Origin of the sequence: Streptomyces cyaneochromogenes (assembly GCF_003963535.1) — a bacterium.
GTDB classification, from domain to species: Bacteria; Actinomycetota; Actinomycetes; order Streptomycetales; family Streptomycetaceae; genus Streptomyces; species Streptomyces shaanxiensis.
Map to the genome: position 1 here is coordinate 1,369,768 of NZ_CP034539.1, position 57,671 is coordinate 1,427,438.

45 protein-coding genes, 1 tRNA gene and 3 pseudogenes (2 of these 49 only partly in view) are annotated in these 57,671 nt (G+C 70.5%); 21 read left to right on the forward strand and 28 right to left on the reverse strand.

Annotated elements, in window-relative coordinates; genetic code table 11:
- The 7 genes in view from EJ357_RS05885 to EJ357_RS05915 are tightly spaced (each overlapping or abutting the next) and all read left to right on the forward strand, a layout consistent with a single transcriptional unit that may run on beyond the window.
- On the forward strand, positions 1–2,152 hold the 3' portion of the coding sequence (locus EJ357_RS05885) for a type I polyketide synthase (protein WP_126389294.1). The gene continues 905 nt to the left of window position 1, outside the view; only the last 2,152 of its 3,057 coding nucleotides appear in the window; its start codon lies off the left edge, out of view; the stop codon is at positions 2,150–2,152.
- Complete coding sequence (locus EJ357_RS05890) at positions 2,152–3,174, forward strand: 3-oxoacyl-ACP synthase III family protein (protein ID WP_126389296.1); 1,023 nt, start codon at positions 2,152–2,154, stop codon at positions 3,172–3,174. Before EJ357_RS05885 ends, EJ357_RS05890 begins: the two co-directional genes overlap by 1 nt.
- Positions 3,171–5,105 (forward strand): HAD-IIIC family phosphatase, encoded by a 1,935-nt coding sequence (locus EJ357_RS05895; protein ID WP_126389298.1) that lies wholly within the window; start codon positions 3,171–3,173, stop codon positions 5,103–5,105. Before EJ357_RS05890 ends, EJ357_RS05895 begins: the two co-directional genes overlap by 4 nt.
- On the forward strand, positions 5,102–5,341 hold the full coding sequence (locus tag EJ357_RS05900) for a phosphopantetheine-binding protein (protein ID WP_126389300.1): 240 nt from the start codon (positions 5,102–5,104) through the stop codon (positions 5,339–5,341). The genes EJ357_RS05895 and EJ357_RS05900 overlap by 4 nt, the downstream gene beginning before the upstream one ends.
- Positions 5,338–5,589 carry a hypothetical protein gene (locus EJ357_RS05905; protein ID WP_126389302.1) on the forward strand — a complete coding sequence of 84 codons (252 nt, stop codon included), beginning with the start codon at positions 5,338–5,340 and terminating at the stop codon, positions 5,587–5,589. Before EJ357_RS05900 ends, EJ357_RS05905 begins: the two co-directional genes overlap by 4 nt.
- Entirely contained in the window at positions 5,586–6,695 is a 1,110-nt protein-coding gene (locus tag EJ357_RS05910) for an alpha/beta fold hydrolase (protein WP_126389304.1), read from the forward strand. Before EJ357_RS05905 ends, EJ357_RS05910 begins: the two co-directional genes overlap by 4 nt.
- Positions 6,692–7,498, forward strand: coding sequence for a thioesterase II family protein (locus EJ357_RS05915; protein WP_126389306.1), 807 nt, complete (start codon positions 6,692–6,694; stop codon positions 7,496–7,498). Before EJ357_RS05910 ends, EJ357_RS05915 begins: the two co-directional genes overlap by 4 nt.
- On the opposite strand, the gene EJ357_RS05920 is transcribed toward EJ357_RS05915, so the two are convergent.
- From EJ357_RS05920 to EJ357_RS05940, 5 genes are all read right to left on the reverse strand, one after another.
- On the reverse strand, positions 7,437–8,315 hold the full coding sequence (locus tag EJ357_RS05920) for an MBL fold metallo-hydrolase (protein ID WP_126389308.1): 879 nt from the start codon (positions 8,313–8,315) through the stop codon (positions 7,437–7,439). The genes EJ357_RS05915 and EJ357_RS05920 overlap by 62 nt on opposite strands.
- A 66-nt stretch (positions 8,316–8,381) precedes the next feature.
- Positions 8,382–10,331, reverse strand: coding sequence for an AMP-binding protein (locus EJ357_RS05925; RefSeq protein WP_126389310.1), 1,950 nt, complete (start codon positions 10,329–10,331; stop codon positions 8,382–8,384).
- Complete coding sequence (locus EJ357_RS05930; protein WP_126389312.1) at positions 10,328–11,503, reverse strand: thiolase family protein; 1,176 nt, start codon at positions 11,501–11,503, stop codon at positions 10,328–10,330. The genes EJ357_RS05925 and EJ357_RS05930 overlap by 4 nt, the downstream gene beginning before the upstream one ends.
- A gap of 6 nt (positions 11,504–11,509) precedes the next feature.
- The gene (locus tag EJ357_RS05935; RefSeq protein WP_126389314.1) at positions 11,510–12,922 is read right to left on the reverse strand and encodes an MFS transporter; all 1,413 of its coding nucleotides are present in this window, start codon (positions 12,920–12,922) and stop codon (positions 11,510–11,512) included.
- Entirely contained in the window at positions 12,919–14,121 is a 1,203-nt protein-coding gene (locus EJ357_RS05940; RefSeq protein WP_126389316.1) for an alpha/beta fold hydrolase, read from the reverse strand. The genes EJ357_RS05935 and EJ357_RS05940 overlap by 4 nt, the downstream gene beginning before the upstream one ends.
- 108 nt (positions 14,122–14,229) lie before the next feature.
- On the opposite strand from EJ357_RS05940, the gene EJ357_RS05945 reads away from it, so the two are divergent.
- Positions 14,230–14,847 carry a TetR/AcrR family transcriptional regulator gene (locus EJ357_RS05945; protein WP_126389318.1) on the forward strand — a complete coding sequence of 206 codons (618 nt, stop codon included), beginning with the start codon at positions 14,230–14,232 and terminating at the stop codon, positions 14,845–14,847.
- Here EJ357_RS05945 and EJ357_RS50700 read toward each other — a convergent pair.
- Entirely contained in the window at positions 14,793–15,155 is a 363-nt protein-coding gene (locus EJ357_RS50700; RefSeq protein ID WP_126389320.1) for a DUF2690 domain-containing protein, read from the reverse strand. The two genes, EJ357_RS05945 and EJ357_RS50700, sit on opposite strands and share 55 nt — an antisense overlap.
- A gap of 144 nt (positions 15,156–15,299) precedes the next feature.
- On the opposite strand from EJ357_RS50700, the pseudogene EJ357_RS49140 reads away from it, so the two are divergent.
- Both EJ357_RS49140 and EJ357_RS05960 read left to right on the forward strand, forming a co-directional pair.
- Positions 15,300–15,754: pseudogene (locus tag EJ357_RS49140) on the forward strand (hypothetical protein); the annotation flags it as partial.
- The gene (locus EJ357_RS05960) at positions 15,751–18,327 is read left to right on the forward strand and encodes a SpoIIE family protein phosphatase (protein ID WP_126389322.1); all 2,577 of its coding nucleotides are present in this window, start codon (positions 15,751–15,753) and stop codon (positions 18,325–18,327) included. The pseudogene EJ357_RS49140 and the gene EJ357_RS05960, both read left to right, overlap by 4 nt.
- 268 nt (positions 18,328–18,595) lie before the next feature.
- On the opposite strand, the gene EJ357_RS48160 is transcribed toward EJ357_RS05960, so the two are convergent.
- The 4 genes and pseudogenes from EJ357_RS48160 to EJ357_RS05980 form a co-directional block, all read right to left on the reverse strand.
- The gene (locus tag EJ357_RS48160; RefSeq protein WP_175647214.1) at positions 18,596–18,814 is read right to left on the reverse strand and encodes a hypothetical protein; all 219 of its coding nucleotides are present in this window, start codon (positions 18,812–18,814) and stop codon (positions 18,596–18,598) included.
- Between the two features lie 173 nt (positions 18,815–18,987).
- The gene (locus EJ357_RS05970) at positions 18,988–19,284 is read right to left on the reverse strand and encodes an ABC transporter ATP-binding protein (RefSeq protein ID WP_228473287.1); all 297 of its coding nucleotides are present in this window, start codon (positions 19,282–19,284) and stop codon (positions 18,988–18,990) included.
- 106 nt (positions 19,285–19,390) lie between these two features.
- Positions 19,391–19,581 (reverse strand): annotated as a pseudogene (locus EJ357_RS50705) (metal-dependent transcriptional regulator); the annotation flags it as partial.
- A gap of 18 nt (positions 19,582–19,599) precedes the next feature.
- A complete protein-coding gene (locus tag EJ357_RS05980) occupies positions 19,600–20,139 on the reverse strand; it encodes a YbhB/YbcL family Raf kinase inhibitor-like protein (protein WP_126389324.1) in 540 nt (179 codons plus the stop codon).
- 156 nt (positions 20,140–20,295) lie between these two features.
- Between EJ357_RS05980 and EJ357_RS05985 the strand changes: the two genes are divergently transcribed.
- Positions 20,296–21,000 carry a GntR family transcriptional regulator gene (locus EJ357_RS05985; RefSeq protein ID WP_126389326.1) on the forward strand — a complete coding sequence of 235 codons (705 nt, stop codon included), beginning with the start codon at positions 20,296–20,298 and terminating at the stop codon, positions 20,998–21,000.
- Between the two features lie 246 nt (positions 21,001–21,246).
- Here EJ357_RS05985 and EJ357_RS48165 read toward each other — a convergent pair.
- The 11 genes from EJ357_RS48165 to EJ357_RS06035 all read right to left on the reverse strand — a co-directional run bounded on the left by EJ357_RS48165 (position 21,247) and on the right by EJ357_RS06035 (position 30,999).
- Positions 21,247–21,344 (reverse strand) — tRNA-Ser (locus tag EJ357_RS48165).
- A gap of 464 nt (positions 21,345–21,808) precedes the next feature.
- Positions 21,809–22,483 (reverse strand): CoA transferase subunit B, encoded by a 675-nt coding sequence (locus tag EJ357_RS05990; RefSeq protein WP_323377855.1) that lies wholly within the window; start codon positions 22,481–22,483, stop codon positions 21,809–21,811.
- The gene (locus EJ357_RS05995; protein WP_126389328.1) at positions 22,480–23,235 is read right to left on the reverse strand and encodes a CoA transferase subunit A; all 756 of its coding nucleotides are present in this window, start codon (positions 23,233–23,235) and stop codon (positions 22,480–22,482) included. Before EJ357_RS05995 ends, EJ357_RS05990 begins: the two co-directional genes overlap by 4 nt.
- A gap of 11 nt (positions 23,236–23,246) precedes the next feature.
- Entirely contained in the window at positions 23,247–24,017 is a 771-nt protein-coding gene (locus EJ357_RS06000) for an SDR family NAD(P)-dependent oxidoreductase (protein WP_126389330.1), read from the reverse strand.
- Positions 24,014–24,766 (reverse strand): SDR family NAD(P)-dependent oxidoreductase, encoded by a 753-nt coding sequence (locus EJ357_RS06005; protein ID WP_126389332.1) that lies wholly within the window; start codon positions 24,764–24,766, stop codon positions 24,014–24,016. Before EJ357_RS06005 ends, EJ357_RS06000 begins: the two co-directional genes overlap by 4 nt.
- Positions 24,763–25,734 (reverse strand): fumarylacetoacetate hydrolase family protein, encoded by a 972-nt coding sequence (locus tag EJ357_RS06010; protein WP_126389335.1) that lies wholly within the window; start codon positions 25,732–25,734, stop codon positions 24,763–24,765. Before EJ357_RS06010 ends, EJ357_RS06005 begins: the two co-directional genes overlap by 4 nt.
- Positions 25,735–25,839: 105 nt before the next feature.
- Positions 25,840–26,778 (reverse strand): VOC family protein, encoded by a 939-nt coding sequence (locus EJ357_RS06015; RefSeq protein WP_126389337.1) that lies wholly within the window; start codon positions 26,776–26,778, stop codon positions 25,840–25,842.
- 27 nt (positions 26,779–26,805) lie between these two features.
- Entirely contained in the window at positions 26,806–27,882 is a 1,077-nt protein-coding gene (locus EJ357_RS06020) for an amidohydrolase family protein (protein ID WP_126389339.1), read from the reverse strand.
- Complete coding sequence (locus tag EJ357_RS06025; protein ID WP_126389341.1) at positions 27,879–29,009, reverse strand: FAD-dependent oxidoreductase; 1,131 nt, start codon at positions 29,007–29,009, stop codon at positions 27,879–27,881. The genes EJ357_RS06020 and EJ357_RS06025 overlap by 4 nt, the downstream gene beginning before the upstream one ends.
- Before the next feature lie 23 nt (positions 29,010–29,032).
- On the reverse strand, positions 29,033–30,004 hold the full coding sequence (locus tag EJ357_RS06030; protein ID WP_126389343.1) for a cyclase family protein: 972 nt from the start codon (positions 30,002–30,004) through the stop codon (positions 29,033–29,035).
- A complete protein-coding gene (locus EJ357_RS06035) occupies positions 30,001–30,999 on the reverse strand; it encodes a fumarylacetoacetate hydrolase family protein (protein WP_175647319.1) in 999 nt (332 codons plus the stop codon). The genes EJ357_RS06030 and EJ357_RS06035 overlap by 4 nt, the downstream gene beginning before the upstream one ends.
- Before the next feature lie 127 nt (positions 31,000–31,126).
- Here EJ357_RS06035 and EJ357_RS06040 point away from each other — a divergent pair, with 127 nt between their 5' ends.
- Positions 31,127–32,068 carry a LysR family transcriptional regulator gene (locus EJ357_RS06040; RefSeq protein ID WP_126389347.1) on the forward strand — a complete coding sequence of 314 codons (942 nt, stop codon included), beginning with the start codon at positions 31,127–31,129 and terminating at the stop codon, positions 32,066–32,068.
- A 291-nt stretch (positions 32,069–32,359) separates the two neighbouring features.
- Entirely contained in the window at positions 32,360–33,655 is a 1,296-nt protein-coding gene (locus EJ357_RS06045; protein WP_126389349.1) for an MFS transporter, read from the forward strand.
- Between the two features lie 70 nt (positions 33,656–33,725).
- Here the strand turns inward: EJ357_RS06045 and EJ357_RS50970 are convergent.
- The 3 genes and pseudogenes from EJ357_RS50970 to EJ357_RS06065 all read right to left on the reverse strand — a co-directional run.
- A pseudogene (locus EJ357_RS50970) lies at positions 33,726–33,866 on the reverse strand (transposase); the annotation flags it as partial.
- 266 nt (positions 33,867–34,132) lie between these two features.
- Complete coding sequence (locus EJ357_RS06055; protein WP_126389351.1) at positions 34,133–35,578, reverse strand: family 43 glycosylhydrolase; 1,446 nt, start codon at positions 35,576–35,578, stop codon at positions 34,133–34,135.
- Positions 35,579–36,043: 465 nt separating this feature from the next.
- Positions 36,044–38,851: a DNRLRE domain-containing protein gene (locus EJ357_RS06065; RefSeq protein ID WP_126389353.1), complete on the reverse strand. Its 2,808-nt coding sequence runs from the start codon at positions 38,849–38,851 to the stop codon at positions 36,044–36,046.
- A 347-nt stretch (positions 38,852–39,198) separates the two neighbouring features.
- Between EJ357_RS06065 and EJ357_RS06070 the strand changes: the two genes are divergently transcribed.
- The 6 genes from EJ357_RS06070 (at position 39,199) to arfA (ending at position 48,183) form a co-directional block, all read left to right on the forward strand.
- On the forward strand, positions 39,199–40,194 hold the full coding sequence (locus EJ357_RS06070; protein ID WP_267132879.1) for a LacI family DNA-binding transcriptional regulator: 996 nt from the start codon (positions 39,199–39,201) through the stop codon (positions 40,192–40,194).
- 114 nt (positions 40,195–40,308) lie between these two features.
- Positions 40,309–43,296 carry a glycoside hydrolase family 2 TIM barrel-domain containing protein gene (locus EJ357_RS06075; protein WP_126389357.1) on the forward strand — a complete coding sequence of 996 codons (2,988 nt, stop codon included), beginning with the start codon at positions 40,309–40,311 and terminating at the stop codon, positions 43,294–43,296.
- Between the two features lie 67 nt (positions 43,297–43,363).
- Entirely contained in the window at positions 43,364–44,671 is a 1,308-nt protein-coding gene (locus EJ357_RS06080) for an ABC transporter substrate-binding protein (RefSeq protein WP_126389359.1), read from the forward strand.
- A gap of 100 nt (positions 44,672–44,771) precedes the next feature.
- Entirely contained in the window at positions 44,772–45,752 is a 981-nt protein-coding gene (locus EJ357_RS06085) for a carbohydrate ABC transporter permease (protein WP_126389361.1), read from the forward strand.
- Entirely contained in the window at positions 45,749–46,636 is an 888-nt protein-coding gene (locus tag EJ357_RS06090; RefSeq protein WP_126389363.1) for a carbohydrate ABC transporter permease, read from the forward strand. Before EJ357_RS06085 ends, EJ357_RS06090 begins: the two co-directional genes overlap by 4 nt.
- A gap of 47 nt (positions 46,637–46,683) precedes the next feature.
- Positions 46,684–48,183: an arabinosylfuranosidase ArfA gene (arfA, locus tag EJ357_RS06095; protein ID WP_126389365.1), complete on the forward strand. Its 1,500-nt coding sequence runs from the start codon at positions 46,684–46,686 to the stop codon at positions 48,181–48,183.
- A gap of 68 nt (positions 48,184–48,251) precedes the next feature.
- Here arfA and EJ357_RS06100 read toward each other — a convergent pair whose 3' ends face one another.
- Together EJ357_RS06100 and EJ357_RS49150 are read right to left on the reverse strand one after the other, a co-directional pair.
- Positions 48,252–49,745, reverse strand: a complete 1,494-nt coding sequence (locus EJ357_RS06100; RefSeq protein WP_323377857.1) for an alginate lyase family protein — start codon at positions 49,743–49,745, stop codon at positions 48,252–48,254.
- 452 nt (positions 49,746–50,197) lie between these two features.
- The gene (locus EJ357_RS49150) at positions 50,198–50,440 is read right to left on the reverse strand and encodes a hypothetical protein (RefSeq protein WP_228472993.1); all 243 of its coding nucleotides are present in this window, start codon (positions 50,438–50,440) and stop codon (positions 50,198–50,200) included.
- Between the two features lie 774 nt (positions 50,441–51,214).
- Between EJ357_RS49150 and EJ357_RS06110 the strand changes: the two genes are divergently transcribed.
- Together EJ357_RS06110 and EJ357_RS06115 are read left to right on the forward strand one after the other, a co-directional pair.
- Positions 51,215–52,642: a glycoside hydrolase family 43 protein gene (locus EJ357_RS06110; protein WP_126389367.1), complete on the forward strand. Its 1,428-nt coding sequence runs from the start codon at positions 51,215–51,217 to the stop codon at positions 52,640–52,642.
- 121 nt (positions 52,643–52,763) lie between these two features.
- Positions 52,764–54,140 (forward strand): glycoside hydrolase family 43 protein, encoded by a 1,377-nt coding sequence (locus EJ357_RS06115; protein WP_126389368.1) that lies wholly within the window; start codon positions 52,764–52,766, stop codon positions 54,138–54,140.
- A gap of 519 nt (positions 54,141–54,659) precedes the next feature.
- Here EJ357_RS06115 and EJ357_RS06120 read toward each other — a convergent pair.
- Together EJ357_RS06120 and EJ357_RS06125 are read right to left on the reverse strand one after the other, a co-directional pair.
- Positions 54,660–56,711: a family 43 glycosylhydrolase gene (locus EJ357_RS06120; protein WP_126389369.1), complete on the reverse strand. Its 2,052-nt coding sequence runs from the start codon at positions 56,709–56,711 to the stop codon at positions 54,660–54,662.
- A gap of 405 nt (positions 56,712–57,116) precedes the next feature.
- Positions 57,117–57,671, reverse strand: partial view of a FadR/GntR family transcriptional regulator gene (locus tag EJ357_RS06125; protein ID WP_126389370.1) — the 3' portion only. It continues 243 nt past the right edge of the window; the window shows 555 of its 798 coding nt (coding positions 244–798); its start codon lies beyond the right edge, outside the window — the gene reads right to left on this strand; the stop codon is at positions 57,117–57,119.

Sequence of the window (57,671 nt, forward strand, 5' to 3'; positions counted from 1 at the left end):
GTGGCGGCGGGCCGGCGTCACCGCCGATGACATCCGCTTCGTGGAGGCGCACGGCACCGGGACGCTGCTGGGCGACTTCATCGAGGCCCAGGCGCTCGGCGAGCTGACCAGTGGCCGCGGCAGTGGAAGCGTCGCGCTGGGCTCGGTCAAGAGCAATTTCGGGCACGCGGAGGGCGCGGCCGGGATCGCCGGGCTCATCAAGGCCGTCCTCGCACTGCACCACCGCACGGTGCCGCCGAGTCGGTTCGCCGACGACGAGAACCCGAAACTGGATCTGTCCGGGCGCCGGCTGTCCCTGCTGAGGTCGCCGCTCAAGCTACCGTCCGGCACCGTGCACGCCGCGGTGAGCAGTTTCGGCATGGGCGGCAGCAACGCGCACGCGGTGCTGGGCTCCGCGCCCCACGCGGTCCACCACAGCCGGCACGCGGCACCGGGCGTGTTCACCCTCTCCGCCCGCACCCCGGAGCGGCTGCGCGCGAATCTGCTGGCGCAGGCCGACGCCCTGTCCCGCCGTCCCGGGAGCCAGCTGGCGCAGCTGTGCTGGACCAGCAACCGCGTCAAGTCCCGGCTGCCGCACCGCGCGGCCGTGGCAGCGGGCGATCTGCCCACGCTGGTCGCCGGGTTACGGAAGGCCGCGGAGCGCGCCGAGGGGACCGCGCGGGTGGACGGCGGGCGGCGAGGGGTGCCGTCGGTGGCGTTCGCCTTCACGGGGCAGGGCGCCCAGCACCCTCGTATGACCGCGTCCTGGTACCGGTCGTGCCCCGCCTACGCGCGCCACCTCGACGAGATCGACACGCTGCTCGCCCCGCACACCGGAGTGTCCGTGCGCGACCAGGTGCTCGACGCGGACGCGGAGGTCCAGGGCGCGCGGCTGGCCCAGCCCGCGCTGTTCGCCGTGGAGTACGCGATGGCCGCCACCCTGACCGAGGCCGGGATCAGGCCGTCGTACGTGATCGGGCACAGCATCGGCGAGTTCGCCGCCGCGTGCGCGGCCGGGGCGCTGGACGTGGCGGACGCGGCGCGGCTGGTCGCCCGGCGCGGGGCGCTGATGGAGAAGCTGCCCAAGGACGGCGGGATGCTCTCGGTGAGCCTGGGCGCCACGGAGGTGGAACCGCTGCTGGTGGGGCGGGCGCGGCTGGGCGTGGCCGCGGTCAACGGCCGGCGCAGCACCGTGATCGCCGGGGACCTCGACGAACTGGCCGCGGTGGAGAAGGAGTTGGCCGAGCGCAAGGTGTCCGTCCGGCGGCTCACCGTCTCGCATGCCTTCCACTCGCCGCTGATGCGGCCCGTGGTCGAGGAGTTCCGCCGGGAGTGCGCGGACGTGTCCGACCGGCGGCCGGCGCTCCCGGTGTTCTCGACGGTGTACGGCCGTGAGTTGAGCGGCGAGGAGACCATGGACGCCGCGTACTGGGCGCGGCAGATCACCGAGCCGGTCCGGTTCGCCGAGGCCGCGGGCGCGCTCCTCGCCACCGGCGTCACCCATGTGGTGGAGATCGGCCCGCGCGCGGTGCTCACCCCGCTTCTGTCGACGTTGCGGGCGGAAGGGGACCATGCCGTGAGTCTGCACAGCGCGCACCCGGGAGAGCACGCTCCCGGACACCGCCCCCAGGAGCTGTTCGGGGAGCTGTGGTGCGCCGGTCTCACGCCGGACTGGGACCTGCTGTACGACGCGGCGGACCGGGTGCCGCGCCGACTGCCGCCGTACCTGTTCGACGAGTCGTTCCGGTCCTGGCGCTCCGGTGCCGCCCCCGGACATCCGGAACCGTCCACGCCATCAGTCCCCCTTGGCGCGGACACCGCCGCGGTACCGAGTGGCGCGGACCGCGGGGAATCGTGCCCGCCGGCCCCGGCGGGGGCCCCGCCCGACCCCCTCGCCGTGCTGACACGCCGTCTGGTGTGCCGGGTCGGCGGGCACGACCCGCAGCACGTGCACGACCACGACCGGCTCCACGAGGACCTGGGCTTCGACTCGATCCGGGTCATGGAGCTGAAGACCCGAATCGAGGACGCACTGCCGCAGCTCGGGTCGCTCCCGATCGAGGATCTGCTCGCCAGCCTGCGCACGGTGGCCGACCTGGTCGCGTACCTGCGCGGCCAACTCCCCCACGGCTCCGCCACCCCCCTTCCCATGACCATGGAAGGAACACGTTGATGGCACCTCCCACCGCGTACCTGGCCTCGGTCGGCACCTGCCTGCCCGGGGACCCGGTGGACAACGCGACCCTGGCCAAACTCGTCGGCGTCGACGAGACATGGGCCGAGATGTTCACCGGCAACATCAGCCGGTACTTGGCCGTCGACCTGGCGACCGGCCAGATACGGCACAGCCTGGCCGACATCGCGACGACCGCGGCCGACCGGGCGCTGGCGGAGGCCGGCCTGGAGCCGGGGGACGTCGACTGCGTCGTACTGGGCACGGCCACCCCGGACCATCTGATGCCCGCCACGGTGAACCTGGTCGCGGACCGGCTCGGCGTCGACAACGTCCCCACGTACCAGCTCCAGTCCGGTTGCGCCGGTGCCGTACAGGCCCTGGACGTGGCCCGCACCCTGCTGCTGGCCGGACGCTGCACCACCGCGCTGGTGATCGGCGGTGACGTGTGTGCCAAGCATCTTCAGACGGACTTCGACCCCGGCAGCCGTACCTCCGCCGAACTCGTCAACTACGTGCTCTTCGGCGACGGGGCCGGCGCGGCCGTGCTCAGCACCGAGGCAAGGGGCCAGGGCATCGAGATCCGGCAGGTGCTCAACCGGCTGGTGGGCCTGGGCCGGGAGCCCGGCCAGGTCATCGACTGGTTCGGGCTCGGCGACCGGCACAGCGACCGCACGGCTGTCTTCGAGGACTACAAGGCGATCGAGGCGTCGGTGCCGGTCATGGCCGGGCAGATGTTCTGGGAGCTCCTGGACGACCTCGGCTGGAGCGCCGACGCAGTGGACTTCCTGCTGCCCCCACAGCTCTCCGGCCGGATGAGCGACCGCATCTCCGCGGGCATGCCCGCCCCGGAAGCCCGGCGTGTCAACGTGGTGCGCACCGTCGGGAACAACGGCAACGCCCTGCCGTTCCTCCAGCTCGCCGAGCTGCTGCGGCAGTGGGACGGCCCCGGGCGCGCGGTCGCGGTCGCCATCGAGTCCAGCAAGTGGATCAAGTCGGGTATCGCCCTGGAGCGTTCATGACCGAGACCGGGAACCGCACCTTCGGCGCCTCCGGCACCTGGCACGACCCCCAGGCTCTCGGCACCCTGCGCGCCCTGCATCGGGCGGGCACGCTCGCCACGGAGTACGGACGGGTACCGGCCCTGCTGGCACGCATGCCCGCGACCGACCTGCCGGCCGCGGGCCAGCTGCTGGCCCGGCTCGATGCGAAGGAGGTATGCCGCCACGCCGACGTGCCGGTGGTCACGGTCACCGTCACGGGCCACTCCACGGTAGCCCCCCTTGTGGCCCCCCTCACCGCCGAACTGGCCCGACACGGGCTGCTGTTGGAGGCGAGAGTCGCACCGTACGGTTCTTATCTGCAGGACCTGATGCGGCCCGCGGCGGCCGGCGAGGAGCAGCCGCAACTCACGCTGTGTCTGCTCGACGCGCACACGGTCTTCGACGACGTCACCGTGCCCTGGCGGGTCGAGGACGTCGAGGCAGCGGCACGGGCCCGGCTCTCGCTCGTCGCCGGCGCCGTGCGCACCCACCAGGAGGCCGGGCGTGGCCTGCTCGTCCTCAACACCGTGCCTCTGCACCGCCGTTACACCCACCAGCTGGTCGACCTGCGCTCCCGCGCCCGGCTCGGCGCGGTGTGGCGGGACTTCAACCTCGGTCTGCTGTCCCTCGCCGAGCAGCACCCCGGGGTGGTCGTCGTGGACCTCGATCCGCTGGTGGCCGAGGGCGTTCCCGCGTGCGATCCACGCACCGCGCAGTACGCCCGCGCCCGGCTGTCCGACGCGCTGCTCGCCGCCTACGCCCGGGAGGCCGCCCACGTCGTCCGCGCGCGCCTGGGCCGCACCCGCAAGTGTCTGGTGCTGGACCTGGACGGCACGCTGTGGGGAGGGGTGCTCGGCGAGGACGGGCCCGGCGGCGTCGACCTCGGCTCCGGCCTGCGGGGCGAGGCCTTCCAGGAGTTCCAGCGGGTGCTCGGGCAACTCGGCGCGCAGGGCGTGCTGCTGGCGGTGAGCAGCAAGAACGACACCGACGCGGTGCGCGAGATGCTGCGCACCCATCCGGCCATGGTGCTGCGTGAGGACGACTTCGTCCGCGTCAACGCCAACTGGAAGGCGAAGCACGACAATCTCCGCGACATCGCCGACCGGCTCGGGCTCGGCCTGGACAGCTTCGTCTTCGTCGACGACAGCCTCTTCGAGTGCGGGCTGGTCGCCGAGCAGCTGCCCGAGGTCGCCGTCGTCCGGGTCGACGAGGAGCCCGCCCTGCACCCCTCGGCGCTGCTGGCCGACGGCTGGTTCGACCTGTTCGAGCTCACCGAGGCCGACCGGGAACGGGCCGGCCGCTACCGCACCGAGGCCCTGCGGCAGGAATTCCGCGAGGACTTCGGTTCCTACCAGGACTATCTCGAAGGACTCGGGCTGGAGGTCCTCCTGCGGCCGCCGGAGGAGTCGGAGATCGCCCGGGTCTCCCAGCTCACGCTGCGCACCAACCAGTTCCACCTGGCCACCGAACGCCTTCAGGTCCCGCAGGTGTCGGCGCGGATGGAGCGCCCGGGGCTGCACGTGATCGCGGTGCGGGCGCGCGACCGGTTCGGCGACCACGGCCTGGTCGGCGCCCTGTTCCTGCGGCGCGACGCGGAGGTGCTGCGCATCGACAACTTCGTCCTCAGCTGCCGGGTGTTCTCCCGGGGCATCGAGAGCGCCTGCGTGACGGCGGTGCTGGAGTTCGCCCGTGACACCGGCGCGGGCGCCGTGACGGGCCGCTATCGGCCCACGCCCCGCAACTCCGCGTTCGCCTCCTTCTATGCCGAGCACGGCTTCGCCGTCACCGGCACCGATCCGGACCACCCCGACGCCGTCACCCTGCGGCACGACCTCGGCGACATCACCCCTGCCCCCGCCCATCTGCGGCTGCAAGCCGCGTTCGGGCCGTTCGACGGAGACTCCGCATGACCACTGCCCTCGCCGACACCGAAGAGTTCCGCACGCTCCTGGAGGAGGAACTCGGCCTGCAGGTCCGGGCCGAGGATCTCGACCGCCCCCTGGACGACTTCCCCGACTGGGACTCGGTGCTGCTGCTGCGGCTGGTGACCGTCGTGGAGAACCTCGTCGGCCGGCCCATCCCAGTGGTCGACCTGCTGGAGGCGAGGACCTTCCGGCAGATGTACGAAGTGGTGGCGGGCCGGTGACCACCCCCCAGGTCGATCCCGCACTCGTATCCGCCGAACCCGGAACCTGCCTGCACTTCCGCGCCCTGTTCCTCGACACCCAGCTGGACCTCGTCCTGTCCCCCGGCTTCGGCAGGCGGATGCGGGCCGGACTCGCCCGCCTCGTCACCGGCGGTGGGAACGGGCCGGGGACCGGCGGCGCGTCCGAGGTCCCGGCGCGTGTCCCGGAAGAGGCACGTGTCCCCGAAGAGAAAGGAACGGCCCGGTGATCCCCGTAGCCGAGTTGCGCAGGTTCGCCCTTCCCCACGCGTACGCCCAGGGCATCCCCGCAGATGTCGTCCACCGGGTGATGCGGAACCTCGATGAGGACGCCAAGGGCGAAGGCCCCGGCGTCTGGACCCACGAGTGGTCGTCGCTCGCGAAGGCGGCCGAGGCACGCGGCCGCGATCTGGACGCGGTTCGCTACTACACGATGGCCCGCTTCCCGTACGTCGACGGGCCGAGCCGGCAGGCGGCACAGAGCGCCGGTGTGGAGGCCTTCGACCGCTGGCGCAAACGCGTCCGCGGCATCTCCCGGCTCGATCTGCCCTTCGACGGGGCGGGCTTCGCCTGCTGGGCCGCCGGGCTGTCCCAGCGCAGCAGGCTCCCGCTCATCCTCGTTCTGGGCGGCGTCACCAGTACGAAGGAGCAGTGGGCTCCGGTGCTGGCCGGAGCCGACCGGCTCGGCGCGGCCGTCGTGGTCACGGAACTGCCAGGCGTCGGCGAGAACACCCTCACCTACGGATCGGACAGCACGCGCATGCTCACGTATCTCCTCGACCTGCTCGGCCGTGCCGCCGACGCCTCCCGTACCTGTGTCGTGGGCCTGAGCTTCGGCGGGCATCTCGCCCTGCGACACGCGCTGGAGGACGATCGCATCCGGGGACTGGCGACCGCCGGGGCCCCGGTGCGCGACTTCTTCACCCGCGCCGCGCACCTCACACCGCTGCCCCGCCTGATGACGCTGACCCTGTCCCATGTGATGCGGACGCCGGTGGACCGGCTCCCGGCCGCCCTCGCCGACTGGGGCGTCGACGAGGAGGGGCTGACCCGACTGCGCACCCCGGTCGCGTACGCGGCGAGCCGCGACGACGAGGTCGCGCCGCCGTCCGACGTCCGGTTGCTGGAGCAGACCGTGCCGCACCTGCGCCTGGTCGAGAACGACGCCCTCGGCGGCCGGCCCGACCAGGCCGCCGAGACCCGGCTGTGGCTGCTGTCGCAGGCGCTGCGCATGGCCGGCACGGCGAGCGGCATCCGCCGGGCCGCCTCGGCCCGGGCCCGGGTCCTGCGCACACGCCGCCGCCTCGCCCGTACATCGCCCGGAGCCCCTGCATGACCACGACGGCTCCGACGTCCTGCCTCGGCCGGGCGCCCCGCGAGGGCGCCCGGCTCAGGCTGTTCTGCTTCCACCACGCGGGCGGCGGCGCCTCGTTCTTCAGCTCGTGGCCCGGTCGCCTTCCGTTCGACGTCGACGTCCTGCCGGTGCAGTTGCCGGGCCGCGAGGCGCGCTACCGCGAGCCCCGCTTCCAGGACGCCGGCGAGGTCGTCGAGGCCCTCGGGCGCGAACTCGCGCCTCGGCTCGACGAGGGGCCCTGGGCCGCCTACGGCCACAGCATGGGCGCGATGGTGGCCTTCGCGCTGACGGCGGCCCGGCTGCGCGCGGGCGGCCGCCCTCCCGAGGCCCTGTTCCTCGGGGCGTACGCGGCGCCGTACGTGTCGCCGTCGCTGCCGCCGCCCGACCGGTACGACGACCACGAACTGGCCCGTCTCCTGGTGGACTTCGGCGGGCTGAGTCCGCGGTTCCTCGGACGGGACGACTGGCTGCGGGTGCTGCTGCCCATCCTCCGCGACGACCTGCGGGTCTGCGCGACCCACCACCGGGCGGGACTGCCGGACCCGGACGACGAACGGGCCCGGCTGCCGCTCCACGTCGAGGCTTTCGCGGGCGTCGACGACCCGCTCGTCACCCCGGGCGCGGTGCGGGCCTGGGGGAGGTACGTGAACAGCTTCCGCATGACCACCGTCCCCGGCGGTCACTTCTTTCCGCGCCAGGCACCCGATCCGTTCTTCGACCGGCTCAGCCCTTCGCTGGCCCGGCTTCTCGCGGGACTGGGCGGACCACCTTCGGCACCCGGTTGATGCGTCGTTGGATGTCGTCGGCGTTCTTCTCGTACAGCCTGGGCTGCTCCTGGACGCCCGGCATGACCCACAGCGGGCGTGACGAGGCGTCGGCGAAGCGGAGTCCGAGGGTGTCGGGCCGCAGTCCGGTCAGGGTGAGCGCGAAGGGTTCCAGGTAGTCGATGCCGGCGTCCGAAGTGAGCCGGAACGGCCGGTCGTGGCCCGGGTAGACCACGTCGGACACGGTAAGGACCCGTTCGATGCTGCGGGCGGCCTGGTCGGCGTCCCAGAAGACCAGGGGGTTGCGTTTGGTGAGGGCGACGTACGCGAAGTGCAGGGCGTCGCCGGTGATGGTGGCGCGCCCCCGCTCGGTCTGCACGACCACGCCGATGCTGCCGGGCGAGTGGCCGGGCAGGCCGATGACGTCCACGCCCGGGATGATCTCCTCCCCGTCCGTGACCTCGCGGACGGGGAGTTGTTCGAGGAGCAGCCCCGTCCAGGCGGGCGTGGCCCAGTCGTTGGCGTGCGGGGTGTGCGCGTACCGGCGCTCGTCGGGGTGGAGGACGAGGGTGGCCTGCGGGAACAGGTCGATGTTCTGGACGTGGTCCCAGTGGGCGTGGGTGAGGACGACGGTGTCGATGTCCTCGGCGTCGAGGCCGTGTGCGGCGAGCGCGTTCCACAGGAAGGGGCGGCGGCCGACGTGGGCGGCGTCGACGAGGATGTTCCGGTGCCGTCCGGCGGCGTCCGGGCCGCGTACCAGGAACACCCCGCAGAAGGCGGGATAGCCCTGGTCGGTGTCGATGGCGAAGCCGGGCAGGAGGATGTCGATCGTCGGCATGGAACTCCCTTGGTCGGTGGGCGGGTTGCCCGCTTTCACTGGTCCTGCAGGGCGTACGGCCCGCTTTCACTGGTCCTGCAGGGCGGTACGGATCGCGTCGAGGCCGGCCGGGTTGACGAGGGTGGACAGGTCACCGAGCGCCTCGCCGGTGACGAGGCTGCGGATGAGCCGCCGCATCACCTTGCCGTTGCGGGTCCTGGGCAGCTCCGGTACGGCGACCACCCGGCTGGGCCGGAACGCGGGGCCGAGCGCGTGGGCCACCCGTGCGCGGATCCGCTCGGCTTCCGGTGCGCCGAGGGGCCGCCCGGCCGCCGGGACCGCGAAGCACCACACGGCCTCGCCCTTGACGGGGTGCGGTATCCCGACCGCGGCCGCCTCTGCGACGGCCGGGTCGCCGACGACGGCGTCCTCGACCTCGGCGGGCCCGAGGCGTTTGCCGGCCACCTTGATGACGTCGTCGAGGCGGCCGTGGACGAACCACTCGTCACCGGTCCGGGAGACGAGGTCGCCGTGGGACCAGCGGCCCGGCCTCCGGCCGAAGTAGGTGTCGGCGAAGCGCTCCCGCGCTCGCCACAGTCCCCGGGTCATGCCGGGCCAGGAGTGCCGCACGACCAGTTCACCGACGTGTCCTTCGGGCGGCTCGGTGTCCTGGTCGTCCTCGATCGCCGCGTCGATGCCCAGGCAGGGCCCCGAGAAACTGCACGGCGACTGGGGCAGGGTGGGCGCGGAGGCGAGCAGGGATCCGCCGACCTCGGTGCCGCCGCAGATGTTGATCACCGGGCAGCGTTTGCCGCCGAAGTCGGCGAAGTACCAGCGCCACGCCTCCTCGGTCCACGGCTCGCCGGTGGAGCCGAGGACGCGCAACCGGGACGGTGCCGGAGGCTTCGGGTCGCGGCCCATCAGCATGCGGGCCAGGCTGGGCGAGCTGCCGAAGACGGTGACCCCGTGGTCGTCGAGCAGCCGCCACAGGCGGGTGACGTCCGGATGGTCGATCGCGCCCTGGTACGCCAGGACGCAGGCGCCGGCGAGGGTGGCGCCCACGGCGACGAGCGGGAACATGATCCAGCCGGGGTCGGTGACCCAGAAGGCCACGTCGTCCGGCCGCAGGTCGAGGTTGTACCGGGTCTCGCTGCCGACCTGGACCGGGAAGCCGCCGTGGGTGTGCATCGCGCCCTTGGGGCGCCCGGTGGTGCCCGAGGTGTGCAGCAGGAGGAAGGGGGTGCCGGTGGGGAGCGAGACGGTCTCGGCGGGCTCGGCGCCGGAGAGGCTGTGCCAGGTCGTCGTCGCGGGCCCCGGCGAGGCGGTCGGCTCGTCCTGCGACACGTCGCCCGTCTCTTCCTGAACGACGACGAGATGACGTACGCACGTGGCCTTTTCCAGTGCTGTACGGGCCACCGTCTCCATGTCGTACCGGCGGCCGTGCCGGGTGGCGGCCGCCGCGGTGACCAGGACCTTCGCCCCGGCGTCGACAAGCCGTACGGCGATCGCCTCGGTGCCGAAGCCGGAGAACAGCGGCACCAGCACGGCGCCGATGCGCGCGCAGGCGAAGAGCAGGACGAAGGCCTCGGGACCGGTTGGCAGATACCCGGCCACCCGGTCGCCCTGCACGACCCCGAGGGCGCGCAGTCCGCCTGCCACCCGGGCGCTGCGGGCGGCGACCTCGTCGTACGTGAGAACCCCCTTCGTGCCGTCCTCCCGCTCCCAGCGCAGTGCGGGAGCCCGCCCGCGCCCCTGCCGTAGATGGCGGTGGAGACAGGAGTCCACGAGGTTGGTGTGTCCGCCCGGGAACCAGCGGGTGGAGGCGATGCCTCCGGTGTCGTCGCACACGCGCGTCGGCGGCGTGTGCCAGACGATGCCGATGTCCGCCGCGGCCCGTTCCCAGAACCACTGGGGGTGGGTGACGGACCTGGTCTGCAGTTCGCGGTAGCCGCCGTCGATGCCGTGCTTGCGGCAGAAGGCCGCGATGTTGCCGTGTTCGGTGAACTCCGGCGTGGGATGCCAGACGTACTCGCTCATCGGGTCCCGTCCGGGTTCTCGATCAGTGCGGCGATTCCCTGGCCGCCGCCGATGCACAGGGCGATCACGGCCAACCGGCCGCCCGTGCGGCGCAGTTCGTGAGCCGCCTTGAGCAACAGGACGGTTCCCGTGGCGCCGATGGGATGGCCGAGGGCGATCGCCCCGCCGTTCGGGTTGACGCGGTCCGGATCGAGCTTGAGTTCGTCCATGACGGCCAGGACCTGGGCGGCGAACGCCTCGTTGAGTTCGATCACGTCGATCGCGTCCAGGGTGAGGCCGTTGCGATGCAGCAGGCTGCGGATCGCCTCGGCCGGGGCGACGCCCATGATCTCCGGCTCCAGCGCGGTGACGACCGCGTCGCGCAGCCGGCACAGCGGTGCGGCGCCGGGGGTGAGATCGGCCGAGCGCATCAGCAGCACGGCGGCGGCGCCGTCGTTGATGCCGGCGGAGTTCCCGGCGGTGATCGTGCCGTTCTGCGAGAACACGGGAGCCAGGCCGGCGAGCTTGTCCACCGTCGTGCCGGGCCGGGGATGTTCGTCCCGCTCCACGACGCCGCCCGGGGTGGCCACGGGCACGATCTGCTCGTCGAAACGTCCCTCGCGGACGGCGACGGCGGCCCGGCGCTGACTCTCGGCGGCCCACCCGTCCTGGCGCTGCCGCGAGATGTCGTACCGGTCCGCCACCACCTCGCCCGTCATGCCCATCGGGTAACGCCCGAAGGGGTCGGTGACCAGGGAGACGGTGCCGTCCACGGTCGGCTCTCCCGGCACCTCGTCGGGGGCCCGTTCGCTGTAGTCGAGCAGCGGCTGACGGGTCATCGACTCGTTGCCGCCCGCCACGACGACGTCCGCCTCGCCGAGGGTGAGGCTCTGCGCGGCCGACCAGACGGCCTGCAGTCCGGACCCGCACAGCCTGTTGACGTTGTACGCGGGGGTCGTCACGGGTAGCCCGGCGGCCAGGGACGCACGCCGGGCGTTGAACGCGTCAGGGCCCACCTGGCCCACGCAGCCCAGGACGACCTCGCTCACGGCGCCGAGGTCCAGCCCACCGCCGACGACCGCCTCGCGGATCACGAGGGCGCCCAGCCGGTGCGCGGGAGTCGAGCTCAGTGCGCCCTTGTATCGACCGATCGGGGTACGCGCCCCGTGGACGACGGCGATGTCTACGGGCATCGGGGGTCACTCCTTCGCTGTGGGCTCCGTGTCCGCACCGGACTCGGCGGACACGCTGGAGGCGGCGGACGCGCTGGACGTCGCCGGGTGTGCGGCGAGCAAGGTGAGGGCGTCCCGGTCGGGTCGGATCAGGAGCGCCGAGACCACGGCACCGGCGATCAGCAGACAGGCGGCCAGGTCGAAGGCCCGGCCGTAGCCGGCGGCCTCGGTGGGCGCCGCGTCGATGATCCGCCCGGTGACATAGGGGGCGAGCAGGCTCGAGAGGGCGGCGAGGGCGTAGGAGAGGCCCAGGGCGGCGCTGCGCCGGCCGGCCGGGCAGATGTCCGCGATCGCCGCGTTGGTCAGGGGGGTCTGTCCGTTGCCCGCGGAGAACGCCAGGACCAGCAACGGCAGCAGGAGGGCGGCGGGACCGGCCCGAGTCGCGAGTAGCAGACACACGCCGGCGAGAAGCGGCAGCAGCGCGCCGACCAGTCCCTGCGCGACCCTGGCGGTCACCCCTCTCCGCAGCAGCCGGTGCGCGACGGCTCCCGCGGTGAGGACCAGGACGGCCATGGACAGGGCCGGCAGCCCGACGATCCCGCTGATCTCCGCGTCGCTGAAGCCCACTTCTTCCTCCAGGAAGAGCGGCAGCCAGGCGAAACCCAGGGAGAGCGTCCACATGACCGCGAAGGTGGAGAAGGTGGCCCCGAGCCAGGTGCCCGTTGTGACGATGCGCCGGAAGGGGACCGTGGGGCGCGCCCCGTCGGCGGAGACCGTCGGGACGTCCCCTGCCGACGGTTCGTCGTCTGCCGGTCCGGGGCCCAGGTGTGCGGCGTACGGCCCGCCGCCGCCGACCCTCAGCCAGACCAGGGTCCACACCACCCCGGCGGCCCCGAGCAGGCCGAACGCGGCCCGCCAGCCGAGGGTGTTGGTGACCAGGACGACCAGCGGGGCGGCCAGGACGGTGCCCCCCGCGCCGCCGGCGACCACGACGGCCGAGGGCAGCGCGCGCCGCTTCTGCGGAAACCAGGTGAACGCCGTGTAGTTGGCCAGCGGGAAGCCCGGCCCCTCACCCGCACCGAGCACGACCCGGGTGGCGACGAGGGCTCCGAATCCTGTGGCGGGGAGGAGGATCGGCAGTTGCGCCGCCGCCCAGACGAGGGCGAGCACGGCGAGCAGGGGCCGGGCGCGGATGCGGTCGCCCAGGAAGCCGACCGAGACGGCCGAGAGGCTGAACAGGAGGTAGAAGCTGCTGGCGATGGTGCCGAACTCGGTGGCGGAGAGCCCGAGGTCGTCCTTGATGGGGCCCGCGGTCAGGCCGAGGACGGCCTTGTCAGCGGCGTTGACGACGATGAAGAACGCCAGCAGGACCAGGACGGTGCGGGCCCGGCGGCGGGTGCCGTCCGCCGTGGCCGACCGGGTGTCCGCCCCAACGGTCATGCGCGGGCCAGACGTTCGTCGAGCCAGTCGAAGACCCGCTGGTGAAAGCGGAGTGCCGCGCCCTCCTGACAGTGTTCGCCGGCCCCTTCGGCGACGGTGAACAGCATCAGCTCCTTCGCGCAGCGCAGCGCCTCGTACACCCGCCGGGCCTCGCCGTGAAAGGGCAGGTCGTTCTCCGCGTCGAGGACGAGCGTGGGGCAGGTGATGAGGGCGGCCGCGGTGTCGAGGCTGTACGGCGCGCAGGCGCGCAGCGCCTCGGGGGGCGTCTTGGCCCCGAAGACCCACATGCCGTGCCGCAGGAACCAGCGCGCCTGGGTGCTCTGGGCCAGGGTGACGGCCAGCGCGGGCCCGGCCACGTCGTCCCGGCCGTCCGTCACCCACTCGCCGAGGTAGGGCGGAATGCCGCGAAGGGGCACCTCGTAGAAGTCGTAGACCCCGTTGTGCAGGACGCACGCGGCGAAGCGGTCCTCGAAGGCCGTGGCGCGGGCGGCCAGCAGTCCGCCGAAGCTGGTGCCCCACAGCACAAGCCTCTCAGGGTCCACCTCCGGGCGGGTCAGGGCGTGGTCCACCACGGGCGTGACCACGTGTTCCCAGTCCGGCCGGAAGACCAGTCCCTGCTCCCGCCGGACGGACTGCTGGCCGGGGCCTTCGAAGGCGAGGACGTGGTAGCCGCGGCGCAGTGCCCCGCCGGCCGCCATGAAGTACAGCTCCTCCAGGGTGGAGTCGTATCCGCCGTGGTGGATGACGGTGGGCCGACTGCGGCCCGTGTCGTCCACGAGGAACAGATATCCCGGGAGGGTGGAGTCCTCGTAGGGGATCCGCAGGGGCACGACCGGAGTGTCGAACAGCTGTGCCGCCTGCGCGAAGGTCTGCCGCGAGCACCGGGCGAGGCGGGCCGACTCGAGGTCGGAGTCCCGGTCCTCGACGCGGAAGAAGTCGGCCGTGCGGTAGTAGTTCGAGGCCCGCAGGAGGGACTCGCGGGCGCTGACCCGGTGGCCGGCGGCGAGTGCCTCGGCACCGACACGGTGGAGGCGTTCGGCGACGGCGGTCCACGCCCGGCACCAGGCCTCCTCGTCGCCGTCGGGGATGTTGCGGCAGGCGGCCAGGACCTCGCCGAGATCGGCGCCCGCGTAAGCGGCGTGCCCGGCCGTGCGCAGCGCCTGGAAGGAGAACGCCGCGTCGTCGAAGAGGAACTTCATCGGGACCCCTTTCGAGATGGAACGGAACAGAGCCGTTCCGTCTCGCGCCGGAACGTACACCCGGCCCGAACGGAACGCAACCGTTCCGTTCGGTGTTAATCTCCCGCAGTGGAATCGACCAGCCGTGACGACGTCGACCGCAGGCCCACGGGCTCCGCGGTCCTGCGGGAGTCCGTGACCGAGACGATCAGGCGGGCGGTGTTCGAGGAGCTCGCCCAGACCGGGTTCGCGCGGATGTCGATGGAGGCCGTGACCCGCCGGGCCCGCGTCGGCAAAGCGGCCCTCTACCGCCGCTGGCCCTCCAAGGAGGCGATGGTCGTGGAGCTGGTGTCCGAGGCCGCCGCCGAACACCTCCCCGCGACGGCCGGCTCCGGGTCACTGCGCGACGACGTCGAACGGTTCGTCCGGGACACCATGGCCGACCTCCGCCATCCACTCGTCGGCCGGATCGTCCCCGACCTGGTCGCCGAGTCGGCCCGCAACCCCTCGCTGAGCGCCGCGCTCCACGAGGCGGTCCTCGCCCCCCGGCGCGCCGCGGTGGCGACGGTGCTGCAGCAGGCGATCGACCGCGGAGAGCTGCCGGCCGACATCGACATGAGCCTGGCCGTCGACCTGTTCGGCGCCCCGTTGTACTTCAGGATGCTCGCGGTCGGCGGACCCACCGACGAGGCCTACGTCGCCCGCCTCACCCGCGCCGTCCTCGCGGCACTCGCCGCCAGCCGCTGAGCGAGGCCCCAAGTCGCGACGCACTCGCGCGCGTCACCGGACGCGGGTATGAGGCAGGCGTGCGGCGCCGAGAGCTGTCGTGCCGGGACCATCTGCGTGAAGAGGTACCTCCCGGCGTCGAACTTGTCGGCGACGGCGGCCCGTTGGGGCGGGCTTCCGGGAGCGGTGATCTCGACGCGATCGCCGACCCGGGTCTGCCGGATCCGTGTCCAGGCCGCATCACATCGCGCGCCGAACCTGATCTCGAGCCCGGCCCCCGCGCGGGTGCGCCGGCCGGCCGGCGTGCGCGCGTCCCGCCCGCAGGCCATGCCTCCAGGAGGGCCATCCTGGAGACCTCGTCGGCCCCGTTGGAGGTCGGTTCCGGACTGTCGGGCCGTGCGAAGGGCGGCCGCCTCGCGCACAGCATCCCGGCCGCGGACGAGGCGGCGGCCGCCGAGGACCTTGCGGCGGAGGTGGTCGGCAATGGCCGCGCCAACCACGCAGGGCTCGGCGACGGCGACGTCCTGCGCGCCGTCGTCAACGAAACGAAGCTGCCGCCCGACAACGAGGCCGACACCGACGGCAACCGCCACTTCTACGCTTCGAGTGCATCGACCTCGGCGACGGCAGGGACCCCTGGCCCCAGCCCCTGCCCCTGCCCCTGCCCCTGCCCCTGCCCCTGCCCCTGCCCCCGCCCGAGTACGAGGCGCTCCCGGGCGCCGGTTCCTTCCAGATCGGCCGCCGCGACCCGCTGATCACCGCCATGGGCAAGCACCTGGTCGCGGAGGGCTGCGGCCGTTTACCCGAGCACGCAATCTCCACCGGATGCTCGGTCCGTGGGCGCCGGACGGCCTTCCCGGCCCGGCACCTGTCCACGGGGAGCTATAGACCGGACCGTCCTAAAATGGAACAAATGATCCGGGGATGATCGAGGGCGACGTGTCGGCCAACGGTGTGGCATCGAACTTGTACCCGTTCGGCGCCGCAAGTGTCGGCGAAGCGCCCGAGCGTGATGACGCGCTGGTCAGTGCCATCGTCGGTGCCGCGGAGCTGACCGGAGCGCATGCCGGAAGCGTGTTTCTGCTCTCCGGCGACCAACGCTCGCTCGTAGTGGCCGCGTCGTGCGGGTCGCCGCCCTCCCTGCTCAGCGGGTGGCGTCGGATCCCGGTGCACAGCGGTCTGCCGGTGGCGGAGGCGTACCGCTCCGGGCGCATGGTCCATCTGGCCGGCGCGGAGGAGACGATGCGGCGCTTCCCGCAGCTCTCGGTCGCCCTGCCCTACCCGTTCGGCTCCGCATCGGTCCCCGTACGGGCGGGCGAGCGGACCTTCGGCACCATGGCCGTGGTGTGGACGGCCAGGCCGGACGGCACAGGGCTGTCGAGGGCGCAGCGCCGGAAGCTGCGCGCCGCCGCCGACCGGCTGGGCGCCACCCTCGCCGAACTGCGGGCCCGCGGCGCGCTCGGTGAGTACGACGAACGGACGGCCCCGGTAGTGGTCCCGCTGCCATCCACCCCGGTGATCCGGGTGGGCCTGTTCGACTGGAATCTCGACACCGGAGCCCTCACGGCCGACGACGAGCTGTGCGCGATCTTCGGAATGCCGCCCCGCGAGTTCGACGGACGGGCGGCCACCCTCGCGGCCATGATCGAGCCCGCGGATCTGCCCGGCTTCCGGTCCGCCGCCCGTGCCGCGGTCCAGGAACGCCACGTACTGGCACACTGCCTGCGCATCCGGGACGGCCGCAGAGGCCACCACACCGTCGAGCTGTGGGGCCGGGTGCCCGAGAGCCCTGACGACCTGGAGGCCTCGGCCCATCTGGTCGGCGCCGTACTCGACTCCGGGAGCCGCATGGCCGCCGTGGCGGCGATCGAGCAGCTCGCGGACGGCTTCTTCGCGCTCTCGCCCGACGGGCGCCTCGCCTACGCCAACCACAGCCTGGAGAATCTGCTGCGGGTCCGACAGGACGAACTGCTCGGCCGACGCCCCTGGGACGTCCTGCCCTGGCTGGCCGATCCCGTGTACGAGGACCGCTACCGGGCCGCCCTGGTCTCCCAGCAACCGGTCTCCTTCCTGGTCCGCCGACCACCGGCCACATGGCTGGTCTTCTCCCTCCACCCGGGCGCTCAGGGCATGACGGGGTGGGTGGCACCCGTGCGACAGCCCGTACCGGCCGACACCGGCCCCGGTGCAACCCTCGCGGAAGGGGGGCCGCCCGCCTCCTGGTCGCCTCCGCCCGCGGCCCCGCGCGTGGGTTCCCTCTACCGGGTGCTCACGCTGGGCAGCGCGCTCACCGAGGCGGTCACCGCCCACGAGGTGTTCGAGGCCGTCGCCGAGCAACTGCTGCCCGCTTTCGGCGGTCAGAAGCTGGCGATCGCCGTGGTGGAGGAGCGGCGCCTGCGCCTGCTCGATCAGCGCGGCTACTCGAGGCGCTTTCTCGCCCGGTTCGAAGGCACTCCGTTGCATGCCCGTCTCCCCGTGACGGACGCGCTGACCTCCGGGACCCCGCTGTTCGTCGAGTCCCGTGAGGAGCTTCTCGAGACCTACCCCGGGATCACGGTCAGTCCATCCAACTCCTGGGCGTTCCTGCCCTTGATCGCCTCGAACCGCCCGGTCGGCGTCTGCCTGCTCGGCTTCGACGACGTCCACCGATTTCCCGACGAGGAGCGCGGAGTCCTCACCGCACTGGGCGGCCTGATCGCCCAGGCCCTGGAACGCGCCAGGCTCTACGACGCCGAATTCGCCCTCGCCCGCGGCCTGCAGAACGCGCTGCTGCCGCACCGGCTGCCCACACTGCCGGGCCTTGATGTCACCGGGCGCTATCTTCCGGGCACCCGAGGGATGGACATCGGCGGCGACTGGTACGACGTCATCCCCACCGGTGACGAGGTCGCGCTGATCGTCGGGGACGTGGAGGGGCACAACGTCGCCGCCGCGGCCGCCATGGGCCAGCTGCGCAGCGCGGTGCGGGCCTTCGCCACCGCCGGCCACCGGCCGAGCGACGTCGTCGCCAACACCAACCGGCTCCACATGGACCTCGACCCGGAGCTACTCGCAAGCTGCTGCTATGCCCGCCTCCATCCTCGTTCGGGTGTCGTGCGCCTCGTCCGTGCCGGCCACCCCCCGCCCTTGCTGCGCCTGCCCGACGGACAGGCCGAAGTCCTGGATGTGCCCGGCGGCCCGCTGCTCGGCATCGACGCAGCGGCACACTTTCCGGAGTCCGAGCTGCGCCTCGTACCCGGGTCGGTCCTGGCCCTGTACACGGACGGACTGATCGAGAGGCGTGACTCGGACATCGATTCCGACGTCGACCGACTCCGGGCGTCACTGGCCCGCATGGGCGGGGGCCGCCTGGAGGATCTGGCCGACGCGCTGCTGCGGGACGCCCGCCGGTCCGCCGACAGGGCGGACGACATCGCCCTCCTGCTCACCGGGTACGCCCCGCCACCGCAGACGGCGACAAAGCCGGCGTCCGCACACGCCGACTCCGGCCCGTCGCCGTGAGGCAGCAGGCTCTCCGACGCCGCTGTCCCCTGCCCCAGATGACGTGCCCAAGGCAGGCAGGGGGGTGGTCCGCCGGCGAGCCTTGGCTGACGAGGCTGACGAGGTGGCGCCGCCAGGAGATCAGTCCGGCGCGGCGCGGATACCCGGTGCTCAGGGCGATGTTCTCCGCGACCGACACCAGCAACACCGACCCACATCTGCGCCGAGCCCGCTCGCGCCGCTCCGCCGCCGCCCGGGCCGTGGCCGTACCCCGCCACCGCGCTGGCGGCTAACACCTGGCGAGGGGCGCCGAAGAGGCCGAGGCTGCCGGGCTACACGGACGGCATCGACGATCCCGCTTGGCCTCCCGGACGGCTGCGGCGGCACCGGACACGAGACGCAGCGCCTGCCAGGAGCCGCCGTAGCCGACGACGGCGAGGGCGACGTCGGCGAGGGCCAGGCGTATCCGGACAGCCGTGGCGGCCAGATCGAGGTGGGCGACAGCCATGCCGGCGATGACCAACGGGACCCAGGCCAGGGCCGGACAACCGCCCGTGAAGAACAGCGAAGAACAGCGCGGCGAGGCCCTCTGCCTGGCCGACGATGAGGAACGAGCGGCCGCCACCACCGGCTGCAGCAGGTAAAGCAGCTGCGGGCCCACCAGGGCCCAGCCCGCCGCAATCAGCGCCGGCGGCTCGACGCCCAGCCGGGGTACGGGTGGTTCGGATCGGCGAAGGTGGCTCCGGTCGGGCCGAGTTCGACGAGATCCCCGTGCAGCAGGACCGCGACCGTGTCGCTCATGTGCCGCACGACCGCCAGGTCGGGCGAGATGAACAGCATCGTCAGCGAGAGCCGACGGCGCAGATCGGCGAGCAGGTTGAGGATCTCGGCCTGGGGCGTCAGGTCGAGGGCCGAGGTGATCTCGTCGGCGATGACGAACCGGGGACGCTTGCCACGGAAGCATTGGGGTGCTGACATCGCGGGGTTGCCGCAACGAGGGTGGCCCTGGACCACGATCGTGGTCCAGGGCCACCCTCGTGCCCGCCCGGGCCACGGCAACGGGCCGACGCCCTGCTGGGCTCAGTATCGGGTTGCCGTGGGGTGACTGCCTCGGGTGCCGCAGCAGCTTGAGGACGCGGCGTTCGACGGCCTCGCTCATCTCGTGCTCCCAGCGGCAGGCTTCGGCGTGGACCTGCTCCCACTCCATGCAGGCGACGGTCTGGCTGACCGTGGGCCGCTCTGGCTCAGGCGCTCGGCAATGCGAGCACGCATGGGGAACGCACATGCTGTTGGTCAGGCGGGGGTTTCGGCGGTGACGGTCAGGACCGCGCGGCCGAGGATGTGGCTGGCCATGGTGAAGCCGAGGACGGCCGGGGTGGCGTCGGTAGCAACGCCGATGGAGGCGACGTCGAGGGCGTGCACCACGATGAAGTAGCGGTGCGGGCCGTGCCCGGCCGGCGGGGCAGCGCCGATGAAGCGAGCTGCGCGGGCGTCGCCCGGCAGTTGGAAGGCGCCCTCGGGCAAGCCCGAGCCGGTGTCGTCGCCGGCACCCTCGGGCAGCTCGGTGACGACGGCGGGGATGTCGGCGACCGCCCAGTGCCAGAACCCGGACCCGGTGGGGGCGTCGGGGTCGTAGACGGTGACGGCGTAACTCTTGGTGCCTTCCGGGGCGCCGCTCCAGGACAGCTGCGGGGAGACGTCCTTCCCGCCGGGGACGCCGAAGATGCCGGAGAACTGCTCGGGCGGCCAGGCCGCGCCGTCAGTGACGGTGGTGCTGGTGACGGTGAAGGAGGCCGCCTCGGGGAGGCGGGCGAAGGGGTCGTTGATGCTCATGGCGTCGTTCCTTTCATGTCGTGCTGCGGGGTGGCGGTGATGCGGCGGCCAGGAGCCCGTGGCGTCGGTGAAGCACCGCAGGCACCCTGGCACCGACCGCCAGATCGACCATAGCACCAATAATCGATTATTTACGGGATCGTCTATGATGGCGGCATGACCCAGGCGGCCTACACCTCAACCTCGTCGGGGAAGCAGATGCTCTCCGAGCAGGTCTACGCACACCTGCGGGACGCGATCATGCGCGGCGACTACGCCCCCGGTGACGCCCTCAAGCCCCAGGACCTTGCCAAGGAGCAGGGCGTGAGCTTGGCCGTCGTGCGCGAGGCGCTCGTGCGCGTGGTCGGCGAGGGCCTCGCCGACCGGCTGCCCAACCGCGGCTTCGCCGTCCCGGCCTTCTCCGACCGCCGCTGGCAGGAGATCGCGGAGGCCCGCCGGACCATCGAACCGGTCGTACTGCGCATGTCCATCGAGCGCGGTGACGTCGATTGGGAGGCCCGCGTACGAGCCGCCCACCACCGCCTGGCCCGCACCCCGGCGTATGTGCCGGAGGGGGGCGAGTACTACAGCGGCGCATGGTCCGAGGCACACCGGGTCTTCCACCGCACCCTGCTGGAGGGTTGCGGCAACCCCGTCCTGCTGGAGACCTTCGACCGGATGTGGACCGCGAGCGAGCTGGCCCGCCGCTGGTCGGCGCACCGCCACCCCGACCGGGACCACGCCGACGAGCACCGCCGACTGGAGGAGGCGGCACTGGCCCGCGATGCCCACACCGCGTCCGAGATACTGGCCCAGCACCTCACCCTGACCGCCGTCGGACTGACCCGCCGCCCCCACCACGAACCCGCCAAGGAGGCCTGATCGCTCGCCAAGACCCGAGGAGTGCCGTGATCGGGTGTCAGCATTCGGCGCCGTCCGGGGCCGGCAAGGGGCTCCGCGACCATGCCACATGATCGGCCGGACAGCTCCTGGTCCCATGCGCGCGGTTTCCTCGGGCCGTTATCAGTACGGGCCGCTTCCCCATCCCGGACGGGCGCACTCCGTTGAGCCAAAGTTCTGAATCCGCACGCCCGCTGAGACGTTTCCGCAGGTCACAGACCTGCACAGTGGGGCGGGTGGGACTCGAACCCACGGCCGACGGATTATGAGTCCGCCGCTGCAAATTATCGTTCGGGACAAAAGGTCGGGGGTTCCAATCCCGCCTCATCGGTCGAAAGCCAGCAGGCGTGGGCACGGTCTGTGTCGTCAAGGTCAAGTCGCCTTGCGACAGTCGACTTGGGCACACCGGGCAACACAGCAGCACCCCCACCTACGGCTTCCTCATTCACCACATCGCTCGATGTCGGCTGCGGGTGGACTGCAAGGGCGAGCCGGACTCGTTTGGGTACGGCCGGACTTCAGACCTACAGTCGGCACCCTCGTCACGCAAGGAACGACAACCGCACCTGGCGACGGGGATTGTCCTTGTTCGTGTCCGCCAAACTCCGTTGTGACAACGCAGGCTATCCGGTTCTCACCGTGCGCCGGACCGCCGCCGTTGTCCCTCGCGCTCACCCGACTGCCAGGGGAGGGGACACCCGGGCTGGAGGACCTACCGGGCTCGGCCGTGTTCGGGCAGTGGTGACGGGCCGCTGCCCGAACCTGCGAGCGGGGTCGTGGACGACCGCGTTCAGCAGGCAGCGGTGACGGCGGCGGTCCGCAGGGGCGCGGCCGTCTTCGCGGTGATCTCGTCGAGGGTGATGCCGGTTGCGGTCTCGACGACGGTGAGGCCGTCGGGTGTGACGTCGAGGACGCCTAGGTCGGTGATGACGCGGTGGACGCACCGTTCGCCGGTCAGCGGCAGGGTGCACTCGGTCAGGATCTTCGGGCTGCCGTCCTTGGCGGTGTGCTCCATCAGGACGATGACCCGGCGGGCGCCGTGGACCAGGTCCATCGCCCCGCCCATGCCCTTGACCATCTTTCCGGGGATCATCCAGTTGGCCAGGTCACCGCGTTCCGACACCTGCATGGCGCCCAGCACCGCGGTGTCTATGTGACCGCCGCGGATCATGCCGAAGGACAGGGCCGAGTCGAAGAAGGAGGCCCCCGGCAGGACGGTGACGGTCTCCTTGCCCGCGTTGATGAGATCCGGGTCGACCTCGTCGGCGGTCGGATAACGGCCGGTGCCGAGGATGCCGTTCTCGGAGTGCAGCACCACATGCACGCCGGGCGGGAGGTGGCCGGGGACGAGTGTGGGCAGGCCGATGCCGAGGTTGACGTAGGAGCCGTCCGTGAGTTCGGCGGCGGCGCGGGCGGCCATCTGGTCGCGGGTCCAGCCTCGGGGCGTGTCCATCGTCGCGCTCATGCTCGTACCGTCCTCTTCTCGATCTGTTTGTCAGCGGCCTGAGCGGGGGTGAGCTTTACGATCCGCTGGACGAAGACGCCGGGGAGGTGGACGGCGTTGGGGCTCAGCTCGCCCGGTTCCACGAGCTCTTCGACCTCGGCGATCGTGATCCGGCCGGCCATCGCCGCGAGCGGGTTGAAGTTGGCCGCGGCGCGGCGGAAGACCAGGTTGCCGTGTCGGTCCCCCCGCCAGGCCCGGACGAGGGCGAAGTCGGTGGTGACGGCGTGCTCCAGGACGTGCAGTCGGCCGTGGAAGTCGCGTGTCTCCTTGGGCGGGGAGGCCACGGCGACCGAACCGTCCGCCGCGTACCTCCACGGCAGACCTCCGTTCGCGACCTGGGTGCCCACACCGGCCGGGGTGTAGAACGCGGGGATGCCCGCGCCGCCGGCGCGCAGTCGTTCGGCCAGGGTGCCCTGCGGCACCAGTTCCACCTCCAGCTCGCCCGACAGGTACTGGCGGGCGAACTCCTTGTTCTCGCCGACGTAACTGCCCGTCACGCGGGCGATCCGGCCGGCGGCGAGCAGCACGCCCAGCCCGCGGCCGTCCACGCCGCAGTTGTTCGACACGACCCGCAAGCCGGTGGTGCCCTGCTCGTGCAGGGCCCTGATCACCACTTCGGGGATGCCGCTGAGGCCGAAGCCGCCGACGGCCAGCGACGCGCCGTCGGGAATGTCGGCGACCGCCTCGTCGGCGTCCGCGCTGACCTTGTTCACTGAGCGACCTTTCAGCCGGGGAGTACGGATGACCAGCCGCCGTCGACGACGAGGTTGGCGCCGGTGATGTACGAGGCCTCGTCGGAGGCGAGGAAGACGGCGGCGCCCACGACCTCGTCGGGGAGGCCGACGCGGCCGAGGGGGATGTGGCGGGCGATGGTGCGCATGGGGTGATCGGCGGCGAGCAGGTCACCGCGCGAGCCCTCGGTGTCGACCATCCCGGGGCTGACGCAGTTGGCCCGGATGCCGTGCGGGGCGCCTTCGGCGGCGAGTTGGCGGGTCAGGGCGATCACGGCGCCCTTGGAGGCGGAGTGCGCCGTGCGCTGGTTGGTCAGCGAGCCGGTCAGTCCGGCCGTTGAGCCGACGGTGAGGACGCAGCCGCGGCTGCGCACCAGGTGCGGCCAGGCGACGTGCGCGGCCAGCCACACCGAGTCCAGCTCCGCGCGCAGGGTGAAGGTGAAGTCCTCGTACGGCTGGGTGTCCACGGCTCCGAAACGGACGGCGCCGGCGTTGGCGTAGAGGATGTCGATCCCGCCGAAGGCGTCCACGGCCTCCTGCACCCACGCGCGGACGGAGGCCTCGTCCGTGACGTCCAGCGGGCCGGGAGTCAGGGCCGTGCCGCCCGCCTCCCCCACGAGCCGCTGGGTCTCCAGCGCCGCCTCGTGCAGCAGGTCTCCGCCGACGACGAGCGCACCCTCGGCCGCGAAGCGCAGCGCCGCCGCCCGGCCCTGGCCACGGGCGGTGCCCGAGATCAGGGCCACCTTGCCTTCGAGGCGTCTCATGACGCCTCCGGGCGCAATGCGTCGGCGATGGACTTCACGCCGCCGTGCGCGGTGAGTCCGCCGTCGACCGGGATCTCGGCGCCGGTGATGAAGGAAGACTCGTCGGACAGGAGGAAGACCACGAGCGGGCTGATCTCGTCCACCGTGCCGGTGCGGCCGAGAGGGGTCTCCCGGATGTTCGCCTCGCGGAAGGCGGGGGCGGCGGAGGCGGTCATCTCGGTCTCGATGAATCCGGGGTGGATCGTGTTGACGCGGATGCCGCGCGGGCCGAGCTCCGTGGCGGCGGTCTTCGACAGGCCGCGCAGTGCCCACTTGCTGGTCGTGTACGCGACCGGGTAGTGGCCGCTGAGCGCGGCGGTGGAACCGACGTTGACGACGGACGAGCCGGGCGGCATCAGCGGCGTCAGGTGCTGGATGGCAAGGAGCGGGCCGGTGACGTTGACGGCGTGGACTCGGGCGAAGTCGTCGGGGGTCACTTCGTCGAGGCGGGCACGCCAGGTGATGCCCGCGTTGTTGACCAGGCCGTGCACCTGGCCGTACGACTCCCGCAGTTCGGCGGCCAGCTCCGCCCAGTGCTCCTGGTCGGTGACGTCGAGGCGGCGGCAGCCGGGGGCCTCGGTCACGTCGGTGGCGATGACGCGGGCGCCCTCGCGGGTCAGGGCCGCGGCCTCGGCGGCGCCCTGGCCGCGCGCGGCGCCGGTGACGACGACGACCTTGCCGAGGAGTCTCTTGGGGTGCAGGTCGCTCACGGCCGTTCCCGGGTGCGGCGGCGGGCGGTCGGCAGGGGCTGCGGATCCTTGCCCGCAACCACGGTGTTGGAGACGGTGCCGATGCCCTCCACGGTGAGGGTGACGGTGTCACCCGGCTTCAGCGGGGGCGGGGACTGCTCGCCCCGGACGCCCCACAACTCGGCGAGGCAGCCGCCGTTTCCGCAGGTGCCGGAGCCGAGCACGTCGCCGGGGCGGACGACGGTGCCGCGTGAGGCGTAGGCGACCATCTCCTCGAAGGTCCAGCTCATGTTGGACAGCAGGTCCTTGCCGACGACCTCGCCGTTCACCGAGGCGGTCAGCGGCAGGCGCAGAAAGCCGTCGGCGTCGCGGTACGGCTGCAGTTCGTCGGCGGTGACCAGGTACGGGCCAAGGGTGGCGGCCGTGTCCTTGCCCTTGCACGGGCCGAGGCGGACCTGCATCTCGCGGGACTGCAGATCACGGGCCGACCAGTCGTTGAAGACCGTGTAGCCGATGATGTGGTCCCGTGCCTGTTCCGGCGTCAGGTCCCGCCCTTCCCGGCCGATGACGGCGGCGACCTCCAGCTCGAAGTCGAGGACTTCGCTGCCCGGCGGCACCGGGACGTCGTCGTGGGCGCCGATGACGGCGTACGGGTTGGTGAAGTAGAACGTCGGGGCGTCGTACCAGGCTTCGGGCACCCCGCCGACGCCGTCCACGGACCGCCGTACCCCTTCGACGTGCTCCTCAAAGGTGACGAAGTCCCGCATGGTGGGCGGCTCAAGCGGCGGCAGCAGCCGCACCTCGGACACGTGGGGGCCCGGCGGGACGTCCAGCGTGGCGGCACCGGCGCGCAGGAGCGCGTCGAGTCCGTCGCCGCGGCTGATCAGCTCCGTGAGCGAGCGCGCCCCGGGAACCGGGTGGAGGGTGCCGTCCTCCTCCACGACGGCGATCCGGCGCTGGTGTCGGTGTTCATATGTGGCGAAACGCATGCACGGCTCCAGGCTCCGGCGGTCATCGACAGCGGTGGGAACCGGGGACGCGGCAAGGGCGTCAGGGCGGTGACAGGGCCACCGCGTCCCCGGGGTTCGAGAGGGTCAGACCGGCGGGGCTACGAACACACCGCGGTCGACGTCGTTGAACGACTCCTTGGCGATCAGCTCGTTCATGGGGTTCGCCGTGCCCCACTGGTCGGTGACCTCGGGCTGGGAGAAGTCGTAGACGTGGGGGTGCCAGGTGTCCTCGTCCAGCAGCTCCAACTCCGTCGTGTACTCGACGGTGTTGCCGTGCGGGTCCAGGAAGTACGTGAAGGTGTTGTCGCCCGCCATGTGCCGGCCCGGCCCCCAGACCTTCTTGAAGCCGGCGCGGATCACGCGGCCGGAGCCGCGCATGTACTCGTCGATGCCGCGCATCTCGAAGGAGACGTGGTGCAGGGAGGTGTGCGGGCCCTTGGCGATGGCCATGGAGTGGTGCTGGTTGGAGATCCGCATGAAGTGCATGACGTCGCCCATGTGCGGTGAGCTGAGCGTGTCGGAGTGGCGGAAGCCGAGGTGGGTCTCGTACCACTCGCGGGTCCTGTCCAGGTCCGGCGAGTTCAGCACGACGTGCGACAGCTTGACCGGGATCGACTCCTTCTCCTCGATCTTGCGGTGCTGCCGTACGTCCACATCGGCGGACACTTCGATGGTGCGGCCGTCGACGTCGAAGAAGCGGAAGCCGTAGCCGCCGCCGGGTGTGTCGATCTTGCCCGGCTGGGAGATCAACTGCACGCCGCCCGCGAGGAGTTGCTGGGCGAGGGTGTCCACGTCCGCCGCGCACCCGGCGCCGTAGGAGACGAGGTCGAGGCGCTTCTCCTCGGCCTTGCGCAGCCGCACCACGTACTGCTCGGGGCTGCCCTCGGCAGCGAGGAAGGAGATCCCGGAGTCCTCGGCGACCTTGGTCAGGCCCCAGACGCCGGCGTAGAAGTCGAGCTGCTTGTCGTAGTCGGGCACGGCGAGGTCGACGTGCCGCAGATGGGTGAGCAGGCGTGCGCTCATGGTGGGTTTTCCTCCTGTGGGGGGGGGTCAGGTGAGGCGCAGCAGTGTTGTCGCGTTGGCGCCGCGCACCGCGTGGAAGTGGTCGTCGGGCAGGCGTGCGGCGCGCAGTGCGCCGACGGGGTCCTCGGTGCCCATGTCGAAGGGGAAGTCGGAGCCGAGCAGCACCCGGTCCGCGCCGGCCGCGCCGATCAGTGCCCGCAGTACCTGCGGGTCGTGGACCAGGGAGTCGAAGTACAGGCGCTTGAGGTAGCTGCTGGGCAGGTGGGCGCAGCCCGCTCCCGCGTCGGAACGGGCCGACCAGGCGTGGTCGGAGCGGCCGATGTGGGTGGGCAGATAGCCGCCCCCGTGCGCGGCGATGACCTTCAGCTCCGGGTGCCGGTCCAGCACCCCGGAGAAGATCAGGTGCGAGAGCGCGACGGCGTTCTCGGCTGGCTGGCCGACGGTGTTGGACAGGTACCACTGGTCGAGGCGCTCGTCGAGCGTGCAGCCGAAGGGGTGCAGGAAGAGGATCGCGCCCGTTTCCTCGGCCCGGGTCCAGAAGGGTTCGTACGCGGGGTCGGACAGCTCACGGCCCTGTGCGTGCGAGGAGATCTCGACGCCCAACAGGCCCATGCCCACGGCGAGTTCGAGCGCGCGCACCGCCGATTCCGGGTGCTGCAGGGGGACGAGGCCCAGACCGTGCAGTCGGCCGGGCGCCTGGGCGCAGTGGGCGGCCGTCGCCTCATTGGCCAGGCGGTACACCTTCTCCGCCGTCTCCTCGTCCGCCCAGTAGTGGTAGTGCGAGGGTGACGGGCTGACCAGCTGGACGTCCACACCCTGCGCGTCCATCGCGGCCAGTCGTACGGCGACGTCCGTCAGCCTCGGGATGCGCTCGGCGACCATGGGGCCGCTGACGGCCAGGGCCGCGGACCCGTTGCGGCGGGCGTCGAGGGCCCTGGCCTCCGCCAGGCCCGGCAGGCCGGCCACCAGGGCCTCGACCTCGGGGATCAGGACGTGCGCGTGGACGTCGACAGTCGGGGAAGTGTGCGCGCCCTTGCTCGACGAGGGGCGGGGGTCGGGCTGGGAGCGGTTCCCAGCGGCAGCCGGGGGCGGGTGGGCCGTCACGGCAGTTCCTTGAGGGCGGTCATGGTGCGGCCGATCAGTCCGGGCACATCCGCGTCGTGCACCTGGTCCAGCTGCCACTGGCAGAGCTGGACGGACGCCTCGACGACGGTCCGGACGCGCGGGACGCGTCGGTCGTAGTACGCCTGGAAGAGGGCGTCGTCCCATTCGCGCCCGCTCGTGAGCAGTTCCGTCAGGACGGAGGCGTCCTCCAAGGACATCGCCGCGCCCTGGGCGAAGGTGGGCGGGCAGCAGTGAGCGGCGTCCCCGACAAGGACGACCCGGCCGCGGTGCCAGGAGCCCTCGACCAGATGCCGGTCGAACCACGTGTAGTTGACGTTCGCCGGGTCCGTGATGTGCTTGGTGATCTCGGGCCAGGCACCGCCGTACTGCTCGGCCAGCCGGCGCATCTCGTCCGCGTAGGTGGCCGGGTCGATGGAGTTGCGGTCCCGGTTGGCCTCGACGACGTAGGCGTACAGGGTGTTCTCGCCGGTGGGGGTGTAGCCCGCGATGTAGGCGGGGCCACCGAAGGTGAGGTCCGAGCGGGTGACGCTCTCGGGGCGCGGGGCGGGGGCGCGCCAGATGGCCATGCCGACGGGCTCGGGACGGTCGCTGATGCCGATCGCGGCGCGGGTCGCGGAGTTCAGGCCGTCGGCGGCGATCACCAGGTCGTAGCGGCCCTCGGTGCCGTCGCTGAACCGGACGGAGACACCGTCGGCGTCCTGCTCCAGGGTCTCGGCGGTGGTGCCCAGGCGTACGGTGGCACCTGTCGCGCGGACGGCGTCGATGAGAATCTGCTGAAGTTGCGGCCGCCGCATGCCGAGGGTGGCGGGCAGGTCGTCACCGCCGGACTTGATGTCCTCCTTGACGAACAGCAGGGTGCCGTCGGGGGCGGTCACCCCCAGCGAGCCGTAGGCGAACCCCGATGCTTCCACCTGCTCCCACACGCCCAGCTCGCGCAGGACACGCAGGGCGTTGCCCTGGAGGGTGATGCCGGAGCCGGTGGTGGCGTTCCAGTCGGGTCTGGCCTCGATCAGGTCGACGTCGATGCCGGCCCGGCGCAGCAGGATGGTGATGGCGTTGCCGGAGGCGCCGCCGCCTATGACGAGGACCGTGCGGGGTGTGGTCATGGGGAACTCCCTTGTTCCGCTGCTTACTTGACGGCAATCGGATTGACGGGGGAGCCGACGGCTCCGGTGATGGGCAGGGGCGCGGCGGTGAGCCAGAACTCGTACACGCCGTCTCGGGCGCAGTCGTCCGCGAGAGCGTCGGGGTCCCACATCTCGCCGATCAGCAGGCCCATGTTGGGGATGACGACCTGGTGCAGCGGCTGGAAGGCGCCGTCGAACTCGTTCGGCCGGACCTCGAAGCCCCAGGTGTCGGTGGCGATGGCGGCGATCTCGCTCGTGTGCAGCCAGCCGGCGGTGGTGAAGGACAGACCGGGAGAGTCTCCGCCCGCGTAGTCGCCCCAGCCCTCGCGGCGGGCGCGCGTCAGCCGCCCGGTCCGGACGACGACGATGTCCCCGCGGCTGACGGCCACGCCGTGCGCCTCGGCCGTCGCGGTCAGGTGTTCCTCGGTGATCGCGAAACCGTCCGGCAGTTCGCCGCGTTCGTCGCCGATCACCCGGCCGACGTCGAGGAGGACTCCGCGCCCGGCGACGTGGGGCGCCATGTGCTCGATGCCGGTGACCAGGTCGCCGTCGGAGGTGACGACCTTCTCGGCCGCCCGCCCGTTCCAGGCGTTGCCGTGGTCGAAGATGTGCCCGAGCCCGTCCCACTGGGTGGAGCACTGCAGCGGCATCGCGATCACGTCGTCGGCGCCGCCGATGCCGTGCGGGAAGCCCTGGTTGCCGAGGGCCGCGTCCGTGCCCGTGTCCAGCATGGTGTGGACGGGGTTGGTGCGGCGGCGCCAGCCCTTCTGCGGCCCGTTCATGTCGAACCGCTGCGACAGCGAGAAACTCACGCCCCGGCGGACCAGGGCCGCACCCTCGCGGCGCTTGGCCTCATCGAGGAAGTTCAGCGTGCCGAGTACGTCGTCCTCGCCCCAACGCCCCCAGTTGGAACACCGCTTGGCGGCCTCGGCGATCGCGCCCTCGGCGTCTGTGGGGTCGAGCGGTGTCCTCACGACGCGGTCCCCTCGGCGACGCAGCGGGTGCGCTGCGCGCCCAGACCCGTGATGGAGCCCTCCATGAGATCGCCGTCGCGCAGCAGCCGTCCCCAGTGCATGCCGTTTCCGGCCGGGCTGCCGGTGAGCACCAGGTCGCCGGGCAGGAGCCGGGAGGTCTGGGAGATGTACGACACCAGCCGCGCGATGCCGAAGAGCATGTCCTTGGTGGACTCGTCCTGCATGGTCTCGCCGTTCAGCTTCAGCGTGACCCGCAGGTCACCCGGGTCGGCGATCGACTCGGCGGGCACGATCCACGGGCCGAGCGGGGTGAAGCCCGGAGCGTTCTTGCAGCGCAGCCAGTCGGTGCCGATGGCCTTCATGTCGCGGCGGAAGACGGTGGCGCGGTCGGTGAGGTCGTTGGCGATGGTGTAGCCGGCCACGTACTCCAGGGCCTCCTCTACCGTCACCCGGTAGGCGGGCTTGGCGATGACGGCCGCCAACTCCAGCTCCCAGTCCGGCTGTTCGGCCCACTCCGGGAGTACGACGTCGTCGAAGGGGCCGGTGATCGCGCTCGGCAGGCCGATGAACACGTACGGCAGGTCCTCGGCCGCCCGCCGGTCCATGACCGCGGCGATCTCCGCGCGCGCCTCCTCCACGGTGCGGGGGTCGTCGGGGGCGCGGTGGGCGACGTCCAGGTCGATCACGTGCTGCCGGTAGTTGGCGCCGGACTGGAAGAGCTGGCGGGGCTCGACCGGCGCGTGCGCCCTCAGGTGCTCCAACGGTCGCCAGTCGGCCGTCTCGTCGGCCGCGAGCTCGTGCAGGCGAGGGAGCATCTCGTCCCAGCGGTCGAAGATCTCCCGGGCCGTCAGGCCCGGTTCTCCGAGGGCCGTACGAAGATCCAGCACGTGCCCCCCGGGGATCACGAGACCGGGGAAAGGCGCCTGGTCAGAGGCGGAGAGAACGCCAAGGGCGAAGGGTCCGGAGAAGGACGGGAAAGCGGCTGCGGGTTTCACGGGTATGTCCTCCAGATTGCGGTGGCACCAATGTGGCCCTCACCGAGTAATCTGGGAAATCGATTCTTTAGATGTTGATCATCTGTGGTGCAAATGCCGCCGCAAGCGGCCTCGCTCTGGAGGCGTCGTGTCCCTCTCCGGCCTCGATCTCAATCTCGTCCTGTCCCTGCGGGCGCTGCTGGAGGAGCGCAACGTCACCCGCGCCGGGCAGCGCGTCGGGCTCAGTCAGCCGGCGATGAGCGCGGCCCTGGCCCGTCTGCGCCGCCACTTCGACGACGAGCTGCTCTCGCGCGTCGGCAAGCAGTACGAACTGACCGCCCTCGGCCGCGCTCTGCTGGACCGCACCTCGACCGCCTGCGACCTGCTGGAACGGGTCTTCAGCAGCAGGGCCGACTTCGCCCCGGACAGCGAGGAGCACGAGTTCACCCTGCTCACCTCCGACTACGCCCTCGCCGTGTTCGGCGCCGAGCTCGCCCGGACCGTGCACGCCGAGGCCCCGGGGGTACGGCTGCGCTTCCAGCGGACGCCCATCGACGTCACGGAGGACACGGCACCGCTGCTCAGCACGGCCGACGGGCTGCTGATGCCGCACGGTGTCATCGGCGGATTCCCCGCCGTGGAGCTGTTCACCGACCGCTGGGCCTTCCTGGTCGCCGAGACGAACGACGAGGTCGGCGACCAGCTGACCATGGAGAACCTGGCACGGCTGCCCTGGGTCATCTACCAGCGCGCCTACGACGCTCCGGCCGCCCGGCAGCTGAGCATGCTCGGCGTCGATCCCCGCGTGGAGATCTCCGTCGACAGCTTCCAGTCGCTGCCCTTCCTGGTCGCCGGCACCCGCCGGATCGCCCTGGTGCAGCAGCGCCTGGCCGAGCTGCTGCGCGGCGTGGCCGCCGTACGCCTCATGGAACCTCCCTACGGGGCGGTCCCTCTCCAGGAGGCACTGTGGTGGCACCCGGTGCACACCCATGACGCGGCCCACATCTGGCTGCGCGAGACCGCGGCCCGCGTGGGAGCGGAGCTGGCCGCTTCCGAGCCCGGCCGTATCGCCACGGTCGCACCGAGATAGCGGGCTCCTACAGGTGCCTGGCATCCAGACCCCGGATGATCCACATCTTCGATATCGATCGGATGAGGGCTAGGCAGGACCTGCCCGTTGGCCCATAGTCGTCTCAACCCGGCGCCGGAGCCGCACCATCACCCGCTGGCCGGGACCGCGCAGGCGCCCGGCGCGTCTGCCCGCCGCGACGCCCGGCAGTCATCGGCACGCCGCTCCGAACCTGCCACGGATACCGGGCGGCCCGACCACGACGGCCGCACCATCCCGTTCCCCTCCCGACCCGCCACGTGGAGTTCCCGCATGCCCGCATCCGTGCCCCCGCTCCCGTCCCCGACGCCGACAGCCGTCGAGGACACGCCGACCGAGCAGGCTGTGTCCGGCCCCGGCCACCGGCTTCGCCTCACGCTGCTGATGGCTGGAAGCTGCCTGCCCATCCTGGGCGCCGTACTCATCGCCCCCGTCCTGCCGCAGATGCAAGCCCACTTCGCCGACGTGCCGGGCGTCGACGCGCTCGTCCCCATGGCCCTGACCATCCCCGCCCTCTCCCTGGCGCTGCTGGCCCCCTTCGCCGGCGTCATCGTCGACCGGCTCGGACGCAAACGCCTGCTCGTCGTCTCGACCGTGCTGTACGCGATCCTCGGCACCGCCCCCCTGTGGCTGGACTCCCTCGGCGCCATCGTCGCCAGCCGCGCCCTCGTCGGTGTCGCCGAAGCCGCCATCATGACCTGCAGCACCACGCTGATCGGCGACTACTACTCCGGCCGGCAACGCGACCGCTATCTCGCGATGCAGACGATGTGCGCCGCGATCTCCGCGACGGCCTTCTTCGTACTGGGCGGCGCGGCCGGATCGGCCGGCTGGCGCGCACCGTTCTGGGCCTACGCCGTGAGCCTGCTGCTCGCCCCCGCCATGGCCGCCTTCCTGTCCCGGCCCCGACCAGCCGACCGCGCGAACGACCCCTCCCCCACCGCCTCGGGACCGACGGAGCAGGCGGCCAAGCGGCCCTTCCCCTGGCGTCCGCTGGCCGGCACCTGCGCGCTGACCCTCTTCGGCGCCGTCCTCTTCTACACCGTCCAGGTGGAGATGGCGTTCCTCCTGAACGACATGGGCGTGACCAACCCCGGCGTGATCGGACTGGCCACAGCCGGCTCCAGTGCCGCGGTCGTGATCGGCGCCGTCGTCTTCGCCAAGGCCGGCCGCAGCCCGCAAGCCTGGCTGCCCACCGCCTTCGGCCTGTCCGCCCTCGGCTTCGCGGTGATCTGGCTCGCCCCCGACCCCGTCGTACTGACCGTCGGCGCGGTGATCAACTGCCTCGGCAGCGGCATCATGCTGCCGAGCCTGCTCACCCTCGCCATGTCCAAGCTCCACTACGCCGACCGCGGCCGCGGCACCGGCCTGTGGACGGGCTTCTTCTTCCTCGGCCAGTTCATCTGCCCGCTCGTGGTTCTCGCGCTCACCTCCGCCGTCGGCACCCTGGCGAACGCCCTGGGCGTACTCGCCCTCGCCGGGGCCGTGGCCACCGCCGCACTCGGCCTCGCCGCCCGGCGCCGCCGGACGGGAGCCACCCCGGAACCGATCCGGCACATGGCGGGCTGACCTGACGCGGCTCCGATCCACCACGAACACCCGTCGAGACCGGCATCGCGGACATCCCCGCGATGCCGATCCCCACCCGTTCCACCGGAGGAAACAGGTCCAGGTCGCCGGCCTGCGTGGTCAGCAGACGTTCGCGGTGGCCGTTGCGCCACGCCGTGCGCGTCCCGGAGTGCTCGCGCGGCGCGGCCCCGATCACCTCGGTGGCCTCGGCCAGAGACTTGCGCGATGGCCTGCCCTTGTTCAGGGAGCATGCACCGCCAGCGGATGCACGCCCCAGGCAGACACCCGCGCGTTCCTGGACGCTGCCCGGCCAGGGTCTGTTGCGAAAGGGGCACCGCTTCATGACGGTGAGCCACCCGCGCGCCGCCCTGAGGTGACGCGCCGATGGCTCACTGATCACTCCGCTCCTCGCGTTGCCCGGTCGCCCGGCCCGGTTCCTGTCCCTCGCGGAAACCCGATCACGGCGACCGGCCGGTCCTACTCCTTGTAGAAGGTGGCGTCCTGCCGGCCGACCGTGGTGGTCACCGGCTGGGTGTAGAGCAGGTTGTTGTAGTGCCGGATGTAGCGGCCGGGGAAGTTGAACGACTCGTACGACACGGCCGCAGGGTCGGCGAGACCGGCCCGCTCGTGGAACGAGGCGTCGTTGTCGAACAGGGTGGTGCCGTCGTCCTTCTCCACCCACACCTCGTTGAACTTGGGGCGCAGGTAGTAGCCGGGGAAGTTGGCCGATTCGAGGGAGACGGTGCCGTTGCCGGCCAGGCCGGGGACGACGCGGAACTGCGAGTCGGCGAGGTTGGTGACGTTGGCCTCGGTCCTGGCGCGGAACTCCCAGTGCCGGATGAATCTGTCCGGGTAGTTGTAGGAGGAGAAGCGGACGGGGGTGACACCGTCGGCGACGGGGATGCCGAAGTTGGGTGTGCCGTCGGCGTTCCAGTAGATCTTCTGGTAGCGGGTGCGGCGGTTGGGGTCCTTGAGCGCGTCGCCGACGATGTCCTTGTAGTTGCGGTCGTGGTAGACGAGGATGTCCGACTTGCCGTCCTCGGAGACCGTGAAGGAGTTGTGGCCGGGGCCGTACTGGCCGGTCTTGTCGTTGCTCTTGAAGACCGGCGTGGGAGTCTTGCTCCAGGAGGCCGGGTTCATGAGGTCGGCGGTGGCGTCGGCGGTCAGCAGGCCGAGGCAGTAGTTGGCGTTGGTGGCGCTGGCCGAGTAGGTCATGAAGACCTTGCCGTTCTTCTCGAGGACGGCCGGGCCCTCGTTGACAGTGGCGTTGACCTTCTCCCAGGCGTACTCGGGCCTGGAGATCATCACCGGGCTGCCGCTGATGGTCCAGGGGTTGGACATCTTCGCCAGGTACAGGTTGGTGCCGTTGCCGACCGCCGGATCGTGCTGCGCCCAGCTGAGGTAGCGGGTGCCGTTGTGGGTGAAGGTGGTGGCGTCCAGCGAGAAGGTGTCCAGGGGCAGGCTGATCCTGCCCTTCTCGGTCCAGGTGCCGGTGATCGGGTTGGCGGCGCTGGTCTCCAGGACGTACGGGCGGATCCGCCAGATGTCGTTGGACCAGCCGGCGGTGAAGTAGATGTACCACTTGCCGTCGATGAAGTGGATCTCCGGGGCCCAGATGTGGGCGCCCATCTCACCGGTGGCGTGCTTGGTCCAGATCGTGGTCTCCGGGGCCGTGGCCAGGCCCTGGAGGGTGGTCGCCCGGCGCATGACGATCCTGTCGTACGCGGGGACCGTGGCGGTGAAGTAGTAGAAGCCGTCGGTGTGCTTGAAGATGTGCGGGTCGGCGCGCTGCTCGGCTATCGGGTTGGTGAAGGTGACGGCGGGGGACGCGGGGGCGGCGGCCTGGGCGGGGGTGGTCACGGTGGTGAGCACGGCGAGCACGGCCGCCGCGGCCACCAGAACCCGTCTGGCGAGATGTCTCATGTTCTGTTGCGGCCCTTCGGGATCAGACGGTCGTGGGGACGCCGCCACTGCCGACAGTTGGTGCTGAGCCAGCTCCAACGGCGTACGTCGGTACCGTCGGCGTGCCGTGGTTGGCAACGTCCATGACGTTGCCGGTGGAGGCGTTGACGATGCGGGCGTGGTCGCCGCCGAGGTGGACCACGCCGAATCGCGTTCGACATTGCGAACAATGTGCGGAACTGCGGACGCAACGTAAAGGCGGCCCAGGGACGCCGTCAATGGGTCGAACGAAACCGATATCCCGAACGCCGCCGACCACCCGAACAACCACTGTCGGACACACGGGAAGCCCAGGCCACGCGCCGCGGCGAACCGTGCGCATTGTCAGCCCGGACCCGGTCCGGGCGCTTGCGCGGCCTGCCGTCGACGGCAGAACCGGACGGCTGAGGCCGGCCCGCCCCGTGGGGACGGACCGGCCTCGAGTGTCTACGGGGTCACGGTCACCCCGGGCGCCATCTCGGCGGTCCCGTTGGTCAGCTTCCCGGAGCCGGTGGCGCCTTCCGAGCTGACGAAGCGCAGCTCGTGGTTGGTGCCCCCCGCGTTGCCGACGGCGAGCAGGAGCGTGGACTGGTTGGCTGCGTAGGCGTTCTGGACGAAGGAGGTGATGTCGACGGTGATGTCGCGGCCGTCGATGGCGTTGCCCTGGTGGGTCCCGCCGCCCTCGGGGACGATGGTCGAACCGAGCGTGAAGGTGGCCGACTTCGCGACGGAGGAGGTCGTGGCGGTGAAGCTCGGCCGGTTCTGCCAGGTCATCGTGTTGACCGGGCAGGACGTGCCGCCGCCAGTGCAGGTGGTGTCGCTGACGGGTTGCACGAGGAGCTGGTCGGTGTCAGTCGACGGGACCGACGAATAGCGGTGGCCGACGTAGGTGAGATGAAGTGTCGCCTGGGTCGGTGCCTTGGTGAGGCTGCTGAGGGGGAACTGGATGTAGGAGAGCTTTCCGTCCCCGGATCCTGTGGTGTACTGCTCGCCCATCAGGCCGACCCCGGTGTTGCGGGTGATGAGGGTCAGGTCAGAGGAGCTGTTCTTGGTCTGGTCGCCGGTCCACGCACCCACCCAGGTGTCACCGTTGGTGGGGGCGCCGGCCTTGACGTTCTGGGTCTGGCCGTTCGCGTCCGTGTAGGTGCTGGTCAGCGTGGAGACCCCGCTCGTCGTCAGCGGGAACTGGCCGGTGTATCTGACGAGTTGGCCCCCAACGCGAAGGTTCTTCAACGTCGCGTTCGTGACGCCGGTGATCGAACTGCTGCTCGTGCTCTGCTTCGAGAACCACACGTTGTCGAGTGTGAGTGTGCCGATCGGAACCCTGGTGTACGTGTACGCGGTGCCCGACCCGTCGGGGTTGGGGGCGTACCCGTAGGTCGCCTGCTGCTCGGCGGTGATGGTCTGGATGGATCCGTTGCCGCCGTTGATCCCGACCGGTCCCTTGGTGAAGCGGGAGTTGTCGATCGAGCTGTTCTTCACCACGATGCTCTGGAAGCGCGCGTACGGGTTGGGGCTGTTGTGCGTGAAGATGCCGCCGGCCGACGGCGACACGGAGTTGAAGTTGTCGAACGTGTAGTTGGTGAGCCGGTGTCCGTACGCGTGCCATCCGATGCGGATCGCGTTGCCGGCAGCGACGGACCAGTTCAGCGTGTTGCTGACCGAGATGTTCTTCGTGTCCGCGGTGTCCCAGTGGTAGTTGTCGAACCCGAGCTCGTCCACGAGGGTGTCGTGGGCGCCCACCGCGTTGACATAGCCCTGGACGTCCGGGGTGGACGTGCCGAGCTGGAAGTTGTTCCACACGCCGGAGGCCAGCGGGGTGAAGCCGTCGCTGGGGTTGTAGTGGCCGGAGGCGAACGCGTCGTCGTTGCCGAGGGTGAAGACGCCGTTGGCGGTGATGTCCTGGCCGCTCGCGAAGTCCGTCCCGTCGACCCACGGCTGGCGGTACGGGGTGAGGGCCTTGATGTTGTTGAACGTCACCCTGCTGGCGGTGTGGGTCTCGTAGTTCCACTGCTTCGCGTCGCGCACGTAGGTGTCGTTGAACGTGATGTCCGACGAGTGCATGACCATGACGCCGCCCTGGTGCTGGCTGCGGTAGGCGTCGTGCAGGTCACCGCTGCTGCGGGCGTTGTAGTTCGCCACGCCGTTGCCGTCGAAGACGCCGCGGCCGGAGATTTCGATGTTGCTCGAGTTGATGATCCCGACCGCCGGCTCGAACGCCTCCATGTACGCCTGGACCCGGTTCTTCAGCAGGGCCCCTTCGTCGGTGTAGATCCTCAGCTTGCCGCCCTTGAGCTTGCTGCCGTCCAGACCGTTGACCAGGAGACCGGACCACACGTACGTGCCGTTCGGGAAGTAGAGCGTGTTGAGCGCCGTGGGGTTGGCTTTGATGGTGTCGATGGCGGCTTGCAGGGCGTACGTGACGTCATTGGCGGCCATCGTCCGCACGTTCGGGTACCGCACGTTGACGCTGCTCGCGCTCACCAGGCTCCCGGCCGAGGTTTTCTGACCGGCGGGGACGGCGGTGCCGTTGACGGTCTTGCCGGCCATGGAGCTCGTCGTCGCGGCGGGAGCCTTCTGAGCCGCGCTGTTCGGGTTCTGCGCGAGGTACTTCGCGGCGAACTGCTGGAAGTTGAGGACACCGGTCTGCAGGTTGACGCCGGAACCGTCCGGTGCGCTCGTGGTGTTCGGGCGCCGCGCCGGGTCTTCCAGAGGGTCGTTGATGACCGCCAGGTAGGGCTGTCCCGTGGCGTTGGTCGAGTCCCCGTTGACCATCACGATCGCCTGGTTCAACCCGGCGTCGGCTGACATCCGGAACGTCAGGGTGTGCTTGTCCGCGCTCACCGAGACGCTGCCGGACGGGTAGTAGCGCGCCGGATAGATGTTCACCGTGTCGATCGTGGTGCTGGGCAGCGTGACCGTGATCATCGGTGTCCGGGAGTCCGACGCGAAGCGCGCGATGTCGAAGTTGTGGCCGTTCTGCGTGTACTTGACAGCCTGGACGGGCGTGCCGGCGACTTGCACCTGGTACTTGGTGGACGCCACGTCCGGAGACGTCGTCGTACCGCCTCCCACTCCCGTCGGTGCGTACGTGTGGACAGTGGTCGCGGCGTGTGCGGGGACGGTGCCGCTGAACATGAGGCTCGCCGCCGCCATGGTGGCGCCGGCAACGGCCGCGATGAGGCGTTTCACGCGCGATCTGCGTCGCGCCGGGGCGGGGTTCGGGTCGGCGTCGCCGCCGGCCGGTCTGATCATGCCTGTCTCTCCTCCGGACGAGACCTTTCCAGGTCTGTTCAGGCGCTCACCGCCTGCTGGAGACGGGGCGGAGCATTCGCGAGGGGCCAGGGTGACAACAGCACCACGTTGACCGATCCATGGGATCTGGCGTGGCGGGGACGTTACTGCCGTATTTCCTGAGCCGTCAATGCTCCGCGCACGTCAAGTCGCTAAAACAATCATGACCTGCGCCTAGTGCCCTCACCGTGCTCCGTAACGGCTGAAGCACTGCCATGGCGCACAGTCTTGCCCTGCCGCGTGAGCCGTCCTACAGTGACGCCACTTTCGTGGATCGATAAATGTTTCGGGGAGACTACGTGGTGACAATGGCGGACGTGGCCGCGAGGGCGGGCGTCACCAAACAGACCGTCTCCAACGTGGTCTCGGGCAAGAAGGTACGGCCGGAGACCCTGGCGAAGGTGAACAAGGCGATCGCCGAACTCGGCTACAAGCCCAACCTGGTGGCGCGCTCGCTGCGCACCGGCAGCACGTCGACGGTGGGGCTGTTCGTGCCGTCGGTGGCCAACGCGTTCTATTCGGAGGTGGTCGAGGAGGTGGAGAACCTCCTGGTCGGCCACGGATACAACCTGCTGCTCGCCACGACGCGCAACGACCCCGACTACACCCGGGCCCACCTGGAGAACCTCACCGCACGCTCGGTGGACGCACTGCTGGTCGCCGGGGACAACGGCGTCGAACAGCAGCTGCCGATGCTCGCCGAGGCCAACTTCCCGGTCGCGCTGTTCGCCTGGGAGGGCGACCCGCCGACCACACTGCCGGTGGTGTCCATCGACTACCAGCACGCAGGCTTTCTGGCCGGGTGCCACCTGCGGGACCTCGGCCACCGGAACGTCGCGGTGATCGCCGACCTCCCCGCGCACACGCCGCGCGTCGAGGGGCTGCGCCGGGCGTTCGCCCCCGACGAGCTGGACGACCGCAAGGTGTTCGCCTGCACCACCGACGACGCCGCCGGCGGTTTCGCCGCGGCCTGCGCGGCACTGGAGGCGGATCCGGAGCTGACGGCGATCTTCGCCACCCACGACGTCCTGGCCGTCGGTGCCATAGAAGCGGTGGTCCGGTCCGGGCGGCGGGTCCCCGACGACGTCAGCGTCGTCGGCTTCGACGACATCGCCCAGGTCGGGCGGATCCGACCGGCACTGACCACGGTCACCTTCCCCAAACGCGAGATGGCCCAGCAGGCCGTCGAACTCCTGCTACGAGCCGTCGACTCCGGCCGGCCGCCGACCAACGTCGTATCGCTGCTGCGCCCGACCCTGACCATCCGGGACAGCAGCGGCCCCCCGCCCGGGGCGACCGCTTAGCGCCTGGTACCGCCTGACCTGACCTGCCACGGCACACCCCATGAGCCGCCGGCGCAGTCCTTCCCAGCCGTTTCCCGCCACCACGGGGCATTTCGAGAGGAAACACCTTTGCTGATGAACGGCCTCGACCCCAACGCCTACGTCGAAGACCGGTCGCCGGGCACCGGACGGCTGCGGCCGCGCGCCGCGTTCGCCTCCGACCTGCCCACGATCGCGCTCGACGGCGACTGGAGATTCCGGCTGGCGTCGGGGCTGGACGACCTCACCGGGGACTTCGCCGCGCCGGACTTCGACGACACCGCCTGGGACCTGCTCGCCGTGCCGTCCTGCTGGCAGATGACCGGCCTGCCCGGCGAGCCGCGCTACGGTGCCCCGGCCTACACCAACATCCTGTACCCGTTCCCGGTCGACCCGCCGCGGGTGCCCCGGCAGAACCCGACCGGCGAGTACCGCCGCGAGTTCGACGTTCCGGACGGGTTCCCGGCATCGGCTGCGGTGCTCCGGTTCGAGGGCGTCGACTCCGCGTTCGCGGTGTGGCTCAACGGGATCCGGCTCGGCGACGGCAAGGGCAGCCGCCTGACCACCGAGTTCGACGTCTCCACCGCGCTGCGGCCCGGCCGGAACGTGCTCGCGGTCCGTGTGCACCAGTGGTCGTCCGGCAGCTACCTGGAAGACCAGGACATGTGGTGGCTGTCCGGGATCTTCCGGTCGGTGTCCGTGGCAGCCCGCGGTGTCGAGGACTTCTTCGTCCACACCGCCTGCGACCACACGACGGGGCAGGGCACCCTGGCCGTCGACGTCACCGCCCCCACCCGGGTGTCCCTGTCGGTGCCCGAGCTCGGCATATCCGACGCTGATCCGGCCGGCCCGCACCTGATCGACGGCATCGAGCCTTGGTCGGACGAGCAGCCGCGTCTGTACACGGGGGAACTGGTCTCCGAAGCCGGGGAGCGGATACCGCTGCGCATCGGCTTCCGCTCCGTGGCCGTCGTGGACGGCGTCCTGACCGTGAACGGCAGGCCGATCTCCCTGCGGGGCGTCAACCGCCACGAATGGCATCCGCTGACGGGGCGGACCCTGACCGGGGACACCATGGTGGCCGACGTGCTGCTCATGAAGCGGCACAACATCAACGCGGTGCGCACCAGCCACTACCCACCCGACCACCGTTTCCTGGACCTGTGCGACGAGCACGGCCTGTGGGTGTTCTGCGAGGGCGACCTCGAGACGCACGGCTTCGAACCCGGCGGCTGGCTCCGCAATCCCAGCGACGACCCCGCGTGGCGCGAGGCCTACCTGGACCGGACCGCGCGGTTGGTGGAGCGCGACAAGAACCACCCCTCGGTCATCGTCTGGTCGCTGGGCAACGAGTCCGGCACCGGAGCCAACCTGGCCGCCGCGGCCGCGTGGATCCGGCAGCGCGACGACAGCCGCCTGATCCACTACGAGGGCGACTTCGCGAGCTGCGCGTACGTCGACCTGTACTCCCGCATGTACATCGGTGTGGACGAACTGTCCGCCGTGGGACGCGGCCAGGAGGCACCGACGGCCAATCCGGCCGACGACGCACACCGCCGCGCCCTGCCGGCCGTGCTGTGCGAGTACGGACACGCCATGGGCACCGGACCCGGCGGGCTGTCCGAGTACCAGCAGGTCATCGAGGCACATCCGCGCCTGGCCGGTGGATTCGTCTGGGAGTGGATCGACCAGGGGATCGCCCGGCTCACCGGGCAGGAGGACCCCCACCAGGATGCCCCCCACGCGTTCTACGCCTACGGCGGCGACTTCGGCGAGGAGGTCCACGACGGCAATTTCGTCGCCGACGGACTGCTCTTCCCCGACCGCACACCGTCGCCGGGCCTGGTCGAGTACAAGAAGGTCATCGAACCGGTCCGGATCCACATCGACCCGGCGGCACGGCAGATCAGCGTGCACAACCTGCACCATGTCCACGACACCGGCTACCTGGACTTCCAGTGGACCGTCGAGGACGGCGGCGAGCTGGCCGGCTCCGGCCGCCTGACCGTGCCGGCGACCGCTCCGGGCACGACGACAAGCGTCGAATGGCCCGCCGATGTCACCGCCGCGCTCGATGCGGCGCGCAAGAACGACTCCGGCCACGAGGTGTGGCTGACCGTGACCGCGGTGCTCGCCGCCGACGAGACCTGGGCCGCGGCCGGTCACGAGATCGCCTGGGCCCAGGGGCTGGTCGTGGCTCCGGCCGCCCCGCCCGTCCCCTCCACGCCGGCGCCGGCGCCGGCGATCGCCCATGACGGGTACATCGCACTGGGGCCCACGCGGTTCGATGCCCGCACCGGGGTGCTGATACAGCTCGGCGACCTGGAGCTCGACGGTCCGAGGCTGGACATCTGGCGGGCCCCGATCGACAACGACCTGCTCAGCGCCTTCGGCGAGCCGCAGATCGGCGCTTGGCTCGCCGCCGGACTGAACCGGATGCGCCACGATGTCCTGGGTGTCGAGCCCGACGCGTCGGGACTCACGGTCACCGCCCGGCTGGCCGCCGCCGGGTCCTCCTCCGCGCTCGGCCTGGTCTATCGCTGGACGGCCTGCGAGGGACCGGACGCGGGCCAGGCCCGGCTCCGGCTGGAATGCGCCGTCACCCCTGACGGCGCATGGTCGGTGCCGCTGCCCCGGCTGGGGATCGCGATGTCGCTGCCCGGCACCGACGCCGAGGTCGAGTGGTTCGGCCTCGGTCCCGGCGAGGCGTACCGCGACTCCCGTACCGCCGCTCGCGTCGGCCGCCACCGGTCGACTGTCGCGGCGATGCAGACCCCCTATGTCCGCCCGCAGGAGAACGGCAACCGCCACCAAGTCCGCCGCACCCGGATCACCACCGCGGACGGCCCCCTGCTCATCACGGGCGACCCGGTCATCGACCTGACCGTGCGTCCCTGGAGCACCGCGGCCCTGGCCGCCGCGGCCCACCAGCACGACCTGGTCGGCGACGGCCGACTCCATCTCCACCTCGACCACGCGCACCACGGCCTCGGCAGCACGGCCTGCGGCCCGGGCCCGTCGGCATCGGACGTCCTGGCCGCGGTCCCGACGGTGTTCAGCGTGGAGTTCAGCACCAGTCGGTAGGCGGGCCTGGCCGCCCGCCCACCGACAGTCCAGCAAGTCAGTCCCCATCACGAAGGGTTTCCCTCACATGGACAGCACCACCATACGCAGCCGCAGACTCCTGGCGCTCGCCACCGCGGCGGTCATGGCATTCGGCGTCGGCGCGTGCAGCAGCGACAAGAACGACTCCGCCGGGGAATCGGGCCAGAGCGGGCCGGTGAACATGGAATTCTGGGGCTGGGCCGGCTACGAGGAGATCGTCGACCAGTGGAACGCCGCCCACCCGGACATCAAGGTCACCTTCAAGAAGATCCCGTCGGGCCCCAAGGGCGGCTACGCCCAGATCACCAACGCGCTCACCGCCGGCGAGGGCCCGTGTCTGGCCCAGATCGAGTACCAGAGCATCCCGTCGATGCTCGTGAAGAACACGGTCATGGACATCACGCAGTACGCGAGCGCCGACATGGACAAGTACGTCCCGTCGGCCGTCTCCTCCTCCAGCGTCGGCGACAAGGTCTACGGGGTTCCGGTGGACGTCGGCCCGATGGTCCTCTTCTACCGCAAGGACCTGTTCGCCAAGTACGACATCACCAAGCCGCCGGCCACGTGGGCCGAGTACAAGGCAGACGCCGAGAAGGTCACCGCCGCCGACCCCAGTGTGAAGTTCGGCACCATACTCGGCGACGGCGCCGGTTTGGCGTCCTTCACCCTGCAGACCGGCCAGTCCTGGTACTCGACCCAGGGTGACAGCTGGACCGTCAGCATCGACAACCCCGGCACCCGCAAGGTCGCCTCCTACTGGCAGGACCTGAAGGACCAGGGTCTGGTGGCCAAGCACGGCAGCGCCTGGGACCCGCAGTTCAACAAGGCCTCCGAAGCCGGCAAGGTGCTGACGTTCATCAGCCCTGCCTGGGCCGCCGGCGGACTGAAGTCGGACCTGCAGAACCTGTCCGGCAAGTGGAGGGTCGCCCCGATGCCGACCTGGGAGGCCGGCGACAACAAGAGCGCCAGCGGCGGCGGCTCGGCCACCTCGGTGATGACCGGGTGCAAGACGCCCAAGGAAGCAGTGCAGTTCGCCGATTTTCTGTCCAGTGACCCGCAGGCCGTGAAGACGGGCATCGAAACCGGGCTGTACCCGGCGTCGAAGGCCGGACAGGACGACCCGTCACTCACGGGGGGTGACCCGTACTTCGGCGGCCAGAAGGTCGGTGAGGTGTACAAGGCCTCCGCCGCGCAGGTGCCCAGCACCTGGACCAACGGCCCGACCTTCCAGCAGGTCGAGACGGACTTCACCGCTGCCATAGGCAAGGGCACCCTGCCGGACGCGGTCACCAAGGTCCAGGCCTCGACGGTCGCCGCGATCAAGAAGCTCGGCCTTTCGGTGAACAACGGCTGAGGCAGCGGGACTTCAGCCGCCCCGAAGGATTCCCGCGGCCGCCCGTATCCGGCGCCGCGGGAACCCGCTCCCTGACGACGAACCGCCCAGCGAGGTTTCCATGAGCAGTCCCAGCAGCACCCGGACCGCGTCACCGCCGCGGTCGGAGCCCGCGGCCACCCGCCGCGCCTCCCCCGCCGGTCGGCCGCGGCGCGCCGGCCGCCGCAGCGCGTTGACCGCGTCGGGGTTCCTGGCGCCGTTCGCGGTCCTCTTCCTGACCATGATGGTCGCGCCGATCTGTTACGCGATCTACCAGAGCTTCTTCACCGTCCGCCGCGCGGGGCTGTTCGGCGGTGCGCAGTCCACGGAGTTCGCGGGACTGTCCAACTACGCCGACGCCTTCAGCGACCACGACTTCGTCGCGTCGATCGTCCGTGTCGCGCTGCTGGGCTGCGTCCAGGTCCCGGTCATGCTCGGTCTGGCCCTCCTGCTCGCGCTCCTGCTCGACTCCCGCTCGGCCCGGCTGCGCAAGTCCTTCCGGCTCACGTTCTTCCTGCCCTACGCGCTGCCGGGTGCGATCGCCGCGCTGATGTGGTCCTTCCTGCTGGTGAAAGACCTCTCGCCGTTCACCGGACCGCTGTCCCACTTCGGGATCGACACCGACTTCCTGTCGCCGTCGTGGGTTCCGGTCTCGATCGGGAACATGATCACGTGGGGCTGGACCGGCTACAACATGCTGATCATCTACTCCGCGCTGCAGACGATCCCGGCCGAGGTGATGGAGGCCGCCGCGCTCGACGGCTGCACCGGATGGCGCCTGGCGTGGGCGGTGAAGATCCCGCTGGTGCGTCCCGCGCTGGTCCTGACCACGGTCTTCTCCATCATCGGGACGGCACAGATGTACACCGAGCCCGCGGTGCTTGTCGGCGCGCGCATCCCGGGCGTCGACCCGAAGTTCTCCCCGATCATGAACACGACCGTGGCTATGGACGTGGGCGGCCAGAACCTGGCCGCCGCCCAGTCCGTCGTGCTCGCGCTGATCACCCTCGTGCTCTCGTTCGGATTCCTCAAGTACAACCAGCGCAAGGGAGCGATGGCATGAGCGTGATCCGGGCCGACCGGCCGATCCGACCGACCCGACCGGCCCTTCGCGGCACCGACATCGCGAGCAAGGTCGTCGTCAACGGCGTGCTGGGCCTGATGGCCCTGTACACGCTGATCCCGCTGTGGTGGCTGTTCGTCTCCTCGACCAAGGCCTCGGGCTACCTCTACACCGGTACGCCGCTGTGGTTCTCCCACTTCGACCTGGTCACCAACATCAGAAACGTGTTCAGCTTCGAGGACGGCATCTTCTCCACCTGGCTCGCCAACAGCGCGCTGTACAGCCTCGTCGGCGCCGCCGTCGGCACCCTGCTGTCCGCGATGGCCGGCTACGCGCTGTCCAAGTTCACCTTCCGCGGCCGTGAAAGCGTGTTCAACGTCATCCTCGCCTCGGTTCTCATCCCGGCGCCGATGTTCGCCCTGCCGTTGTTCCTGCTCATGGCGAAGCTGGACATCACCAACTCCTACTGGTCGGTGCTGCTGCCCAGCTGCGTCAGCCCGTTCGGTGTCTACCTGTGTCGGATCTTCGCCGCGGCGTCCGTCCCGGACGAACTCCTCGAGGCCGCACGGCTCGACGGAGCAGGCGAACAGCGAACCTTCTTCCGGATCGCCCTGCCGCTGATGTCCCCGGCACTGGTGACCGTCTTCCTGTTCCAGTTCGTCGGCATCTGGAACAACTACCTGCTGCCCTCGCTCATGCTCAACACCCCCTCACTGCAGCCCGTCACGGTGGGCCTGGTGCAGTGGCGCTCGGAGTTCGCCAACGGAGTGCCGCCGCTGCTGCCGATCACCGGTGCGTTCCTGTCGCTGATCCCTCTGCTCGTCGCCTTCGTCAGCCTGCAGCGGTTCTGGCGCAGGGGTTTGACCGCAGGCGCCGTCAAGTAACGCGTTCGCTGCCCTACACCCTTCCTGAACCGCAAAGGACCACCGCAATGCCCCGCGCCCACGTCACCCTCGACAAGCAGGCCGTCATCGCCCCTGTCCGACGCCGCACCTTCGGCTCGTTCGTCGAACACCTCGGCCGCTGCGTGTACACCGGGCTCTACGAGCCGGAACACCCGAGCGCGAACGACGACGGGTTCCGCATGGACGTTCTCGAACTGGTCAGGGAGCTGGGCACCAGGACCGTCCGCTACCCGGGCGGCAACTTCGTCTCCGGCTTCCGCTGGGAGGACTCGGTCGGCCCCCGCGACCAGCGCCCGGTGCGCCGCGACCTCGCCTGGCATTCCCTGGAGTCGAACCAGGTCGGCCTGGACGAGTTCGCCCGCTGGCTGAAGCTCACCGACTCCGAGATGATGCTCGCGGTCAACCTCGGCACGCGCGGCATCCTGCCCGCCCTGGACCTGCTCGAGTACGCCAACCACCCCTCCGGTACGGCACTTTCGGATCTGCGTATCGCCAACGGCACGCCGGAGCCGCACAACATCCGCATGTGGTGCCTCGGCAACGAGATGGACGGGCCCTGGCAGACCGGTTTCCTGAACGCCGACGACTACGGCAAGCTCGCCGCCCGTACCGCCGGCGCGATGAAGATGGCCGACAAGGACCTCGAACTCGTGGTCTGCGGCTCCTCCGGCTCCTGGATGCCGACCTTCGGCGACTGGGAGCGCACGGTACTCGAGCACACCTACGACCACGTCGACTACGTCTCCTGCCACGCCTACTACCAGGAGCTCGACGGCGACCTCGGCTCCTTCCTCGCCTCGGCGATGGACATGGACTACTTCATCGACACCGTGGTCGCGACCGCCGACCACGTGGGCTACAAGAAGCGCTCCAAGAAGAAGATCAATATCTCGTTCGACGAGTGGAACGTCTGGTACCAAAAGGAGTTCCACGAGTCCGACGAGGTCAACGACGAGTGGCGGCACGCCCCCCGGCAGCTGGAGGACGTCTACTCGGTGGCGGACGCCGTTGTCGTCGGCAACCTGCTGATGACGCTGCTCAAGCACAGCGACCGCGTCACCTCGGCCTCGCTCGCGCAACTGGTCAACGTGATCGCGCCGATCATGACCGAGCCCGGCGGCCCGGCCTGGCGGCAGACGACCTTCTACCCGTTCTCGATCACCAGCCGGCTTGCCGCCGGTGAGGTGATCCGGCCCGTTGTCGAGGCGCCGACCTACACGACGGCACGCCATGGCGAGGCGTCCGTCGTCGACGCCGTCGCCACCGTCGACGAGGACCGGGCCGCGGTTTTCCTCGTCAACCGTGGGCTTACGCAGGCCACTCAGGTCACGGTCGATGTGCGCGGCCTCGGCTCCTCGCGGATTCTGGAGGCGGTCACACTCGCCGACAAGGATGCGTACGCGAAGAACACACTCACCGACCAGAACCGCGTGACCCCGCACGCGAACCCGAGCGCGACCCTGTCCGACGGGCTGCTCAGCATCGAGCTGCCGCCGGTGTCGTGGACCGCAATCGCGCTGGGCTGAGTGACGGTCACCGCCGCCGGCAAGCCCGACTGTGGTCAGTCACCGGATTTGTTGTGTCACCGCGGGTGTTACTCCGCGTCGCGGCGGGCCTGGCCGCGACGGCGGAGCAGCAGGAGGCCGCCGGCTACCGCGGTGACGCCGGTCGCGGCCGTCCACAGAGCGAGGTCCGAGGCACCGGTGGCGGCCAGGTCCTCGCCGCTCTTTCCGCCCTGGGTGCTGACGTCCCCCGAGGACTGCGCGGCCGGGGACTTGGACGAACCGGACGACCCGGAGGTACCGGAGTTGGCGGCCGTCGACTTCGACGGGGACGGTGAGGCCGCCGCCTCGGCCGCGGTGGCCTTGTCCCGGGTGTACGCCAGGGTGCCGAAGCCGAGTTCGTCGAATCCGCCGCTGTTCGGGCCGTAGTGGCCGCCGCCTCCCTCGGGCCCGCTGCGGGCCATCATCTCGCGGGTGTTCGGCATGGCCATGCCGCGCCTGTTGACGTAGTGGTTGTAGACCCGCGCCCAGACCGGGCGCCCACCGCCACGGCCGCCTTCGGAGATGACCTTCTGCACCGTATCCACGCAATGCACGCCGTTTTTCCAGGTGTAGGCGGTGTAGGGCACCTCGTAGCCGAGGTTGTACCGGGCGACGTACTCGCACGCCTTGCGGAACCTGGAGTCGTCCGCGCCGTAGAGGTCGACGCCCTGGTTCCAGGCCATCTCGCAGATGGTGCCCATCAGGCCGATGCCCATCATGCTGTGGGCCTGGTCACGCCCGCTCTCCTGCCACTGGGCCAGGCCCACGTCGTTGTAGACGTAGGGGATCGCCTTGGCCAGAGCGCCGTTGCCTTCGCCGTTGTAGAAGTAGTCCACCGTCTCGTCGAACTTGGCCCGGTCGTCGCAGAGGATCCCGATGGCCATGATCGAGGCCATGGTGCACAGGTCCCAGTTCGCCCAGTAGTGGCCGATGCAATTGGTCTCGCGGTACATCATGTGGCGGTTCATCGGATAGAAGTGCTTGACCAGCATGTCCTGGAAACGGGCCAGGTCGAAGCCGGGGTAGCCGCGCAAGAGCTCGCCGACGTTGGCGAACTGGTACCCGTAGATGCCCGCCAGGAGCACGACTTCGGAGCCTCCGCCGATGCCCTTCAGCGTCCCCGACCAGGCGTTGCAGATGTCTCGCGCGGTGTCTGCGTATGCGGTGTCGCCGGTGATCTTCCAGCGCAGCGCCCTCTGGTAGGCGGCGTGGATGTCGCGGTAGAGGGCCCCGTAGTTCTGGACGCCGCCCCCTCCCCGGGTCGGGGTCACCTGCGGGTTGGGCCGCCATGCGGCCTGCGAGTGGCGGCCGGTGGTGAGGGTGAGCTTGGCGTAACCCTCCGTGTAGGGGGCGGCGCCCGCCTTCACCTTGGCGGCCATGCGCTCGAGATCGGCCCGGGTGTGGAGCATCCCGGGGTGCGCGAAGGACGTGGGCGCCGCCGTCGCGGGGGCGGCGGCCGCGCCCGTGCCGATACCGATACCGACCGCGCCGGTCGCCGCTCCAGCGGCCTTGAGCATGCTGCGTCGGCTGATCTGAAGTGTCACTGTGTCGTTCCTCGGGCTCTTGTGGGGACAGTGCCTACGCAGGGAGACGTGATACGGAGCGGGCGATAACAAAAAAGTGGGCACCACCGAGGAAAGGCAGCTGGTCTTGACGGTCCTCCGTCAAGGGACTCAACGTCACCCGGACGCATCTGGACAGGCAGGTCGACGATGGCGGACGCTCCCAGGAACACCCCCGTGGGCCGGCAACTCCAGGTGAAGACACACGGCCTCGAGGTCATCCGCGACGCGGAACGCAGGGACGCTCCCCCGTCACCGGGGCGAACGGCACGAGCTACGGTCTCAACCCACAGGGCAATCTGCCAGGGGCGGTCCACATTCCGGGCAGTTCGCGGGCAGTGCTGGAATCGTATGGCTATGGCAGCGACAGGAGACACGTCCGAGCCTGATAGCCCTGTACTCGGATCACGTTGGTCGGAGGCTGCGGATCCAGATCACGGCACCGCGTAGGGGGAGTCCGGCGAGGTACCGGTGGTTCGTTGAATCCGGTGGCAGAGGTCAATGCTGTGTCCGGTGGTGACCGCGTCGATCAGGGCCTGGAGCTCGGGGGGCCTTGTCCGTCCAGGCTCGCCACCAGGGGTGTCGGCGCCCATGTCGATCAGTTCCGCGCGGGCGTCGTACGACGGGCCGGTCGCGTCGTCGAGCTGCTGGACGAGTCTCTCGATGTGCGTGGTCATGGGTGGTCCCGGCGCCAGGGCGTGGGGAGCCACCAGCAGACGGGGCGGATCTCGTACGAGCCGGGCAGCGCTTCCAGCACGCGATGCCCGCGACAGGGGCAGGGGCAGAGGCAGAGGCAGGGGGAAGAGGCGCTCATTCGAGCAGTCTCGTCGCCGGTCCCGCCGGTGTGCCATGGATTTCTCCGCGCTGTCGCGCCCTCGTTCGCGTCCGGCTCGGGGGGCGTCGATCGCCGGCAGTCGCGTCCGGTCCGGTGCGGCGACGGGGCCCGTCGGTCGTGATCGGACGTGCCGCGTCGCGTCTCCCGTCGCGCGCCACGCCCAGGAGGCCGGATGAGTGCCGGATCGCTCATTTGCACGTTCGGTTAATCGGATGTGTCGGATGTGTTGACGCGCCCCCTTTTCCAGATTTAACTTCTGCCCGATTTCACGAACAGTGTTCGATATATCGCTCAACATGCCTGATTGGACAGTGAGTTGGTTACGAAGGCTTCCGGCCGAAGCGCCACCCACCTGAAACGCCTTCACGGGCGCTGAGAAGCACAGCCACCCGGCCCGTGCCGCAACCGCCCCACCTGGGCGGACGCACGCCTCGCGCGCCCTGACCCGTCGTCGCCACGGCGCCCTGGGCGAAGCGGTGAAACACCGTCGTTCGGATCCCCCCGTCCGGCCCGCGCGGTGTCCGGGTCCTGTCCCGCCCATTCCGAGACCAAGTTCCCCCCGCCACCCCGCTCCCCCTTCGCCCGGCGGTGGAACCCGCACCCGACAGGAGATCCGATGTCTGCGCTCCGCGCCCGGCTGACGGTGATATTGCTCGCCGTCTGCCTCCTCTTCACGGGCCAAGCCCTGACCACACCACAGCGGGCGGCCGCCGCCGACCCCGGCTACCTGATGGTGCACTTCACCAACGACTCCGCGACCGGTCAGATGCTGTACCTCGCCCACAGCACGGACGGCCTGCACTGGAACGACCTCAACGGCGGAGCGCCGATCCTCAACTCCAAGATCGGCACGAAGGGAGTGCGCGACCCCGCACTCGTGCGCTCCCCCGACGGCAGCAAGTACTGGATCATCGCGACCGATCTGTGCATCCGCTGCGGCTCGACCTACCAGAACGGCAGCCCCAACTTCGTGGTGTGGGAGTCGACCGACCTGGTGACCTGGTCGAAGCCGTGGCTGCTCGGCGCCGCCGGACTGATCCCCGGCGGAAAGAACGCGTGGGCGCCGGAGGCGATCTGGAACCCCGAGACCAACGACTACGTCCTGTACTGGGCGACGAACGCCACGGTCAACGGCATCTTCAAGTACCGCATCTACTCCGCCCGCACCAAGGACTTCCGCACCATCACCACCCCGCAGATCTGGATCGACCCGCCCGGCAGCACCCCGGTCGTCGACACCCAGATGACCGAGGTGCCCGCAGGTACCGGCCCCTACCGCTACCTGAGGGCCTCCGGCGACGGCCAGAACAACATCGAGGGCAGCAACTCGATCCTCGGGACGTGGACCAACCTCGGCAACCTGTCCAGCATGGGCCTCACCGGCAACGTGGTCGAAGGCCCGGTCTGGATGAAGTTCAGGGACCGCGACGAGTGGGCCCTCTACATCGACCACAACAACGCGCAGGGCGTACGCGAGTACAGGCCGATCCTGACGACCAACCCGTTCGACGTCAGCACCTACCGGCTGCAGCCGACGACCAGTTACGACATGGGCGTCACCGCCAAGCGCCACGGCGCGATCATGCCCCTCACGGCCGCCGAGGAGAGCCGCGTGCTCGCCCGCTGGCCCAACACCCCGGCGCAGCGGCTCCAGTCGTTCAACTTCCAGGACCGGTACGTGCGCCAGACCAACTTCGACGTGCGCATCGATCCGAACGTCAGCCCCGTCGAGGACTCCCAGTTCCGGATCAGGCCCGGTTTGGCGGGCACCGGCACCGTCTCCTTCGAGTCGGTGAACCACCCCGGCTACTTCCTGCGCCACGCCAGGTACGACTTCCAGCTCGTCCTCAACGACGGCAGCAGCCAGTTCGCCGCGGACGCCACCTTCCGCAAGGTCGCCGGGCTCGCCGACTCCACCTGGTCGTCGTTCCAGTCGTACAACTTCCCCGACCGCTACATCCGCCACTACGCCTACCAGCTGCGCCTCGACCCGATCACCACCGCGACAGCCCGCGGTGACGCCACCTTCCGTGTGCCGAACTGACCCGCATCGCCAGGAGCGCCGGCGCCGCCAGGTCGGCGCCGGCGCGGATGCGTCACCCACCCCCCACCGGCCCACAGGTTCTGGATCCGCCCGCACCCTTCCTACGCCCCGGAGGCACCAGATGAGTGCAGCACCCCTCCCGTCGCGCCGACTCTTCCTCGGCATGGCCGCGGCCGTGCCGCTGTCCACCACCGGCGTGCTGACCCTCGGCAGCCGGTCCGCGAGCGCCGCGACGACCTCCCCGTTCGTCATGGCCTACTTCACCCAGTCACCGAGAAACCTCGGCACGGACTACGGCCTGCACCTCGCGGTCAGCACCGACGCGCTGCAATGGATGCCGCTGAACCAGAACAACCCCGTCGTGACCCCGACCGCGGGCGACGGCGGTCTGCGTGACCCCTTCATCCTGCCCAAGCAGGACGGCACCTTCGTCGTCATGGCGACCAATCTGAAGGGCACCGACTGGACCAAGAAGACCCCGTACATCCACGTCTGGGACTCCGCCGACCTGCGCTCCTTCGACAACTACCGACTGCTGAAACTGCACGCCATGGCCACCCACACCTGGGCGCCCGAAGCCTTCTGGGACCCCTCCCGCGGCCAGTACGCCCTCATCTACTCGGCCGTCAACAGCAGCGGACACAACGTGATCATGGTGAACTACACCACGGACTTCCAGACGGTGACGGCACCGCAGGTCTTCTTCGACCCGGGCTACGACATCATCGACGGCACCCTGGCCAAGAACGTGAACGGCGTCAACTACCTGTACTACAAGGGCCGCAACAGCCTGGTGGGCGCGAGGTCCACCTCCCTCGCCCCCGGCAGCTTCGCCCAGTTCACCTCGGGCCTGGCGCCGCAGGGAGGCATCGAGGGCCCGATCCTCGCCGAGGCCTCCGGCACCTGGTACCTGTGGGGCGACGCCAACGCCCTCTTCTACACCTGGCAGACCAACGACCTCTCCACCGGCACCTGGACCGCCACCGACCGGCGCGTCTACACCCAGCCGCTGAACTCCAAGCACGCCGACATCAAGCCGATATCCCAAACGGTGTACGACAACATGGTCGCCACCTGGGGAAAGCCTGCCTGGAACCGACTGAAGTCCTACAACTTCCCGGACAGATACTGGCGGCAGGTCGATTCCCTCGGCCGCATCGACCCGTACCCGTTCGACCCCTACACCGACTCGCAATGGAAGCTGGTGCCCGGGCTGGCCGACCCCTCCGGCGTCTCCTTCCAGTCCCTCAACCAGCCGACCCGCTATCTGCGGCACTCCTTCTACCAGCTGCGGCTGGACGCCAACGACGGCACCACGAGGTTCGCCCAGGACGCCACCTTCCACAGGACCGCCGGGCTCGCCGACCCGTCCTGGTCGTCGTTCCGCTCCCACAGCCACCCGGACCGCTACATCCGCCACTACGCCTACCAACTGCGCATCGACCCGATCTCCACCGCCACCGGCAGAGCCGACGCCACGTTCTCCGTCTGGTACTGAGGCGACGCGCACGCTCCGGGTGCGCCCGGCTCCTGGTGGTGCGGGGGATGTCGATCTCTTCGCGTGGACAGCTCTCGGGAGGGAGGCCGGCAGGTCGGGGAGACTCATATGGGTGGCGTTGGCGTGGCGTTCCAGGGGCTGTCGGCAAACTCCCTCCCCCACTGCCCTAAAGGCGTGGGAGGTGCCCCCCAGCCCCGCGGCGCCCGGCACGCTCCCCCAAGCTCTTCGAGCAGGGGGTCCCCCACTCGCCACGCCGGGCGAAAGCCCGAGTACGCCCAGTACGAGGACTTCCGCCCCGCGCCGAGAGCACGCACCGGACGCCGCCGGGCCGCCCTTCGGGCGACAACGGGAGTTTGACGACAGCCCCTAGGACCGTGGTCGGGTCGCGGGGACGGGGTACTCGGGGACATCGGACACCGCGCCCCATGCATGACGGCCCGGCCCCACGGCGAAGGAGCCGTCGGGCCGGGCCGTGGCCGCGCCGGCTCGTATCAGCCGGCGGGCGGGATTGATGTGCGTCTAGCCGGTGACCCGGCGGAACGTCCACTGCTGGTTGGTGCTGCCCCTGTCGGCGTACTGGATGAGCGCGGCGCCGTCGGCCGTGCTGCCGGAGCTGACGTCGAGCACCTTGCCGCTGTTGCGGTTGACCACCTGGAACACACCGCCGGACAGCGGGCGCAGCTGCCACTGCTGGCTGGCCCTGCCGTCGGGGGTCGCCTGTACGACCCGCGCGCCGTCCGCCGTGGAGGATCCGGCCACGTCGAGCACCTTGCCGCTGCGGACGCAGGTGATGGTGTGGTAGCCGTCGGCCGTGGACTGGAACGCCCACTGCTGGTTCGTCGCGCCGTTGTCGGTCCACTGGATCAGGGCGGCGCCGTCCGCGCCGGACCCACCGGAGACCTCGGCCACCTTGCCGCTGCGCACGCTGACGCACTTGTAGGCCCGGGTGGGTGCGATGGTGTACTGCACCGAGTCGACGTCGACGTGGCCCGTGCCGTTCGGGTTGTAGGTGTAGAGGCCGATCCGGTCGCCGCGGTAGCCGCCCCAGGTGAGCTGGTAGGTGCCGCCGACCTGGGTGAACGTGCTCCCGTCGAGGCTGTAGGAGAAGCGGCTGACCCCGTTCACGTCCCACGTGGTGCGCAGCCACACGGCGTTCTGTGTGATGGCCGCGCCGCTGGTCAGGGTGGAGCCGGCGTTGTGCTCGATCGTGGTGGTGGTCCCTGAGCGTCGGACACCCAGTCCGGCGTAGGTGGCGGCGTAGTGGCACAGCCCGGCGTGCTGGCCGTCGGCGAGGCCGGCCAGTTCGAGGCGGACGGTCACCGTGGCGCCGCCCGCGGTGCGCAGCACTCGTTGGGTGAGGGTGTTGCCCACCTTCATCAGGTTGTCCCCGGCCAGCGGTGCGAACGCCTTCAGCCGCAGAAAGCCGGGGCGCTCGGTCAACGACCAATAGCCCGCGCGGGGTTGGTAGTACCACTCCCACTGCGGCTTGAGGCGGGTGTCGGTGAACGAGTCGCTGGTCACGACGGCGGGCAGCGCGTCGACGGGGAGGCCGGGGGTGCCGGCGGCGGGCAACCGGCCCGTCCACGCCATGGTGCCGATGCCGTCCGAGCCCACCGTGCCGATGATCGGCCAGCCGTCCACCCAGGTCACCGGCAGCAGGGACAGCACGCGCCCCTCCCAGTCGCCGTGGCCGTGGTGGGTCACGAAGTACCAGTCGCCGCTCGGGGTCTGCACCAGCCCGCCCTGGTTGGGCTCGCGATCCACCGAGGTGTTGACGTGCAGCAGCTGCCGGGTCTCGAAGGGGCCGAAGATGCTGGAGCCGCGGTTCATCATGAGCACCCGGCCCTCGGGCTTCACCTCGCTGAACAGGTGGTAGTAGACACCGTCGATCTTGTACAGCTTGCTGGCCTCGCTGCGCGACGACTGGTGGATCACCGGGGCCGGGCCGACCAGCGACCTGCCGTCTGCGGACAGCTTGTACAGGTGGATCTTGTAGTTGTCCGAGTAGTGCGTGGTGACCAGATAGCCCTGGCCGTCGTCGTCCCAGAACGGGCACACGTCGTTCCAGCCGGAGGTCCGCCACATCGAGTGCAACGGCTCCCACGGCCCGGTCGGCGACGGGGCCGACGTCATGAAGAAGCCCTCGTCGGGCGTGTTGAAGTACACCCAGTACCGCCCCGCGTGGAAGCGGATGGCCCCGGCCCACACACCCCGGCCGTAGCGGTTCATCCGGTCCCAGTTCAACTCCGGTCCGATACGGGTGACATCGCCGACCGAACCGCCGATCGGGCGCCAGTTGACCAGGTCCTTCGAGTGCAGGACGGCCATGCCGGGCGAGTGCCCCATGGTGCTGGTGATGCCGTAGTAGTCGGAGCCGACCCGGATGCAGTCCCAGTCACTGAGGTCGGCGGGGATGATCGGGTTGGCGTACGTGCCGTCACCCTGGTCACCCCACTTTGTGGCCGGAAACGAGTCTGCCGCCGCCGTGCTCGACGGGAGCAGGCCCGGGAGGAGGAGGGCGCCGGTACCGACCGCGGCGAGCCGGCCGAGTTGTCTTCTGGTGAGGTCCACGATGCAGTCCTTGGCTGGAGGTCATCACGTGCGGGAGCAGTGGGTGGACACCGCGCGGAGAACGCGGGAGGGAGAACGTGGAAGGGACACGGCCTTCGCGTCGTGCGCGCCGCGTCCCAGCGGGCTGACGTCCCTCACCCGCGCTGTGCGGGGTGGCGGCATGACGAAGGCACACCCCCGGACGCCTGGGCAACGGGTCCTTTGGGACACGCGGCGACCGAGGACGGAATGAGGACTGGTCGATATATCGAACAGCTACCGACTTGTCGAACCGATCGACGCCGAAAAGTTAGAGTCCCGGACTTACAGAAGTCAACGGATCGTCCGCGTTTTTCCGAGACGCGCGACGGCCGGGACAGGGCGCGCACGGCGCGCCGACGGGCGGTGTCGGCCGAACAGACGGCGTCAGCCGAACAGACGGCGCTGGATCTCGCGCCGGTAGTCCTCCAGGGTCCGGTCGAGGTGTGCCGCGGTGGCCTGCGCCGCTTCCTCGGGGCGGCCGTCACGGATGGCCCGGTAGATCGCCCCGTGCTCCTCGATGGCCGCCTCGGTGTTCTCCCCGAACGAGTCGTGGATACCGATGGCGCTGGACTGGCGCTGCAGGCGCCGCGCGTCCCGCACGGCGCTGACGAGGAACGTGTTGTGCGAGGCCACCGACACTGCCGTGTGGAAGTCCTCGTCCCCCTGGTTGAACACATCGATCTGGCCGTGAGCGAACCCGTGCCGGCACTGCTCCATGGCGACTTCGATGGTGCGCAGCTCCGAGGGGGTGGCGCGGGTGGCCGCCAGGCTGCTGGCGGCCATCTCCTGAACCCTGCGGAACTCGAACAGCATCAGTACGTGGTCGATGTCGACGGGGCGGAAGAAGCCTCCCCACCGGCTGGTGATGAGCATGCCTTCGTCGTCCGCGACGAACAGACCCCGCCCCTTGTGCGCCCGTACCCGGCCCAGCGCCGAAAG

Coding starts and splice junctions, on each gene's coding strand:
- EJ357_RS05980 (WP_126389324.1), bottom strand. CDS start 20,139: ATGAGCATCAACGACCCCTTCGCCCGCCTCCCCGAGGCGGCCTCCTTC.
- EJ357_RS05915 (WP_126389306.1), top strand. CDS start 6,692: ATGACCACGACGGCTCCGACGTCCTGCCTCGGCCGGGCGCCCCGCGAG.
- EJ357_RS49150 (WP_228472993.1), bottom strand. CDS start 50,440: ATGACCACGCACATCGAGAGACTCGTCCAGCAGCTCGACGACGCGACC.
- EJ357_RS05930 (WP_126389312.1), bottom strand. CDS start 11,503: ATGCCCGTAGACATCGCCGTCGTCCACGGGGCGCGTACCCCGATCGGT.
- EJ357_RS50700 (WP_126389320.1), bottom strand. CDS start 15,155: ATGGCCTGCGGGCGGGACGCGCGCACGCCGGCCGGCCGGCGCACCCGC.
- EJ357_RS06070 (WP_267132879.1), top strand. CDS start 39,199: ATGGCGGACGTGGCCGCGAGGGCGGGCGTCACCAAACAGACCGTCTCC.
- EJ357_RS48160 (WP_175647214.1), bottom strand. CDS start 18,814: ATGGCTGTCGCCCACCTCGATCTGGCCGCCACGGCTGTCCGGATACGC.
- EJ357_RS06025 (WP_126389341.1), bottom strand. CDS start 29,009: ATGACCACACCCCGCACGGTCCTCGTCATAGGCGGCGGCGCCTCCGGC.
- EJ357_RS05935 (WP_126389314.1), bottom strand. CDS start 12,922: ATGACCGTTGGGGCGGACACCCGGTCGGCCACGGCGGACGGCACCCGC.
- EJ357_RS05900 (WP_126389300.1), top strand. CDS start 5,102: ATGACCACTGCCCTCGCCGACACCGAAGAGTTCCGCACGCTCCTGGAG.
- EJ357_RS06010 (WP_126389335.1), bottom strand. CDS start 25,734: ATGCGTTTCGCCACATATGAACACCGACACCAGCGCCGGATCGCCGTC.
- EJ357_RS06110 (WP_126389367.1), top strand. CDS start 51,215: ATGTCTGCGCTCCGCGCCCGGCTGACGGTGATATTGCTCGCCGTCTGC.
- EJ357_RS05925 (WP_126389310.1), bottom strand. CDS start 10,331: ATGAGCGAGTACGTCTGGCATCCCACGCCGGAGTTCACCGAACACGGC.
- arfA (WP_126389365.1), top strand. CDS start 46,684: ATGCCCCGCGCCCACGTCACCCTCGACAAGCAGGCCGTCATCGCCCCT.
- EJ357_RS05970 (WP_228473287.1), bottom strand. CDS start 19,284: ATGTCAGCACCCCAATGCTTCCGTGGCAAGCGTCCCCGGTTCGTCATC.
- EJ357_RS06000 (WP_126389330.1), bottom strand. CDS start 24,017: ATGAGACGCCTCGAAGGCAAGGTGGCCCTGATCTCGGGCACCGCCCGT.
- EJ357_RS06045 (WP_126389349.1), top strand. CDS start 32,360: ATGCCCGCATCCGTGCCCCCGCTCCCGTCCCCGACGCCGACAGCCGTC.
- EJ357_RS06080 (WP_126389359.1), top strand. CDS start 43,364: ATGGACAGCACCACCATACGCAGCCGCAGACTCCTGGCGCTCGCCACC.
- EJ357_RS06015 (WP_126389337.1), bottom strand. CDS start 26,778: ATGAGCGCACGCCTGCTCACCCATCTGCGGCACGTCGACCTCGCCGTG.
- EJ357_RS05990 (WP_323377855.1), bottom strand. CDS start 22,483: ATGAGCGCGACGATGGACACGCCCCGAGGCTGGACCCGCGACCAGATG.
- EJ357_RS06085 (WP_126389361.1), top strand. CDS start 44,772: ATGAGCAGTCCCAGCAGCACCCGGACCGCGTCACCGCCGCGGTCGGAG.
- EJ357_RS05940 (WP_126389316.1), bottom strand. CDS start 14,121: ATGAAGTTCCTCTTCGACGACGCGGCGTTCTCCTTCCAGGCGCTGCGC.
- EJ357_RS06075 (WP_126389357.1), top strand. CDS start 40,309: ATGAACGGCCTCGACCCCAACGCCTACGTCGAAGACCGGTCGCCGGGC.
- EJ357_RS06115 (WP_126389368.1), top strand. CDS start 52,764: ATGAGTGCAGCACCCCTCCCGTCGCGCCGACTCTTCCTCGGCATGGCC.
- EJ357_RS05895 (WP_126389298.1), top strand. CDS start 3,171: ATGACCGAGACCGGGAACCGCACCTTCGGCGCCTCCGGCACCTGGCAC.
- EJ357_RS05985 (WP_126389326.1), top strand. CDS start 20,296: ATGACCCAGGCGGCCTACACCTCAACCTCGTCGGGGAAGCAGATGCTC.
- EJ357_RS05920 (WP_126389308.1), bottom strand. CDS start 8,315: ATGCCGACGATCGACATCCTCCTGCCCGGCTTCGCCATCGACACCGAC.
- EJ357_RS05890 (WP_126389296.1), top strand. CDS start 2,152: ATGGCACCTCCCACCGCGTACCTGGCCTCGGTCGGCACCTGCCTGCCC.
- EJ357_RS06090 (WP_126389363.1), top strand. CDS start 45,749: ATGAGCGTGATCCGGGCCGACCGGCCGATCCGACCGACCCGACCGGCC.
- EJ357_RS06065 (WP_126389353.1), bottom strand. CDS start 38,851: ATGATCAGACCGGCCGGCGGCGACGCCGACCCGAACCCCGCCCCGGCG.
- EJ357_RS05960 (WP_126389322.1), top strand. CDS start 15,751: ATGATCGAGGGCGACGTGTCGGCCAACGGTGTGGCATCGAACTTGTAC.
- EJ357_RS06055 (WP_126389351.1), bottom strand. CDS start 35,578: ATGAGACATCTCGCCAGACGGGTTCTGGTGGCCGCGGCGGCCGTGCTC.